Below are 56,135 nucleotides of genomic sequence, written 5' to 3'. Positions count from 1 at the left end.
TAGCTTATTCGATTTAGAGATATTCTCATACTAAATGACAATCAAAGAGCAAACTAGGAAGCTAGCCGTAGGTTGCTCAAAGCAGTGCTTTGAGGTTGTAGATAAGACTGACGAAGTCAGTCACATATATAATCTAAGACGAAGCTGACGTGGCTTGAAGAGATTTTTGAAGAGTATCAACTATCAAACTGGACTTCTTCTAGTAGATAGTCGATAAAGCGTTCGCCCATCTTAGATAGGCTGGTTTTTTCATGCTGGATATAGACCAGCTCAATTGGGTCATCAATATCCAGTGGGATAGAAACGATATTGTCTCCGTTGAGGTTGCTGTTCAAAATCCCTGTCGCAATGGTATAACCATCCAGACCAATCAAGAGATTAAAGAGGGTAGCACGGTCGCTGACTACGATAGATTTTTTGTGGTATTCCTGCGAGAGAATCTCTTCTGAAAAGTAGAAGGAGTTATGAGTTCCTTGGTCATAGCTGAGGTAAGGGAAGTTCTCCAAATCAGACAGTTTGACCTTATCTTTCTTTGCCAGAGGGTTGGTCTTGCTGACAAAGATATGCGGTTGCGCTGTAAAGAGATGATGAGCCAGCAGGTGGTTGTCATCCAGCATTTTGGTTAAAACATCACGGTTATAGCTGTTTAAGAAGAGGACACCGACCTCACTACGGAAGTTCTTGACGTCGTCGATAATCTCCCAAGTACGAGTTTCACGAAGGAAGAGCTCGTATTTCTCCATATCACTTTTCTTGAGCAAAGAGACAAAGGCATTGACCACAAAGGCATAGTGTTGAGAGGAAACGCTAAAGAGTTCACGGTGGGCGACAGGATTTTTATAGCGTTCCTCCAGAAGCTGGGTCTGCTCGACAACCTGACGGGCATAAGAGAGAAACTCCATCCCATCACGGGTCAAGGTGATCCCCTTGGGATTTCGGATAAAGATTTCAATGCCCATTTCATTTTCCAAATCTCTCACTGCATTTGAAAGACTGGGTTGGGTAATAAAGAGTTGCTTGGCTGCCTCATTCATGGAGCCTGTTTCGACGATTTTGATAATATAGTGTAATTGTTGAATTCTCATGTTTTTATTGTACCACACTTGCGTCAGAATCGCCAAAGAAGATAGGAAAATCAGGGGGAGTGTGTGGGTCTCTGTAAAGTAGTTAAGAAGAAATTTCTAAACCATTTAGTAAATAAGATTAAAAATTTTACTCGAAAATAAGAAATTTGCACGATTTACTCATTACTTATCCAATACTAGAGTTTATACTAGTTACTGTAAAGATGATCATCTAAAAGAAGGAAGTAACCTTATGGCTAAAAATACAAGTCGTCCAGAGATTGATTCTCTAAGTTTCGAGGTTGAAAACCAAGAACTTTTCGGGAATTGCAAGCTAGTGGTACACAGCTTTTAAAATGACACTAGCAGGTCTCTGTGGATTGTGTTTCACCTATTCCTATGAGTGTACGAGAAATAATGTTCGCTGTTAGATAAAACAAAAGGAAAATTCTAGTGTTTTATTACAAAACATTGACAACATTTTGATTTGGTGTTATATTTACGGGGAGAAATACAAATAAAACAAGACAACTTTGAGATTGATTCTTTGGATTATGGAAATTAATAGCCAAGAATTGGATGGTAAATCTGCTGCTGGGTGGCGTACGACTGTTAGATTAACAGCATAGGGGCGCGGTGATTGGTGATTTACATATTCTTATGAATGTATTTCGCCAAACGTGCGCTGTGGATAAAACTCTCTATTTTTTAACAGGAGGATAAAATGGAAGGAATTATTGGAACACTAGATTTCTATGCACCTGTACTGGTCTTAGGAGTTGTTGTCATAGGGATTGTTTACTTTATGAAAAAAAGAAATGATCGCAAATAATCAACATCGACCGATACCTGAAAAAGGCATCGGTTTTTTATAACTTGAATATATTGCACAAAATACTCATGGCAAACCTTGAAAGGAACCGTATAATAAGAGAGTAATAAAGAAACGGAGGAATGAAATGATGAAACAGCTTATTGTAACAGGATTAACGAAAATATTTGGTCAAGGGGATAATATCGTTCATGCTTTATTAGATGTGAACTTGTCCGTTGAAAAAGGTGACTTTCTGGCAATTATGGGTGCCAGTGGTAGTGGAAAAACAACACTCCTCAACTGTATTTCAACGATTGATAAACCAACGTCAGGTGAGATTCGATTTGAAGATTTTGACATCATCCATGCCAAGGAAAATGAACTAGCTGACTATCGTGCTAAAAATATTTCCTATATTTTCCAAGCCTACAACTTGGTGGAAACCTTGACGGTCTATGAAAATATTGTTCTACCTCTTCAAATTCAGGGGAAAAATATCAAAAAACATCAGGATAAGATTGAGGAAATTTTGGATAAGTTGGCCATCCAAAACTTAAAAGATAAGTTTCCTAATCAGTTATCAGGTGGTCAGCGACAACGCGTGGCAACTGCTAGAGCCTTGATTGATGATTCTAAACTGATTATCGCAGATGAGCCGACAGGAGCCTTGGACTCTGCCAATTCTGAAAAACTGATGGCACTTTTGCAGGAAATCAATAAAAGTTTTGGTATTACCATTTTACTGGTTACGCATGACCCTGCCGCAGCAAAGTACTCTTCACGGATGGTGCTACTTAGAGATGGAAAGATTATGGATGATTTGGAACGTAACAGCTTATCTAATGAACAGTATTTGCAAGAGATTTACAGTCGTACCAGATAGGAGGGTGAGAGTATGTATCCAAAATTGATTTTACGAAATGTATTTCGAAATTTACAGACTTATACCATCTATTTTTTCAGTCTGACATTGATTTATAGCTTGCTCTACGCTTTTAATGCTTTACCAAGCCATCCAGTGATGCAAAGTTTATCAGGGGCAAAGGAAATGTTGACGACGGTGATGAGCCAGTACATGGGCTTGCTTTCCTATCTGATTCTATCGGCGATTGCCTTTCTCATCGTTTACGCTACAAATTTTGTGCTGGGACGGCGCAAGAAAGAGCTGGGACTTTATGCAACGCTGGGAATGAAGAAGAAGCAGATTATCCGTACCCTGTTCTTTGAAACCATGCTGGTCAATATCTTTTCCTTGATTCTAGGTTTCTTGCTTGGATTGATCTTACTGGTCATTCTAGCTAAGATTGCATCTGAGTTTTTTATGGCTAATTACTTTGGTAGTCTGCTTTTCTTTGATAGCAAGTCTGTCATCTTACTAGTTTATTCCTATTTGGTAACCAGTTTTATTGTTGGTGTCATGGACATTCTTACCTTTAGAAAGCAAAATATCATTGCACTTATTCAAGAGAATGGGGTCAAGAAATCTGTCTTGGCAAAAGGCAAGCCAGTTCTTCAAGCACTTCTCTTTATTCTTTCGACAGCTGTTATCGGTTTTGGTGCTCTCTATTTTTCAGACTATCACCATCTATCATTCTTGAAAAGCTGGGGTATCTTGCTGGTATCTGTCTTCGTGATTTTTGTGATTTTGTTTTACAATACTTTAAGCCATTTTGTCTTGATTTCCCTTAGAAAACTGCCTCAAACCTACTATAACAAACTAAACACTTTTAAAATCCGTCAATTTTCAAAACAAGCTGATAGTAATTCGGTCACGTTGGCTGTCTTATCCTTGACCTTGACACTGGCTCTCAGCTTACTCGTTTTTAGTGGTAGTGCCTATACGACTATGAACCGAGAGCTGAACAAATACTCACCTTATGATGTAACTGTCAATCTCTACCGTGGTAAAGAGTTTCAATTTTCTCAGGAATCTGTCAAAGACAGATTGAAAGCCGATGGCTTTGACTTTAATTTCATCAAAGAAGAGTACAGCTATCCTAGCTATTCTAGTGATGTAATCTATAAAGATTTGATTGATACCAGCAATCTCTGGGAGCATGATAAGAAACTTCCTGAATCAAAAGTACCGATTTTAGGAATTTCTGCCTACAATCATCTCCGCAAACTGCAAGGGGAAAAAGCGGTTGACTTGGCAGATAACCAATTTCTGGTCAATGCCAACTATAAAGGAACTGCCAAGCAGATCCAGGACTTTCTATCAACGACCAAAACCCTCATGATTAACGGTCATTCTCTCAACCTTGCCTCTTCAAAGCCACTTGAAACAGTTTACTTTTTATCTTCAGTAGGTCTAAATGACGCAGGAACCTTGATTGTACCAGATAAGGTAGTAGTTGGATTGACGGAAGACCACACGACCTATGTTGCCAATTTCAAAGAAAACATTGACAAACGGGAAGTAGAAACATTCTTGAGTCAGTGGATTGAAAAATACTACTTCACTCGTGATGGAGCAGAGTTGAATTCGTTCACCTATCAAACGAAAGGAAGTATTTTTGAGGTTTACCTTGGATTTATGGGCGTCATTGTCTTTGTCATGATTTTTGTCAGTGTTATTTTTATCATTATTTCCCTCAGTATCTTGTCACTTCAAACTTCTACAAGTTCTTTGGATAGTGTCAATGATTATCAAATCTTATACCTTCTTGGTAACAAGAGAAAGCAAAATCGCTCTATTCTTTTGCAACAGATTCTAAGTTATTTCTTGGTTCCGCTGGTTATCGCAGGTCCGCTAGCATTTTCCTTGAGTACCGCTCTTTTGGGCTATTTTGAGAATTTCGCTAATACCAGCATTTCTATTGATATCACCTATCTGGGAATAGCGGTCTTACTATTTGTTCTTTACCTGCTAGTGACTTACAGAGTAAGTTGGCAAATTATTGAAAATTAAGTCAAATACCAGAGTTGCCAATCCGACAATTCTGGTATTGTGTTATAATGATATTAAAGTAGTTCAGGAAGTGGATACATATGAAACAGTTTGTCAAATCGCTCTCGAAAAACTCACTTTTATTGTGGTGGTTGACGATTTTTAATCATCTAGCTTTAATGATTTATATTTATTATAGGATCCCTCTGGACTTTTCGACAGATTTTTCCTTGCAGATGGTTTTATTGCTGATTATTGCTTTAATTGTATTTAGCTATATTTGTAATATTGTGACCTTTCGCTATAGTGAGTTGAAACTTTGGTTGCTCCTGATGATGTTTCTCATTAGCTGGCAATCCATATTTAATCAAGGAGTTGCAAGCACCCTGTTGCACTTTTTTGATATTCTTCATCCGCTCAACTCTTTTTTATTGGTGTATAGTTCTCTGTCTATTATCTTTCTGGGAGAGAAAATAGGAGAAGAACTGTTGAGTGTGTCCTTTGTGTTGACACTAATCACCATTAGTTCGTATCTATTAAGTCCTTCAATTTTTCTATTTCTGTCCTTGTTTGCGTCTTTCTTTTTAAACCTTGTTCCCTTGATTTTACTGATTTTATATCATAAAGAGTTGAAAAGTAAACTCAAGTATCAGAGACGAAATTTGTGGATATTAGCTTTAATATTGCCTCTTTCTTATTTCTTTTTGTATATCAATACGAGGGGCTCAGGAGTGATGAACCTAGTCTGGTATCTTGAGATTATTGGAATACTTGCTTTTTTGCATCTCAAAACAATTATTAACTCTCTTCAAAAAAAGGTATCAGAGTTGAAATTATCCTATATAAAAGCTTTTTCACGCTTATTTTTACTGGTTCTGTTTTTGTTAGTAGGTATTTTCATCATCTTTCGTCTAGACTTAAACATGAGCTTTTTGGTCTTGAATATCATGTTACTATTGTTCGGGATTTGTTCGGAAGAATTGATTCGCCTTTTTCGTTCTACTGAAATGCTAGATGCTAGGGATTATGTAAAAGTTCTCTTTTTAAAGCGTAACCGTATGGTGAAAAGTCTGCTGGCAAATGAAGACACAGAACAACAGTTCTCCGAATTTCTTCACAATGAAATCCTTCAAAATGTGATGGCAATAAAAAATTTCAATAAATATAGTAGCAATCAAGCTTTTGGTGAACAGATCAATCTGGTGACAGAGGAGTTGGTTCAGCGGATTCGTGAGCGGATGGATTATTATCAGCCAATGGTAGAAACAGACGAGCAGTTAGACATCCAGTATCAAGGGCTGATTAATCGGATTGTCAAGCGCTATCACGCAGAAAATGAAGTCGTCACACAGTTTCCTGCCCACTTTAGGCTTTTATCTCCTTACGATAAAATTGCCTATCGTCTGGTTGAGGAGTTGGCGACCAATGCCGTTAAGTACGCTAGTGGTGGAACGATTTCTTTGAAGATTGATGTGCATGATGACACTATTTTTATCATTTCTGAAAATGACTGCCTTCAAACAGAAAAATCCTTAGGTTATGGCTTGAAAAATATGTCTAATAAAATTAGTGTTTTAGGTGGTCAAATGCAGATTTTTGAAAATAATAAGAGATTTCGTGTAGAAATTACTCTCCCGATTGATAAGGAGTTGTGTTATGAAAATTTTGTTAATTGATGATCATAAATTATTTAGCCAAAGTATCAAGATGATTTTAGAGTTATCGGAAAACATTAAAAAGGTCCAGTTAGTAGATAATTTTTCGACTATTTCGGAGATTGCTTTTAATGACTACGACATTATTTTGATTGATATCAACCTGACGAGTCTGTATCAAGATGATGGGCTGACCTTGGCACAAGAGATTATCGACAATGGTTGTTCTAGTAAGGTTGTGATTTTGACAGGTTACAGTAAAAAAATGTATGAACACCGAGCTAAAGTTATGGGGGCTTATGGCTTTCTGGACAAAAGTATGGACCCAGATGAGTTGGTGAAAAAACTGGAAAAGATTTATCTAGGTGGTAAGGTCTTTTCAGATGAAGTGATGGTAGAGGTGTTAACACCACGAGAAATCGAGATACTAGAACTGGTTAGAAATGGCTTGACCATTGATGATGTCTGTGACAAGGTCTATGTGAGTAAACGTACAGTTTCCAATCACTTGGCCAATATCTTTTCAAAATTGGGAGTGACTAACAGGCAGGAGGCGATTCACATCGCTGAGCAGTTGGGCTATTTTCCACCAGATTAAAAAGCTGCAGAAGATGCAGCTTTTTTAATTTCTGTGATACTTCTTGTGTGGGTCTCTTCTTGAAAAAAACACAAAATTTTGCTAGAATGAGTCTTATGAAAACATTCTATGATGTGCAGCAATTCCTCAAACGATTTGGTATTATTGTTTACATGGGAAAACGCTTATATGATATTGAACTGATGAAGTTGGAACTCTCTCGGATTTACGATGCAGGGTTGATGGACAAATTAGACTATCTAGAGGCAGAAGCGGTTCTCCGCAGAGAGCACAAGGTAGAATTGGATTATATTGAGAAAAATGGAGAAATGAACTAATGGTTACTTGGATTTTGTGGGCACTTATACTAGCAATGTTGGCGTGGATGGGCTTTAACTATCTTCGTATTCGCCGTGCGGCTAAAATTGTAGACAATGAGGAGTTTGAAGCCTTGATTCGTACGGGTCAATTGATTGATTTGCGTGATCCAGCAGAATTCCACAGAAAACATATTCTTGGGGCTCGCAATATTCCTTCAAGTCAGTTGAAAACTAGTCTTGCAGCCCTTCGTAAAGACAAACCTGTCCTTCTTTACGAAAACCAACGTGCGCAACGGGTTACGAATGCAGCCCTTTACTTGAAAAAACAAGGTTTTTCTGAGATTTATATCCTTTCTTATGGATTGGATTCTTGGAAAGGGAAAGTGAAGACTAGCTAACATTCTGTAAAAATCTGTCGAATGATAGATAAAGCTAGCATTTTATGGTATCATCATTTATATTAATTTTAAGGAGATTTTATAATATGAATTCACAAGAAAAGAAAAAACCTTCACTTATTTTAGGTATCTTATCTATCGTCCTTGGTTTGCTTTCTCCAATAGTGGGTCTGATTTTGGGTATCATAGGATTGGTCTTGGCTATTTCATACCAAAAAGAGTCACAATTAGACTATAAAATAGAAAAGATTCTTAATATCTTAGGAATTGTGATTTCTGTAGTTAACTGGATTGTAGCCGTCGCAGTAGTTTTTAGATAAACAATAAAAAAAGCTTTAATTTTAAAGCTTTTTTGTTTTATCGACTCATCTCTAAATAGTTTTTAATGATTTGTAACTCTTTTTGGTTCAAAGGGCGGTAGTTACCTTCTGCTAAATCTGGGTTCAATGTGAAGTCCCCAAATTGGATTCTCTTGAGGCTAGTCACCTTGACACCAACCGAGAGGAACATTTTTTTTACCTGATGAAATTTCCCCTCTGAAATGGTAATAGAGGCTTGACTGTGGGAAGGACTTGCAGATAGAATTTCTAGGCTTGCAGGTTTACAGATAGTACCATCTAAAAAGACAATTCCTTTTTGAAAGGCTTGGATATGGTCAGGTGTTAGAAGTCCATTAACCTCAACTTGATAAGTCTTATCGACATGATATTGGGGATGGAGGAGTTGGAAGCCCAAGGGACCGTTATCGGTCAAGAGAAGGAGTCCTGTCGTATCTCGGTCCAGTCGGCCGACGGCATAGAGCTTGTCAGACTGGATGTCAGGCGGAAGGAGTTCCATGACGGTTGGAAGTTTCTTGTCTTTGTTGGCTGTAACGACACCAGCAGGCTTATGAAGCATAAGATAGGTGTGCTCATAGCCTTGAATGATTTGGTCCTGAAAAAGGAGTTCCTGTAGTCCTGTATCGATATTTTGGGCTAGGGAGCGGGCTGGGCAACCATCGACTAGAATTTCTCCTTTAAGTAAGGCTTGTTTCATGGCCTTTCGGCTGATTTTTTCTTGGGCTAATAAATTATCTAAACGCATACTGTGCCTATCTTATCATAAGTCGCTTGCTTTGAAAAGGCTTGACGTGAAAAGAAAAGCAGAGTGAAAACATTTACACTTGCTTGAATTATGTTATTTACCTGAAATTATGGTATAATTGCTCAGTTAGAAAATAAATTTTGAATATTATAGAGGAAATCATGACAAAATTAAGAGAAGATATCCGTAACATTGCGATTATCGCCCACGTTGACCACGGTAAAACAACCCTCGTTGACGAATTATTGAAACAATCAGAAACGCTTGATGCACGTACTGAATTGGCAGAGCGTGCTATGGACTCAAACGATATCGAAAAAGAGCGTGGAATTACCATCCTTGCTAAAAATACAGCCGTTGCCTACAACGGAACTCGTATCAACATCATGGATACACCAGGACACGCGGACTTCGGTGGAGAAGTTGAGCGTATCATGAAAATGGTTGACGGTGTTGTCTTGGTCGTAGATGCCTACGAAGGAACCATGCCACAGACTCGTTTTGTATTGAAAAAAGCTTTGGAACAAGATCTTGTCCCAATCGTAGTTGTTAATAAAATCGATAAACCATCAGCTCGTCCAGCTGAAGTAGTGGACGAAGTCTTGGAACTTTTCATCGAGCTTGGTGCAGATGACGACCAGCTTGATTTTCCAGTGGTGTATGCTTCAGCGATCAACGGAACTTCTTCATTGTCAGATGATCCAGCTGACCAAGAAGCTACTATGGCACCAATCTTTGACACAATTATCGACCATATCCCAGCTCCAGTAGATAACTCAGATGAGCCTTTGCAGTTCCAAGTGTCACTTTTGGACTACAATGACTTCGTTGGTCGTATCGGTATCGGGCGTGTCTTCCGTGGTACTGTTAAGGTTGGGGACCAAGTTACCCTTTCTAAACTTGACGGCACAACTAAAAACTTCCGTGTTACAAAACTCTTCGGTTTCTTTGGTTTGGAACGTCGTGAAATCCAAGAAGCCAAAGCAGGTGATTTGATTGCCGTTTCAGGTATGGAAGATATCTTTGTCGGTGAAACCATTACTCCGACAGACGCAATTGAAGCTCTTCCAATCCTACACATCGATGAGCCGACTCTTCAAATGACTTTCTTGGTCAACAACTCACCATTTGCTGGTAAAGAAGGTAAATGGGTGACTTCTCGTAAGGTGGAAGAACGCTTGCAGGCAGAATTGCAAACAGACGTTTCCCTTCGTGTTGACCCAACTGATTCACCAGATAAATGGACTGTTTCAGGACGTGGAGAATTGCACTTGTCAATCCTTATCGAAACAATGCGTCGTGAGGGCTATGAACTTCAGGTATCTCGTCCAGAAGTTATCGTAAAAGAAATCGACGGTGTTAAATGTGAGCCATTTGAACGTGTTCAAATCGACACTCCAGAAGAATACCAAGGTTCTGTTATCCAAAGCCTTTCTGAACGTAAGGGTGAAATGTTGGATATGATTTCAACTGGTAATGGTCAAACTCGTTTGGTCTTCCTTGTTCCAGCGCGTGGTTTGATTGGATACTCAACTGAGTTCTTGTCAATGACTCGTGGTTACGGTATCATGAACCATACCTTCGATCAATACTTGCCATTGATTCCAGGGGAAATTGGTGGTCGTCACCGTGGTGCCCTTGTTTCTATCGATGCTGGTAAGGCTACAACTTACTCAATCATGTCTATCGAAGAACGTGGTACGATCTTTGTCAACCCAGGTACTGAGGTTTATGAAGGAATGATCATCGGTGAAAACTCTCGTGAAAATGACTTGACAGTTAACATCACTAAGGCTAAACAAATGACCAACGTCCGTTCAGCTACTAAGGACCAAACAGCTGTTATCAAGACTCCTCGTATCTTGACACTTGAAGAGTCTCTTGAGTTCTTGAACGACGATGAGTACATGGAAGTAACTCCTGAGTCTATCCGTTTGCGTAAACAAATCCTTAACAAGGCAGAGCGTGAGAAAGCTAACAAGAAGAAAAAATCAGCTGAATAAGAGCTAGAAAGAGATAAAGATGGTTTATTTAATCATAGGACTCCTCTTATTACTACTCTATGTATTTGCGACACCACAAAGCATTAAAGGGACAGTTAATATCGTCCTTGTCGTCTTTGCTTTCGTAGCACTCTTGATTTTACTGATGTTGTCAGTTCTGCAAATCTTTCAGCTACCGACAGAATTCTTTATCGCAATCGCCATGCTCTTCCTAGCATACTTTAGCTTGCGAGATATTACCCTCATGTCGGTCAGTAAAAGTAAAAGAAGATAAAGAAGAGAGTTTCGGCTCTCTTTTTTTGTAGAAATTTTACAATAGTTTGAATTGTCTTTTACTATAACATCATCTCTTTTGCTTGTAAAGTATAAAGGCGGAAACTGGAATAAAATCCGCTAATGTCATCTATTTTTTAGGAAATTGTAAAACTTCATTACTAATGACACCTTAGTAAAATATGTTGATAGATTATATAGAAAGTGATATACTTAAGTTATAAGAAACCGATTTCAAACTAAGAAAGGATTAAATTTGTTGTTTTGTTGCTCAGGGTGTGATGGATTAAACTAGGAGAATAATTCTAAGAATTTATAAAATGTAAAATTTCTTTCTATAGAGTTATTCTCTTATACAAGGAGTCTACTATGAAGAAACTATTCATATTATTATCAACTTTTTTTCTCAGCTTCTTCCTTGTTTGGATTATTGTCTTACGTGCGCCACAATATTTATATGCAAGCTATGATTCCGTCTCCTTACTTCGTGTCAAAAAAGATACTCAGGAACCGACGCGTGAGGTATTTGAACAGGAATTGGAGAAGTTTGCAAACTCCGAACAGAGTTTAATAGCTAGGAGAATTGTAGAGCCGAGTAAGGATGGGACGACTCACTTTACTTATGCAACTTATGGTCAGGGAACTTTACCAAAACAATTCCAAGAAGCTAGCCAAGAAAGTCGTGAACGTAGTGATCCGCTAAATAGTTATCTCCTTTTGTCAGGCTCCTTGACGAAAGAAAAGCTTGCCGATAAATTAGGAGATTTGGGTTATAAAGCAATTCCTGACCGAAAGACACCGCCCTATTCTCTTGCTTTTAGAATGTTACTAATTCCCCTTATTTTAATTAGTTTAGCAATATTTGGCTTCTCTTTCTTTGCTTTAGTGATTATCACTCGGATTAAGGAAATGAGAGCAGCATGTATAAAACTCTTTTCTGGTCAGACTCTCTTATCCATCATGGGGCATTCTTTATCGACTGATATCAAGTGGCTCCTTCTATCAGCCCTCCTTTCCTTCCTAGGTGGGGGAGTCGTTCTTTTTAGTCAAGGTTTGTTTTATCCTATCTTGTTAGCCACCTATGGTTTTGGGATTAGTTTCTATCTGTTGTTTTTATTGGCGATTTCAATTTTACTAATGCTCCTTTATCTAATGAGTTTGAGTTATAAAGCATTAGTTCCCGTTATTAAGGGGAGATTACCCCTTAAACGCTTGATGGCTTTAACCCTATTGTGTCAGTTAGTTGCTGTCTTTACAGTAGGCTACGCTGTTAAGACAGGCTTGACGTCTTACCAACGATTGAAAGAACTTGAAATTTCAAAACAAGCATGGCAGGACAGAGCAGACTATTACCAGATTTCCTTTGGCTTAGGTGATAGAGTAAAAGATACAGAAAATCAGAATAAGTGGTATGCCTTTGCCAAGGAAGCAATCGAAGAAGAACAGGCTCTATTTGTAAAAGATAATCTGTTCCATTTTGCAAATCCACAAGGAAAAAATGAACAAGGAAAAAATGAACAAGGAGAGACACTGGATACCTATAGTCCAGATGCTAATACGCTCTACGTTAGTCCCAGTTATTTGGACAAGGAAAATGTGGCTGTAAATGATGAGACTAGACAGAAACTAGCTCATCTTCAAAAAGGGGAATTTGGACTCTTATTACCAGAATCTCTTCGTTCACAGGAAGCAGAACTCAAGAAAATTTTTGAAGAACGTTTGAACTATTACGGAAAATCAAGCGAGGATAAAGACGCTCCTTTAGAGTATGAAATGAGAGCGATTGTTAGCTATCTTCCAACTGGAGAAAAGCGGTTTGTTTATAATAACGGTGAGAATCCTGTATCCACTCAGTATTTGACTGATCCGATTTTAGTTGTATTTACTCCAACATCTATAGGTGATAGTATCATTTCTAAATCTATGTGGTCTATCAATGCTGGTAATAATATCTTTGTCAAAGGATATGAGAGCGGGCTAGAACTCTTGAAGAAAGCTGGAATTTATGAGCAAGTATCCTATCTTAAAGAAAGAAGAAGCGTTTATCTAACTCGTTATAATGAAGTTCAAACTGAAACAGCAACTTTAATCTTAGGAGCTATTGTGGGGATAGCTAGTTCCTTGTTACTCTTTTATTCTGTCAATCTTCTATATTTCGAGCAATTCCGCCGAGATATCTTGATTAAACGAATTTCAGGTTTACGATTTTTTGAAACACATGCTCAGTATATGGTTAGTCAATTTGCCAGTTTTATATTTGGTGCTAGTTTCTTTATTTTAAGCAGTCGAGACTTGGTGATTGGCTTGCTCACTTTATTAGTCTTTCTAGTTAGTGCAGTTCTGACGCTTTACTGTCAAGCACAGAAAGAATCTCGTGTTTCTATGACAATTATGAAAGGAAAATAGGATGATTGAACTAAAGAATATATCTAAAAAATTTGGAAGCCGTCAGCTATTTTCAGATACGAATCTTCATTTTGAAGGTGGGAAAATTTATGCCTTAATCGGTACAAGTGGCTGTGGTAAGACAACACTCTTGAATATGATTGGACGATTAGAGCCATATGACAAAGGACAAATCATCTATGATGGCACCTCTCTTAAGGACATCAAGCCTTCTGTTTTCTTTAGAGATTACTTAGGATATCTATTTCAAGATTTTGGCTTAATTGAAAGCCAAACCGTCAAAGAGAATCTCAATCTGGGTTTAGTTGGCAAAAAGTTGAAAGAAAAAGAGAAAATCTCTTTGATGAAACAAGCTCTAAACCGTGTAAACCTCTCTTATTTGGATTTGAAGCAACCTATATTTGAGTTATCAGGAGGAGAAGCACAACGTGTTGCATTAGCGAAGATAATTTTAAAGGATCCGCCTTTGATCCTCGCAGATGAACCAACCGCTTCTTTAGACCCCAAAAACTCTGAGGAATTACTTTCTATCCTAGAATCTTTAAAAAATCCGAATCGGACCATTATTATTGCGACCCACAATCCTCTGATTTGGGAGCAAGTGGACCAAGTCATTCGAGTTACCGATTTATCACATAGATGATAAGGTAAAATTCAGTTAGAAGAAAGAGTCACAAACACACTTTGTGGCTTTTTTATTTCCATAAAAATGGTAAAATAGTAAGAGTAGAAATGGAGTTTGAGACATGAAAGTAATAGATCAATTTAAAAATAAGAAAGTCCTTGTTTTAGGTTTGGCCAAGTCTGGTGAATCTGCAGCTCGTTTGTTGGACAAGCTAGGAGCCATTGTGACAGTAAATGATGGGAAACCATTCGAGGACAATCCAGCTGCGCAAAGTTTGCTGGAAGAAGGGATCAAGGTCATCACAGGCGGTCATCCTTTGGAACTCTTGGATGAAGAGTTTGCCCTTATGGTGAAAAATCCAGGTATCCCATACAGTAATCCCATGATTGAAAAGGCTTTGTCCAAGGGAATTCCAGTCTTGACCGAGGTGGAATTGGCTTACTTGATTTCAGAAGCGCCAATTATCGGTATCACAGGTTCGAACGGTAAAACAACCACAACGACCATGATTGGGGAAGTTTTGACTGCTGCTGGTCAACATGGTCTTTTATCAGGGAATATCGGCTATCCAGCTAGTCAAGTGGCCCAAACTGCGTCAGATAAGGACACGCTTGTCATGGAACTTTCTTCTTTCCAACTCATGGGCGTTCAAGAATTCCATCCTGAGATTGCAGTTATTACCAACCTCATGCCAACTCATATCGATTATCATGGTTCTTTTGAGGAATATGTAGCAGCCAAGTGGAATATCCAGAACAAGATGACAGCGGCTGATATCCTTGTCTTGAACTTTAACCAAGACTTGGCAAAAGAATTGGCAAGAAAAACACAAGCTACAGTTGTACCATTTTCAACACAGGAAAAGGTTGATGGAGCTTATCTGGAAGATGGTCAGCTCTACTTCCGTGGGGAAGTTGTCATGGCAGCGAATGAAATCGGAGTTCCAGGAAGTCACAATGTGGAAAATGCGCTTGCGACGATTGCTGTAGCCAAGCTTCGTGGTGTGGATAACCAAAGCATCAAAGAAACTCTTTCAGCTTTTGGTGGTGTCAAACACCGTCTCCAATTTGTGGATGAAATCAAGGGTGTCAAATTCTATAATGATAGCAAGTCAACCAATATCTTGGCTACTCAAAAAGCCTTGTCAGGATTTGACAACAGCAAGGTCATTTTGATTGCAGGTGGTTTGGACCGTGGCAATGAGTTTGACGAATTGGTACCAGACATTACTGGACTTAAGAAGATGGTCATCCTCGGTCAGTCTGCAGAACGTGTCAAACGGGCAGCAGACAAGGCTGGTGTCGCTTATGTGGATGCGACTGATATTGCAGATGCGACCCGCAAGGCTTACGATCTTGCTACTCAAGGAGATGTGGTTCTGCTCAGTCCTGCCAATGCCAGCTGGGATATGTATGCTAACTTTGAAGTACGTGGCGACCTCTTTATCGACACAGTAGCGGAGTTAAAGGAATAATATGAAAAAAATTGTCTTTACAGGTGGGGGGACGGTTGGACACGTTACCCTCAATCTTTTGTTAATGCCCAAGTTCATCGAAGATGGCTGGGAAGTCCACTATATCGGAGACAAGCGTGGTATCGAACACCAAGAAATCCTTAAGTCAGGTCTAGATGTCACCTTCCATTCTATTGCGACTGGAAAATTGCGTCGTTATTTCTCTTGGCAAAATATGCTGGATGTTTTCAAAGTTGGTTGGGGAATTGTCCAATCGCTCTTTATCATGTTACGACTTCGTCCAAAGGCTCTTTTTTCAAAGGGAGGCTTTGTCTCAGTACCGCCTGTTATTGCAGCGCGTGTGTCAGGAGTGCCAGTCTTTATTCACGAATCTGACTTGTCCATGGGCTTGGCCAATAAAATCGCCTATAAATTTGCGACGAAGATGTATTCAACCTTTGAGCAATCTTCAAGTTTGTCTAAGGTCGAGCATGTGGGAGCAGTGACAAAGGTTTCAGACCAAAATACTCTAGAACCAGATGAATTGGTGGATATTCAAACCCACTTTAATCCCCAATTGCCAACTATATTGTTTGTCGGTGGTTCTGCAGGCGCTCGTGTCTTTAACCAATTGGTGACAGACCATAAGAAAGAACTGACAGAGCGCTACAATATTATCAATCTAACTGGAGATTCTAGCCTGAATGAGTTGAGCCAAAATATTTTTCGTGTTGACTATGTGACCAATCTCTATCAACCCTTGATGGAATTGGCTGATATTGTTGTGACACGAGGTGGTGCCAATACGATTTTTGAGCTCTTAGCCATGGCAAAATTGCATGTTATTGTGCCACTTGGTCGTGAAGCTAGTCGTGGAGATCAGATTGAGAACGCAGCCTACTTTGTAAAAAAAGGCTATGCAGAAGAGCTTCAAGAAAGCGATTTGACCTTGGATAGTTTGGAAGAGAAGCTTTCTCACTTACTAAGCCACAAGGAAGGTTACCAAGCTAAGATGAAGGCTTCAAAGGAATTGAAATCTCTAGCAGATTTTTATCAATTGTTGAAAAAAGATTTATCATAAGGAAAGTAAATGTCAAAAGATAAGAAAAAAGAGGGCAAAGAAATCCTCGAAGAATTTAAAGAGTTATCAGAATGGCAGAAACGAAACCAGGAATATCTAAAAAAGAAGGCTGAAGAAGAGGCGGCCCTAGCTGAGGAGAAGGAAAAGGAAAGACAAGCTCGAATGGCTTCAAAATCTGAAAAGTCAGATGCAACCGAGGAGCAAGAGAGTGAATCTGATCCAAAAGACTCAAAATCAGCTAAGGAAGAGTCTGAAGAAAAAGTAGAAGAGTCAGAAGACGTCAAAAAAGAAGTACCCAAAGAAGAACCAAAATCTAAAGAGCCAAAGAAACAGAATAAACAGGATAAAAAAATAGAGAAAAAGCCTGTAAAGGAAAAACCGGTCAAACCGAAAATTCCAGGAGTTCATATCTGGCGGGCTATCTCGATTTTGTTTCTCAGTCTGCTTTTATTGGTTGTCTCTGCATACTTGCTCAGCCCTTATGCGACCATGAAGGATATTCGTGTTGAGGGAACAGTGCAAACTACAGCTGATGATATTCGACAGGCTTCAGGCATTCAGGATTCGGATTATACGATTAACCTTCTGCTAGACAAGGCAAAATATGAAGAGCAGATCAAGTCTAATTATTGGGTTGAATCAGCTCAGCTTGTCTATCAATTTCCAACCAAGTTTACTATCAAGGTTAAGGAATATGATATTGTGGCCTACTATGTTTCTGGAGAAAGTCATTATCCAATCCTTTCAAGCGGTCAGCTTGAGACCAGTTCGGTCAGTTTGGTGAGTCTGCCAGAAACTTATATATCAGTTTTCTTTAATGACAGCGAACAAATCAAGACCTTTACCTCAGAACTTTCTCAAATTAGCCCCGAACTCAAGTCTGCTATCCAAAAGGTGGAACTAGCCCCAAGCAAGGTCACATCAGATTTAATTCGATTGACTATGAATGATTCGGACGAAGTTTTGGTTCCCCTTTCTGAAATGAGTAAGAAATTGCCTTATTACAGTAAGATTAAGCCTCAATTGTCAGAACCAAGTGTGGTCGACATGGAAGCTGGAATTTACAGTTATACTGTGGCGGATAAATTAATTATGGAAGCTGAGGAAAAAGCCAAACAAGAGGCTAAGGAAGCTGAGAAGAAACAAAAAGAGGAAGAGAAGAAAAGACTGGAAGAACAGCAGAATAAACTAGAAGAGGAAAGGAAAAAGCTGGAGGAAGAGGGCAATCAAAACCAAACAACCCGGCGTTCATCGCGTCGCTAGGTTTAGCTTTTCTCCTAGAGCTCTTTAGTTGCCATGTTTTTACTTGACAAGTGCTAGTAGAAATAATAGAATAGTAAAAAACCTTTAAAGCAGTCCAGAGAGGCAGCTAAGGTTAGACGGTGAAAGGGTGGAGACTACCCATTTTTCGTGGAACCTTGCTGTTGGCAGGTTCCTTTTTTCGTGGCTTCTTGTGGCCAGACTCTCTCACTAGCAAAGGTAAAAGGAGAAACCTATGCGAGAACATCGTCCAGTTATTGCTCTTGATTTTCCTAGTTTTGAGGCGGTCAAGGAATTCTTAGCTCTTTTTCCAGCAGAAGAAAGCCTTTATCTTAAGGTAGGGATGGAGCTTTATTACGCAACGGGGCCTGAGATTGTGTCCTACTTGAAAGGCCTGGGGCACAGTGTCTTTTTGGATCTCAAGCTGCATGACATTCCCAATACTGTCAAATCAGCTATGAAGGTCCTGTCTCAGCTTGGTGTGGATATGACAAATGTTCATGCTGCTGGGGGTGTAGAGATGATGCAGGCTGCGCGTGAAGGTCTTGGAAGTCAAGCCAAATTGATTGCAGTGACTCAGCTGACATCAACATCAGAAGCTCAGATGCAGGATTTTCAAAACATCCAAACCAGCCTGCAGGAGTCAGTGATTCATTATGCCAAGAAGACGGCTGAAGCGGGATTAGATGGTGTTGTTTGCTCGGCTCAGGAAGTGCAACTCATCAAGCAGGCCACCAATCCAGATTTTATCTGTCTGACACCGGGCATTCGTCCAGCAGGTGCTGCAGTTGGAGACCAAAAACGCGTGATGACACCTGCTGATGCCTATCAAATCGGTAGTGACTATATCGTAGTGGGACGTCCCATTACCCAAGCTGAGAATCCTGTTGCAGCTTATCATGCCATCAAGGATGAATGGACACAGGACTGGAATTAAAGAACTAGATTAGAAAAACAAAAGGAGAAGACCATGACACTTGCTAAAGATATCGCTAGCCACCTCTTGAAAATTCAAGCAGTTTACCTCAAACCAGAGGAGCCTTTCACTTGGGCATCTGGTATCAAGTCACCGATTTACACAGATAACCGTGTGACACTAGCCTATCCAGAAACTCGTACACTAATTGAAAATGGTTTTGTGGATGCTATCAAAGAAGCCTTTCCAGAGGTTGAAGTGATTGCAGGAACTGCGACAGCTGGGATTCCACACGGAGCTATCATTGCTGATAAGATGAACTTGCCATTTGCCTACATCCGTAGCAAACCAAAAGACCACGGTGCTGGTAATCAAATCGAAGGTCGCGTAGCTCAGGGTCAAAAAATGGTAGTGGTGGAAGATCTTATTTCAACAGGTGGTTCTGTTCTTGAAGCAGTAGCAGCAGCCAAACGAGAAGGAGCAGATGTGCTTGGAGTAGTAGCGATTTTCAGTTACCAATTGCCAAAAGCAGATAAGAACTTCTCAGATGCAGGTGTCAAACTTGTGACGCTTTCTAACTACAGTGAACTCATTCACCTAGCCCAAGAAGAAGGCTATATCACGCCAGAAGGACTCGACCTTCTAAAACGCTTTAAAGAAGACCAAGAAAATTGGCAAGAAGGTTAGGTCAGTAAGATAAAGAGAGACGAGTCTGGGACAAAAATCTAACTTAAACATAAAAAACGAACAAAAATGAGTTATCTAACAATTAGAATTCTGTTTCGTTCGTTTTTTTGTATAATCTATCGCTTTTTAAAATTTATAATAAAGAATTTCTAAAATTAAAATCTTTTTGTCCCGGACTCTTTTAACCATTTTATTTAAGATATTTAAAATATGACAATATTTTAAATAAAATAATTGACAGCGCTTTCTTTTGCTGATATAATGAAAATATAATATGTATCAAATTGATCAATCAACTATCTTGTTTATCACTTTTTAGGAGGACGATGTCATGAAAAGAAGAAAAATATATTCCCTTTTTTGCGTAGTTACAATTGCAGCTAGTTTGTTTCTCCCTACAGTCTTAGCTAGACAGGTTGGAGATTATGATTTAACGTTGCCGCGTTTTCATTCGGATACAACTAGTGCGCTTGAGAAAGAAAACGCCTCTGCTGGAATTAATAATAATTACAGCACTGGTGGCGGTAAAACGTTAAATACCTCTATTCGTAGCGCCTATAGTGGGGCAGATATCACTACAGTATATCAATTGAGTTCTGGCTCTAGGATTGTCATGTACTATGATGGAGGTGGTGATAATTATATTGGTTCTGATACTAGATTAGCTATGGCGCCACAGTTTGGAAATCATGTAAGAATTCATACTTCAGGTTCTTGGAGTCCAGATTCTTATTAACTTACTTGTCAGAGTAAGTCTTAAAGATGGTTGATTGTGGGTGTAGCATGAAAAAAGAATGCTACACCCTATTCTTATTATAAGGAGGAGTTGGGATGGAATTTTTTATTTGTAATCTTGTACGAGTCGTTAAATCACCTCGGTTTTATATGTCTTTATTTTTGACCCTTCTTTGCATGGGTTTAGGAAATTTCCTTGCTTTCAATGGTATTTATAAAATTGAAGGTTTATCGATTTTTTTTGCCGCTTCTTCTATTAGAGGATTTTCACCGATTAGCCTAGTAGCTGCACTTATCTGTACACTGCCCTATTCTAGTCAGATAATAGAGGATGCTGAGAGTCATTTTCTAACAGCACAATTGTGTCGAATTTCTAAAAAGAAGTATCTGGCTATTGTGGGTAGTACTGTAATTATTTCTTCTTTTCTAGTCTTTTTTCTCCCCTATTTATTATTATTAGGAATTAATCTTTTAGTGACTCCTTATCAGGAAATTTATATTGGAGACTATAGTGGTGCCTTAAAAGAATTATTTGATTCTAATCAGTTTCTCTATAGTCTTGTAACGACTCTCTGGTATGGAGTTTGGGGCGCTGTGTTCTCTATTTTTGGACTAGCTAGTGCTTTGCTAGTGAAGAAAAAATTAGGAGCTATTTTCATCCCAGTTGCCTATATGATGGTTGGGGGTATTTTTTGGGGTATTTTAGAGCTATCTTACTTAGAACCTGTGACAACATTAGCTTTGGGATATCAGAAAGATATCAGTCTTTCCTTAGTTAGTGGGCATCTTGCTTTTATTTTATTTGTTAGTTGTTTGGTTGTTTATGGTACATTTTTTCTACATTCAGAGGACTACGTATAATGAAACAATTTGTTCAATTTTACAAAAAAGATTTTTTATCAGTATTGGTTTATTTTATATTACTGCTATCCTGTATTTTATCTAGTACAGTATATTTACTGCGATGTCGCCAATATTCAATCCATCCAAATGTATTAGAATGGCTCTTAGTCTTACTTCAAGATATTACAACTGGAGTATATTGCTTTCCGTTCACATATATATTATTCTTTTTTCATTTGATGAATAACTATTTTAATAGGTTGGAGTGCCGCATTCGTCTGAAATCAATTAAGCACTTTACCAGTTTTAGTTTCAAATTAGCAGCTCTTAGTACGGGGATTTGGACGGCGACTTTATTTTTATTGATTTTTCTAATTGCATTTAGTAATGGTTTTAGCTTTTCTTTGGAGATAAAGGAGGTTGATTTTTTAAGAGAATTTTATGGTATAAGTATTGCAAACAATGCTAGTTTCTTTATAGGATTTTTTTTCTCTTATATAGCATACTATTTCTTTTTATCCTTACTTACTATTAGCAGTTTTTCTTGGTTTAAAAAATCAAACATGAGCTTAGTATTTCTGTTTACTTTTTTATTTGTAGAATCCTTATTCTGGATTTATCAGTTGAACAATGGGATAATTGGATTATTGCCAATTTTTCAGTATATGGTAAATTCCAATCCGTATGCTTTGATTTATTGGCTTACATTACTATCTATCATAATTCCATTGACTGTATTTTCTGTTCATAGAAACTGGAGGAGAGTGTAAAAGTTGGAAATGGGAAAGTTAAGTAGTCACATGTGGAGGTTGAATCAGATAATCTATACCAAGTACTTTTGGGGTTATGTTCTTTTTTGGATATTGATTTGTTTAGGATTATGGTATTGGTTAGAAGGAAATGATAGACTTGTTATAGAAATTTTAAAAGGGCCTAATCTGAGTCAAAACTCTTTTTTAGTCTTATCTATATGGTTGCTTCATTGGTTTATTATTCATACATTTTTTCTAGCAGTTGTATATCGTAGAAGAGCATCCGATTTCTTTATGGAAGTGATTCGATTTTCTTCTATTAAGCTCTGGATTAGGTATCAGATTTGGACCTGTTTTCTTTATGGACTCGTTTTAATCATGGTAAAAGTTCTAGTGATTCAATTTATGTTACAGTTACCAAACTGGGATATAGGAGTTTTGTTTATAGTTGATTTTTTGAATGTTTGTGTGCTATCCTTGCTTTGCTTTACGTTATACATACTAGGAGCGAATGAGCAAATGAACTTTTTTTGTGTTAGCTTCTTTTTACTCATGATTGTGTTTGGCAGTTTGTTTGTGGGGAGTCGAACCAATTATCTATTTTATATTCTGAATAGAGGAAATGGAGATATAGGACGAGATCTATTTCTTCAGTTGCTATTTTTAGTCTTTCTTTTTAAAAGCATTTTCTATTTCACTCGTCAAAAGAGGAGGTTTATAGAATGAATGAAATAATTACATTAAAAAATATTCAGTTGGAATTAAAAAAAACATGTGTTTTTCAAAACCTTAATTTTAGTTGTAAACAGGGGGAAATTATAGGAATTACTGGTGCGAATGGCTCAGGGAAAAGTGTATTGTTTAAATTAATAGCTGGTTTATATAGTCCGTCTTATGGAGAAGTGTTAATCAATGGGGAAAATATTGTTCCTGAGAGAAAAATTCCAGCTAATTTAGGAGCTTTGATTGAAGAACCTGGTTTTATAAATTATTATAGTGGCTTTAAGAATTTACAATATTTGGCAAGCATACGAGGAGTAGTTGGTAATCAGGAAATCAATGATACACTGAAAATAGTTGGTCTATATGAGCAAAAAGACCAGAAAGTTAAAACTTATTCGCTAGGTATGAGGAAAAAGCTAGGGATTGCTCAAGCAATTATGGAGAATCCCTCTATTCTTTTACTAGATGAACCTATGAATGCCTTGGACAAATCAAGTGTAGAAAATATGAGAACATTGTTTAGAAAGCTCTCTAGTGAAAAAGGGACAACAATTTTGATTGCTAGTCATAGTGAAGAGGATATTCGTATCTTATGTGATAAAGTATATGCAATAGACGATAAAGTATGTACACTGTGTTCAGATTGAACATATTAGATAGACTCAGGATGTTATAGGTAAAATCTTAAAAAGGGATTGGAGCTTAAAATCCAGTCCCTTTTAAGTGTTAATGACTAGTCAACTTTTCCACCTTCAACAACTAGATCATCTGCTTTAGCAGCGTCACCGTAGGTTGGGTGAAGTGTTTTTTCATAGGCCTTGTGGAAGAAGTTTTCCTTACCTAATTTTTCAATATCTTTATTGATGAAGTCTAGCAATTCTTGGTTGCCTTTTTGAACTGCTGCTGCGATGGTATCTGGATCACCGAGGGAAGTAATTCCTACTTCAAATCCTTTATTTTCAAGCGCCCAAGCTAGGACTTCCGTATTGTCAGTAGAGAAGGCATCTCCACGTCCGTCAAGAAGAGCTTGGTAAGAGTCACTGTATTGGTCGTATTTTTGGAGTTTGATTTCTGGATGATTCTTTTCAAAATAAGTCTCAGCAGTCGTTCCTTTTGTGACAATCAAGGTTTTACCTTCAAGTTGTTTGACGTCTGTAATGAGACCAGTCTTAGGTGATACGACTCCAAGTGAAACTTTCATGTATGGAAGGGCAAAATCAACTTGTTTCTTGCGTTCGTCAGTTACTGTAAAATTGGCAAGGGTAATATCCACCTTGTTTGAAATCAAGTATTCCGCACGGTTGGCAGCATCGACTGAAACGTATTTGACCTTGACACCAAGATCTTGAGCCAGTTGGTTCCCTAGTTCAATATCGTAACCTTGGTAAGAACCGTCATTGTCAACGTAACCAAACGGTTTCTTGTCCCCAAATACGGCGATTCGTAGTTCACCGCTTTTTTTGATTTCATCGATTGTGCGAGCCTTGGCAGTGGTTTTTCCAGATGAGGAACTAGCATTTCCACCTGAGCTACAAGCTGTGACAAAGATAAGGGCGAAGGCAAGTGCTAAAACAGTTAAGAGTGGTTTGAATAGTTTCATAAGAATCTCCTTTATAGATATGAGCCAAATTGGCTAAAGTCAAAGACGTTTAAAAATTCCTGTGCTCGTTTGGTTTGAGGATTGGTAAAGAAGGCTTGAGCTGTTCCTTCTTCAGCGATTTTCCCTTGGTCGAGGAAGATAATCCGATCGGCAATGGCTTGAGCAAACTGCATTTCATGGGTTACTAAAATCATGGTGCGACCTTCTTGAGCTAAATCATTGATCAGTTCCAGCACCTCACGCACCATTTCTGGATCCAGCGAAGCCGTCACTTCGTCAAAGAGGATAATTTCTGGATGCATGAGGAGGGCACGGACAATTGCAACCCGTTGCTTCTGTCCACCAGATAATTGACGCGCAAAGCTATGTTGTTTATCCAACAATCCGACACGTTCCAGTAGTTGCAGAGCTTCTTCTGTTACTTCCTTCTTGTCTCTTCCCTGAGCCTTGATAGGGCCTAGGATGAGGTTTTGTAAGACATCCAGATGGGGAAAGAGTTCATAACTTTGAAAGACCATGCCAATCTTTTGACGAACGAGGTGAAAGTCTTTCTGATTGCTAATAATGGACTGGCCATCTAGAAGAATATCTCCACCTTGAATATTTTCTAAACCATTGAGGCAACGAAGGAGGGTACTTTTCCCACAACCAGATGGCCCTAGGATGACCACAACTTCCCCTTTTTTGATATCTAGAGATAGACCTTGGAGGATGGGATTGTCTCCGAAGGATTTTTTTAGTTCCTTGATTTCTAAAATAGTTTCAGACATTTAGTTCCTCCAATGTTTTTCTAAGTGAGTTGATAGTTTGGAAATAGGAAAGCAGACTGCAAAATACAAGACCAGAATGGTTCCATAAATCCAAAAGGAAGCGGTTGGGATAGTTAAGCGATTGCTATCGATGATTTGCTGTCCAACCTTGGTCACTTCAACAACCCCAATCAAAACGACTAAGGAAGTGGTTTTGATCATCCGAGTGACAAGATTGATGGCTTGTGGAAGTAATCTTCTCAAGACCTGTGGGATGATGATGTGGTAGTAAAGTTGAACATTGGTCAAACCTAGCGCCTGTCCACTTTCAAACTGATGCTTAGGGAGGGAAGTGATGGCTCCACGAACCAAGTCCCCCATTTCAGCTGTTCCCCAAAGGGTAAAAACGATAATAGCAGAAGTCTCTCCAGAGATATTGATATTAAAGTTTCGAGCCAAACCGAAATAAACGATGAAGAGTAGCACCAGCTGGGGCATGATACGGATAAATTCCAGATACAATCGTGTTAAAGATCGTACGATTCTAGAATGGGAGGTCATGATGATTCCCATGACTGTTCCGAATATCATGGACAAAAGGACAGACAGGATAGAAATCCCAATCGTAACGCCCAATCCCTGTAAAATCCGCAGGAGATTATTTCCCTGAAAGAGTACTTGGATTCCCGAATCCTGCATGGCGGAGCCTCCTTTCTATCCAGCTAAAGATCAGTGAGATAGGTAGTAGCATGATCAGATAAGCAATTACCAACATGGCTAACGCAATGTCTGTCTCATAGTAGAGCCCAATCAAGTCCTTGGCGACGTACATGAGGTCGGCCAAAGCCACTGCTGAGAAAACAGAAGTTTCCTTGATGAGGAAAATGACATTGGCACTAAAAGACGGTAGGGCCACCGCTGTTGCTTGCGGAAGAACCACATAGCGAAAGACCTGTACAGGTGTTAGACCGATGGCTAATCCAATCTCATGCTGGGTTTGACTGACAGCTTCCAGTCCGCTTCGGAAAGATTCTGCCATGTAGGAACCTCCTAAAAAGACTAATCCCAGAGTAGCACAGACTTCCGAAGATAGGACAATCCCTATTCGGGGAAGTCCGAAGTAGAGAAAGAAGAGTTGAATCAAAAGGGGCGTGTTGCGTGACAATTCAATGTAGGCTGTCGCTATTTGCGCCAAAACAGGGATGCGGTAATGCCGGATGATACTAACGATTAAACCGAGCAGAAAGGATCCCAGAATTCCCCAAACTGCAATATGCAAGGTTAGGAGAAAAGCCTTTTGATATAGTGGTAGATATTGTTCAACAATGGACCAATCCAAAAATAGAACCTCCCATCTAGAAATAATACAGTTATTGTAGCACTTAAAAGCTCCTTTGGATAATATCTATTTTTTATTGCCGTAATAAGGATTTTTTATCATAGACATAAAATTTCTGAAATTTCCAAACAAAATATTTGAAAAGTTTTGAAAAAAGAGTTAAGATATTTTTGTAACATACAAAGTAAACGCTTACTTATTAAGGAGGGCATTTTATGTCATACAAAACAAGCAATGCAGAAGGTCATGTAGACTTCATCAATACCTATGATTTGGAGCCAATGGCACAACAAGTTATTCCTAAAGCAGCATTTGGCTATATCGCTAGTGGGGCGGAGGATACTTTCACTTTACGTGAGAATATTCGTGCCTTTAACCACAAACTCATCGTTCCTCATACACTCTGCAATGTAGAAAATCCAAGTACAGAGATTGAATTTGCAGGCGAAAAATTGTCTTCACCAATCATTATGGCACCTGTTGCAGCTCATAAATTGGCAAATGAACAGGGTGAAGTGGCGACTGCGCGTGGTGTGCATGAGTTTGGTTCTCTTTACACAACTAGCTCTTACTCTACTGTCGATCTTCCAGAAATTACGGAAGCCCTTCAAGGGACACCTCATTGGTTCCAATTTTACTTTAGTAAGGATGACGGTATCAACCGCCATATCATGGACCGTGTGAAGGCTGAAGGTTATAAAGCGATTGTCTTGACAGCAGATGCGACTGTAGGGGGCAATCGTGAGGTTGATAAGCGTAATGGATTTGTCTTCCCAGTTGGCATGCCGATTGTTGAAGAATATCTGCCAGAAGGTGCTGGAAAATCAATGGACTTTGTTTACAAATCAGCTAAACAACGCTTGTCTCCACGTGATGTAGAATTTATCGCTGAATACTCAGGACTTCCTGTTTATGTCAAGGGACCACAATGCCGTGAGGATGTTGAACGTTCACTTGCTGCAGGTGCATCTGGTATCTGGGTAACAAACCACGGTGGACGCCAAATTGATGGTGGACCAGCAGCCTTTGATTCACTTCAAGAAGTAGCTGAAGCGGTTGACAAACGCGTGCCAATTGTCTTTGACTCAGGTGTTCGTCGTGGTCAACACGTCTTTAAAGCCTTGGCCTCAGGAGCAGACTTGGTAGCTATTGGCCGCCCTGTCATCTATGGTTTGGCCCTCGGTGGTAGTGTCGGTGTGCGTCAAGTCTTTGAACACTTGAATGCGGAATTGAAGACAGTCATGCAGTTGTCTGGAACTCAGACTATTGAAGATGTCAAACACTTCAAACTCCGTCACAACCCATACAACCCAACCTTCCCAGTTGACCCACGCGACTTAAAATTGTATTGATAAAACAGCTTGCCTCCACTTGATGTGGAGGTTTTTCTTGTGTTTTAATCACTTTTGGCATGAAGATTAAAAAAAGAGAAAGATTCGATTTTCATAGTTGACAAATGTAGATTTTTGAAGTATACTAATAACTGTAATTGACAAATGTAGATTTTGGAGGTGTGATTATGCAGATTTCAGATGCAGAATGGCAGGTCATGAAGATTATTTGGATGCAAGGGGAACAGACCAGTACGGATTTAATCAAGGTTCTAGCGGAGCGGTTCGACTGGTCCAAGTCAACCATTCAAACTCTTTTGGCTCGTTTGGTTGAGAAAGAGTGTTTGACTCGGAAAAAAGAAGGCAAGTCTTTTGTTTATTCAGCACTTTTAACTTTGGACCAAAGTCGGGATTTACTTGTCCAAGATATCAAAGACAAGGTTTGTTCCCGTAGGATTAAGAACTTGCTGGCTGATTTGATTGCTGAATGTGATTTTACTCAGGCTGACTTGGAAGACTTGGAAGCTGTGATTTCTGAGAAGAAGTCAAGCGCTGTAACAGAAGTAAAATGTAATTGTATGTAAAGGAGACGTCATGTTAAATAGTATTGTAACCATTGTTTGTATTACCCTTATCGCCTTTATCTTGTTTTGGTTTTTCAAAAAGCCTGAAAAATCTGGACAAAAAGCCCAGCAAAAAAACGGCTACCAAGAGATTCGAGTGGAGGTCATGGGTGGCTATACGCCTGAGTTGATTATCCTCAAGAAATCAGTGCCAGCCCGCATTGTCTTTGACCGCAAGGACCCTTCACCCTGTCTGGACCAAATTGTTTTTCCAGATTTTGGTGTACATGCGGACCTGCCTATGGGGGAAGAGTATATAGTGGAAATCACGCCTGAGCAGGCTGGAGAGTATGGTTTCTCTTGTGGCATGAATATGATGCACGGTAAGATGATTGTAGAATAGGAGAATGATATGACTGAAATTGTAAAAGCAAGTCTTGAAAATGGTGTTCAAAAAATCCGTATCACGGCAGACAAAGGCTACCATCCAGCTCATATACAGCTTCAAAAAGGGATTCCAGCTGAGATTACCTTTCATCGTACTACTCCTTCAAACTGTTATAAGGAAATTCTTTTTGAAGAAGAAGGCATCTTAGAACCAATCGGCGTAGATGAGGAGAAAGTCATTCGTTTTACACCTCAAGAATTGGGTCAACATGAATTTTCTTGTGGCATGAAGATGCAAAAGGGGAGTTATACCGTAGTTGAGAAGACCCGAAAATCTCTATCACTTTTACAGCGTTTTTGGATTACTAGTATCTTTACTGTGCCTCTTGTGATTCTCATGATTGGAATGTCGACAGGAGGAATTAGTCACCAAGTCATGCGTTGGGGCACCTTTTTAGCCACAACACCGATTATGCTAGTAGCAGGTGGTCCTTATATCCAAAGTGCTTGGGCTAGTTTTAAAAAGCACAATGCCAACATGGATACCTTGGTTGCTCTGGGAACCCTAGTGGCCTATTTCTATAGCTTAGTTGCCCTCTTCGCTGGCCTCCCCGTTTACTTTGAAAGTGCTGCATTTATCTTCTTCTTCGTTCTTATGGGAGCCGTTTTTGAGGAGAAAATGCGGAAAAATACTTCCCAAGCTGTGGAGAAATTACTTGACTTGCAGGCTAAAACTGCAGAAGTCTTGCGTGAGGATAACTATGTTCAAGTCCCTTTGGAGCAAGTCAAGGTAGGTGACCTGATTCGAGTGCGTCCCGGTGAAAAGATTGCGGTTGATGGTGTCGTAGTAGAAGGTATCTCTAGTATTGATGAGTCTATGGTGACAGGTGAGAGTCTGCCTGTGGACAAGACAGTTGGAGATACCGTCATTGGTTCAACCATCAATAATAGTGGAACACTTGTTTTTAGAGCAGAAAAAGTTGGTTCAGAGACTGTTTTGGCTCAGATTGTGGATTTTGTGAAGAAAGCTCAAACCAGTCGTGCGCCGATTCAGGACTTGACGGATAAAATTTCAGGGATTTTTGTACCAGCAGTTGTCATTTTAGGGATTGTGACCTTTTGGGTTTGGTTCGTCTTGCTCAGGGATAGTGTAGTTGTGCTTGGAGCGAGCTTTGTGTCTTCGCTTCTCTATGGAGTAGCAGTTCTGATTATTGCCTGCCCTTGTGCCTTGGGACTTGCAACACCGACAGCCCTTATGGTGGGGACAGGTCGCAGTGCCAAGATGGGAGTTCTCCTCAAAAATGGAACGGTTCTACAGGAAATCCAGAAAGTCCAAACTATCGTCTTTGATAAGACCGGGACTTTGACGGAAGGGAAACCTGTGGTCACAGATATCATCGGCAACGAAGTAGAAGTGCTTGGATTGGCAGCTTCCTTGGAAGAAGCTTCTCAACACCCACTGGCTGAAGCCGTTGTGAAACGAGCGAGTGAAGCTGGACTTGAGTTTCACACTGTTGAAAATTTCCAAGCCTTGCACGGAAAAGGTGTCTCAGGGCAAATCAATGGGAAACAAGTTTTGCTTGGAAATGCTAAAATGCTGGATGGCATGAACATTTCTAGCACTTATCAAGAAAAACTAGAAGAACTGGAAAAAGAAGCTAAGACAGTTGTGTTCTTGGCTGTTGAGAATGAAATCAAAGGCTTGCTTGCCCTGCAAGATATTCCTAAGGAAAATGCTAAGCTTGCCATCAGTCAGTTGAAAAAACGAGGTCTTAAAACAGTCATGCTGACAGGAGACAATGCAGGTGTGGCGCGTGCTATTGCCGATCAAATCGGAATCGAAGAGGTCATTGCAGGTGTCTTACCAGAAGAAAAAGCCCATGAAATCCATAAACTACAAGCGACTGGAAAAGTAGCCTTTGTTGGTGATGGTATCAATGACGCTCCTGCCCTTAGTGTAGCAGATGTGGGGATTGCTATGGGAGCTGGAACAGATATTGCCATCGAGTCAGCAGATTTGGTGTTGACAACTAATAACCTCCTAGGAGTGGTTCGTGCTTTTGACATGAGTAAGAAAACCTTTAATCGAATTCTGCTCAATCTTTTCTGGGCCTTTATCTACAATGTCGCCGGAATTCCGATTGCAGCAGGAGTCTTTTCTGGTGTTGGACTGGCCCTCAATCCAGAACTGGCAGGTCTAGCTATGGCCTTTAGTTCTGTATCCGTTCTGACTAGTTCACTCTTACTAAACTTTAGTAAAATAGACTAAAAGCGGGCTTGCTCGCTTTTTTATTATAAAACAGAAACTAAAAACGTTTTCAAACTGTACTGTAATAGAGAATAAAAACTTCTGAGCAGATTCTTAGTAAAGTCAAAATAAATGTGATAAATTAGTATTGTAAAAATTTACTGAAACGTTTTCAAAAACTATATGAAACCTTTTTTAGTAGATTTAAAAATATTTGAAGGAGAGTTATCATTATGACTCAAGGGAAAATTACTGCATCTGCAGCAATGCTTAATGTATTGAAAACATGGGGCGTAGACACAATCTACGGTATCCCATCAGGAACACTCAGCTCATTGATGGATGCTTTGGCTGAAGACAAAGATATCCGCTTCTTGCAAGTTCGCCACGAAGAAACAGGTGCTCTTGCAGCGGTTATGCAAGCTAAATTCGGCGGCTCAATCGGGGTTGCAGTTGGTTCAGGTGGTCCAGGTGCGACTCACTTGATTAACGGTGTTTACGATGCAGCTATGGATAACACTCCATTCCTAGCAATCCTTGGATCACGTCCAGTTAACGAACTCAACATGGATGCTTTCCAAGAATTGAACCAAAACCCAATGTACAACGGTATCGCTGTATACAACAAACGTGTAGCTTACGCTGAGCAATTGCCAAAAGTAATTGACGAAGCTTGCCGTGCTGCAGTTTCTAAAAAAGGTCCAGCTGTTGTTGAAATCCCAGTAAACTTCGGTTTCCAAGAAATCGACGAAAACTCATACTATGGATCAGGTTCATACGAGCGTTCATTCATCGCTCCTGCTTTGAACGAAGTTGAAATCGACAAAGCTGTTGAAATCTTGAACAATGCTGAACGTCCAGTTATTTATGCTGGTTACGGTGGTGTTAAAGCTGGTGAAGTGATCACTGAATTGTCACGTAAAATCAAAGCACCAATCATCACAACTGGTAAAAACTTTGAAGCTTTCGAATGGAACTATGAAGGTTTGACAGGTTCTGCTTACCGTGTTGGTTGGAAACCAGCCAACGAAGTGGTCTTTGAAGCAGACACAGTTCTTTTCCTTGGTTCAAACTTCCCATTTGCTGAAGTTTATGAAGCATTCAAGAACACTGAAAAATTCATCCAAGTTGATATTGACCCTTACAAACTTGGTAAACGTCACGCCCTTGACGCTTCAATCCTTGGTGACGCAGGTCAAGCAGCGAAAGCAATCCTTGACAAAGTGAATCCAGTTGAATCTACTCCATGGTGGCGTGCAAACGTTAAGAACAACCAAAACTGGCGTGATTACATGAACAAACTCGAAGGTAAAACTGAGGGTGAATTGCAATTGTATCAAGTTTACAATGCAATCAACAAACATGCTGATCAAGACGCTATCTACTCAATCGACGTAGGTGACACTACTCAAACATCTACTCGTCACCTTCACATGACACCTAAGAACATGTGGCGTACATCTCCACTCTTTGCGACAATGGGTATTGCCCTTCCTGGTGGTATCGCTGCTAAGAAAGACAATCCAGATCGCCAAGTATGGAACATCATGGGTGACGGTGCATTCAACATGTGCTACCCAGACGTTATCACAAACGTTCAATACGACCTTCCAGTTATCAACGTTGTCTTCTCAAATGGTAAATATGCCTTCATCAAGGACAAATACGAAGACACAAACAAACACTTGTTTGGTTGTGACTTCCCTAATGCTGACTATGCGAAAATCGCTGAAGCTCAAGGAGCTGTTGGATTTACAGTTGACCGTATCGAAGACATCGATGCAGTTGTTGCAGAAGCTGTTAAATTGAGCAAAGAAGGTAAAACTGTTGTTATCGATGCTCGCATCACTGAACACCGTCCACTTCCAGTAGAAGTACTTGAATTGGATCCAAAACTTCACTCAGAAGAAGCAATCAAAGCTTTCAAGGAAAAATACGAAGCAGAAGAACTCGTACCATTCCGTCTCTTCTTGGAAGAAGAAGGTTTGCAATCACGCGCAATTAAATAATTTCTTCGTGGAACTTAAAAAGATCGGAGCAATCCGGTCTTTTTATGGAGGATAGTGAATGAATTTAAATCAATTAGATATTATCGTTTCAGATGTTCCCCAAGTCTGTGATGACTTGGAGCGTATTTTGGATAAAAAGTCCGATTATGTTGATGACAGTTTTGCTCAGTTTACGATTGGCAGTCACTGTCTGATGTTGTCCCAAAATCATTTGATTCCTTTGGAAGATTTTCAGTCAGGAATCATTCTTCATATCGAGGTTGAGGATGTAGACCAGAATTACCAACGGTTGAAAGAACTTGGTATCCAGGTTTTAAACGGACCAACTGTAACCGATTGGGGAACAGAGTCCTTATTAGTTAAAGGGCCTGCTGGTCTAGTGATTGATTTTTATCGTATGAAGTAGGTAATTCTATTATCAAATTTTTTATCTAAACATTCTTGGAGTGAAACTTAAAAAGATCGGAGCAATTCGATCTTTTTTGTATTTATGCGACTTTCAGTCCGTCTCGCTCCGTTAGGTGCGAGACAAAAAACCACCCGTTTTCACGGGTGGTTATGATTTCTACACTTATTGTTTGGCTTCCTGTTTTAATTGTTGCACCTGTTCCTCGTACTGGACAAGCTCCCTGTCTTTCATATTGATAGTCGCTTCTGCTTCAGCAATGCGGCTTCTCAGATCTTGAGTCTTGTTATGGTGATAGCTAATACCAATAGCACTACCAGCAATGATCCCGATTACTAGACAAGTAAAAATCACCAAAATCAAGGGAGCAGATAGTTGTGTAAAGACAAGACTGACAGTTACTGTTTGACGATTGAGTAGACCAAATGAGATCACAATGACTAATAAGCTCAAACCGCCAATTAGATAAGCCTTATCTTTCAGTGACAATTCATTAAATTTTTTTAGCATAAGTTCCTTTTCTCCTGACTATGTTGATAGAAAACTACACACCATTTAGGTATTAACAAAATTCATTTTACTATAAAATTTCGATACTGTCAATAATTTCTAACGGCTTATTTACCATCAATCAATCGATTCATTGAAAAGGAGTATTCATTTTCTAATATTTGATTGAGTAAACAGAACGGAGCAATTCGGTCTTTTTTCTGTTCCCTCTTTCTTATAACAAGATTGTGATAGTTTATATCTTTATAACAAAAGTTTTAAAGACTTGATTGTTTTGAAAGAATATTTTAAAATAAGATTCAGTAAAAATGAAAGAGGTTTTGAAAATGTCTGAAAAACAAATGAAAATTTTAGGTTGGGTAGCGACCTTTATGTCTGTTATGATGTATGTGTCTTACTTCCCACAAATCATGAACAATCTGGCTGGTCAAAAAGGAAATTTCATCCAGCCCTTGGTTGCTGCCATCAACTGTAGTCTCTGGGTTTACTACGGTCTTTTCAAAAAAGAAAGAGATATCCCCCTTGCAGCAGCTAATGCACCAGGTATTATTTTTGGCCTTGTGACGGCTATTACAGCTTTGATTTAAAAAGAAGACTGGTTTCAGTTTTGTTCGTTTATGAAAATAGATGCTTCATTAAAGTAATTTTTGAATGAGAGTTGAGGGAAAAAGTCCAGTGACAGCTGGCTTTACGAGAGTCTTTTATGTTCGTCTCTATCAAAGAAAAAAGTATATCGTTACTATTTTTATAAAATCTTCTCCCTACTTTATAAGATGTGAAAAAGAGTTCAACTGGAACTCTTTTTTTGCTATAATGAGGGGAGAAAAATCAGACAGGAGAATATGATGTCAGAACCATTATTTTTACAATCAGTTATGCAAGAAAAAATTTGGGGTGGAACCAAGCTACGTGATGAGTTTGGCTACGACATCCCAAGTGAAAAAATCGGAGAATATTGGGCCATCTCAGCCCATCCAAATGGCGTTTCAAAGGTGGCCAATGGTCGTTTTGAGGGAACAGACCTTGCTACTTTGTATGCGGAACATCGTGAATTGTTTGGCAACCGTCCAGAGCCTGTATTTCCGCTTTTGACTAAGATTCTGGATGCTAACGACTGGCTCAGCGTTCAAGTTCACCCAGACGATGCTTATGGACTGGAGCATGAAGGCGAACTTGGAAAAACAGAATGCTGGTACATCATCGCTGCGGATGAAGGTTCAGAGATTATCTATGGTCACAATGCCAAGTCAAAAGAAGAACTCCGCCAGCAAATCGAGGACAAGAACTGGGATGCCTTATTGACAAAAGTTCCTGTAAAGGCTGGAGATTTCTTCTATGTACCAAGTGGCACCATGCACGCTATCGGGGCAGGCATCTTAATTCTTGAAACCCAGCAGTCTAGCGATACCACTTACCGTGTCTATGACTTTGACCGCAAGGATGATAATGGCAACTTGCGTGAACTTCACCTTGAAAAATCTATCGATGTCTTGAATATTGGAGAGCCTGCCAATAGCCGTTCTGTGACTATCAAAGCTGATGATTTGCGTTCGACCTTACTTGTTTCGAATGATTTCTTTGCAGTTTACAAGTGGGAAATAACTGGAAAAGTTGACTTTGAAAAGACAGCTGACTACAGTTTGTTTAGTGTCTTAGCTGGCCAAGGTCAACTGACTGTTGATGGGAAAAACTATCCAATCCAAAAAGGTAGCCACTTTATCCTACCAAGTGATGTTGAAGCTTGGACCTTGGAAGGGCAAGGTTTGGAATTGATTGTTAGCCATCCATAAAAAAGAAAGGGCCTGAGTTTACTACTCAAGTCCTTTTTAATTACATAAATTGGGCGATGAAGACAACGATGATGATGATTGGAATGATGAAACGAAGAAGGAAGAGCCAGACTTGGAACAGTCCCTGTTTCCATGCTGTTTCATCGAGATGGAGTTCCTCCATTGCAAGAGCCTTTTTAAAGATATAGCCTGTAAAAAGTGAAAGGCAGAGAGCTCCAAATGGCATGAGGAGGTTGGAAACCAAGAAGTCCATAGCATCAAAGAAGGTCTTACCAAAGATGTGAACATCCGCCATAACACCGTAAGAAAGGGCTGAAGGAATTCCAAAGACAAAGGTCAAAATTCCTAAAAAGGCACTCCACATGGCACGCTTGCTGTTGTCTTGGTTGGTGATATTGCCTACATTGATTTCCAGCATAACGACGGAAGAAGTGACTGTCGCAAAGAGGAAGAGCAAGAGGAAGAGGATGTAGAAAATGGTTCCAAAAGGCATCTTGTCAAAGAGTTGAGGCAAGACGATAAAGAGCAGGCTCGGTCCCCCTTCAGATTGTATATTGAAGGCTGACATGGCTGGGAAAATGGCTAGACCCGCCATGATAGATACTGAGATATTCATGGCTACGATGGAGATTCCTGATTGGACCAGATTGGTTTTCTTATCCAAATAAGAAGCATAGGTCAGCATAGCTGTAACCCCTAGTGAGAGGGCAAAGAAAGATTGTCCCAGAGCATAGAGGAGACCAGCACTGGTCAGTTTTGAAAAGTCTGGTTTGAGGAAGTAAAGAACCCCTTCCAAGGCATTTGGCAAACTGAGAGAGCGCCCAATGATGACAACAAAGATGATAAAGAGCAGGGGCATCATGACCTTAGAAGCTCTTTCAATCCCTTTTTGAACCCCACGTGATACAATAAAGATATTCAATAAGATAAAGACTGCTTGAGCTCCTAGGGCAATGGCTGGATTTGAAATGATTGAAGTAAATAACTGAGAATAATCCCCCGTTCCACCAATTTGGAACAATTTTCCAAACTCAATGCCTAGATAGACTAAAATCCAGCCCCCAATAACACTGTAAAACGATAAAAGGATAAAAAGGGCAAAGGCACCAATCCAACCGATAAAGTTGTACTTGCTATTCTTGCCCAGTTTTCCAAAGGTTTTGATAGCTGAGACACCAGCGCTTCGGCCGAGGGTAAATTCTGCAAGCAAAAGGGGGAAACCGATTAGAATAGTGGAAATGAGAAAGACAAGTAAAAAGCCTCCTCCACCATTAGCAGCAGTCATGTAGGGGAATTTCCAAACGGCTCCAAGTCCGATGGCTGAACCAGCAGACGCTAGGATAAAGCCCAGTTTAGAACCCCATTGAGATTTTTCAGACATAGTTAAACTCCTAAAATTAGTGTTACAAAAGAAAAAGCTACTGCCCTTGGCAAATAGCCTCATCAGTACTCAAAATGAGCCTTTCTTTTGATTGATAGACTTGACTATCCTATCATGTTTTCTAAGGTCTGTCAAGAAAACCATTTTCATGTTATGATAAAGTAAAAAATTTCGCAAAAACGCTTGACTCTGACCTAAGGGGAGGGGTTATACTATCAATGTAATACTCTTCGAAAATCAAATTCAAACCACGTCAGCGTCGCCTTACCGTACTCAAGTACAGCCTGCGGCTAGCTTCCTAGTTTGCTCTTTGATTTTCATTGAGTATAAGGAGGAAATCATGTACCATATAAAAGAAGCTGCGCAGCTTTCAGGTGTCTCTGTCAAGACCCTGCACCACTATGATAAGATAGGACTTTTGGTTCCTTTAAAGTCGGAAAACGGCTATCGAACCTACAGTCAGGAGGATTTGGAACGCCTTCAGGTCATTCTTTACTACAAATATCTAGGTTTTTCTTTAGAAAAAATAGCAGAGCTATTAAAGGAAGAAAGGACTGATTTATTGCCCCACTTGACTAGACAGTTGGACTATTTGACTCGAGAGAGGGAACATCTGGATACCTTGATTTCAACCTTGCAAAAAACCATTCAAGAACAAAAAGGAGAAAGAGAAATGAGCATTCAAGAGAAATTTGCTGGATTTAACTACCAAGACCATCAAAAATACCACCAAGAGGCGGTAGAGAAATATGGACAAGAAGTGATGGACCAAGCGCTCGAGCGCCAAAAAGGTCACGAAGATGAGGCTACGGCTACCTTCAACCAAGTCTTTCAAGCATTGGCACACAATCTTCAAGCTGGACTTCCTGTAACAGCAACCGAAAATCAAGAAGAAGCTGCTAAACTCTTGCAAGCCTTACGTACTTATGGATTTGATTGTACTATTGAAGTATTCGGTCATATTGGTAAAGGCTACGTCTATAACCCAGAGTTTAAGGAAAACATTGACAAATTTGGAATTGGAACAGCCCAGTACACATCAGATGTCATTGCTCTCTATGTAAGCACACAAACTCGATAAAACTCACAGACTAAGCTAGGACTGACAAAGCCAGTAACAGAATTTTAGTAGGAAGACTCAGACTTAGATAAGAAAAATCGGCGGAGTGATCTCTGCCGATTGACTGTTATTTGAGTTTGTAAGACCAGTCTTCTCCATCCTTGTAGTAAAAGAATTCACTGAGGTCCTCTTCGAGAAAAACACGAAGCATGTCAGACATATCCTCAGTAGCTAATTTTAGATGAGATAGATTTTCAAAATCTTCCCACCAGACTTTTCCTTCGTCTGAAGATTGGAGCTCACCAGTAAAGTTTTCTGTTTTGTAAAAGAGGACAACATAGCGATAATCTGAATCATCATACCAGTCTTTGATACCACAGAGTTGGGGTTTACAAACGGTCAGACCTGTTTCTTCTTTCACTTCACGAATGACAGCATCAACAAAGGACTCGCCACATTCAACATGGCCACCAGGAAAAGTAATGCCAGGCCAGTTAGAACTAACTCGGTCTTGAACTAGGACCTTGTCCCCATTTTTAATCAAGCACATGTTGACAAATTCGACTGATTCTCTTCTATTCATTTTTTACAACCTTTGATATTTAATCATAATGTAGACTTCCTGCAACCCAGCCGGTACAGAGGGCAGAAGTGATGTTAAAGCCACCTGTGTGGGCGTTAATATCCATGACCTCGCCTGCAAAGTGGAGTCCAGGAACCAGCTTACTTTCTAGAGTCTTAGGATTGATTTCCTTGAGACTGACGCCACCCTTGGTAACAAATGACTTAGCAAGAGACATTTTACCAGTTACAGGAATTTTGAGTGCTTTGATAGACTGGAGAAGTTGTTCGCGGTCCTTTTCAGTTAGTTGTTTGACTTTTTCTGGATATCCTTGTACAAAAAATTCTGCCAAACGCTCAGGTAATAAAGATTTTAAAGCATTTTTCAAGGATTTTTCCCGGTTTTCTTCTAGGAATGCAGCCAAGTCCTTCTCAGAAAGTTGAGGTAGAACATCCAGTGAAAGGACTTCTCCACCCTTTACAAAGCTAGACATACGTAGGGCAGCAGGACCTGACAAACCAAAGTGGGTAAAGAGCAAATCGTGAGTGATGACATGTTTACCATAGCTTAGGGTCACATCGTCTAGTGAAATCCCCTGAAGTGCTTTGTGTGGAAAATCCGTTAATAATGGACTTTCAGCTGCTTCTAGTTCGGTAATGGTATGTTTGAAATGGCGGGCAATCTCGTGACCAAAACCAGTCGAACCAGTAGAAGGATAGGATTTACCACCAGTTGTGACAATGAGTTTATCGCAAGTGAAGGTTTGATTAGTTGATTTAAGGACAAACTGATCATCTACTTTTTTAACAGAAACGATCTCTGTTTGAGTAGTAACTTGCCCACCGAGCTCAGTAATTTTCTTCTCCAAGGCTTCAATAATGGTACGAGACTTGTCACTAGCAGGAAAGACCCGTCCGTGGTCTTCGACCTTAAGTTTAACCCCATTTTCCGTAAAAAAGTTAATGATATCATGGTTATCAAACTGGGAGAAGACACTGTAGAGAAAGCGCCCATTTCCAGGGATTCCAGCTAGTAGGTCGTCTAGAGTTCCGTTGTTGGTTACATTGCAACGTCCCCCACCTGTCCCAGCTAATTTTTTGCCAAGTTTCCGATTTTTTTCGATGAGGAGGGTTTTCTGACCATAAAAGCTACTGGAAATTGTAGCCATCATGCCAGCAGGTCCTCCACCGATGACGATAGTATCAAAATGTTTCATAGCTCTATTGTACCACAAAAAAACAAGAGATGATGGTCACCTCTTGTCAAGAATGCAATTAATCAATTTCATACCCCATCAGCAAACCACCATCTTCTGCATAGAAACTGCAGAGACCAGAGGTTGGTAGAATCTTGATATTCGCTTGTGGGAAGGTCTCGCGAATTCGGTCTGAAAGCTGTTGGCAACATTTCTCGTTATTGCGTTGAGCCATGACAATACGGCCACCAGCATATCCAGCCTTGACTAATTCTTCATAGGCAGCTTGAACTGATTTCTTTGGTCCTCGTGCTTTTTGTAGCAATTCGAGAGTTCCAGTTTCACTAGCTTCTCCGACCATACGGATATTTAGAAGGCCAACGACCGTACCGATAAGCTTGCTCAAACGGCCGTTCTTCACCAAGTTATCGACTTTGGCTAGGACAAAAAGTAACTTGGTTTTTTCTTGATAGGCAGTGATAGCTTCAACCACTTCTTCAAAAGATAAGCCCTGGTCAATCAAGTCATTCAATTTTTCTACGAGCAAGTCAACTTCCCCACCAGCAGACAAACTATCAATTACATGAATTTTAGTATCAGGATGTTCTTCCAGATAAATATTCTTAGCTAGTTGAGCACTATTGTGACTGCCAGAAAGAGTACCAGTGATGGTTACTAGGAAAATGTTTTTGGCACCTTCAAATGCTCGCAAATAATCATCTGGGCTTGGACAAGCTGATTTTGAAGCTTCTGCAGTTGCATACATGGTTTCCATCATTTGGTCAATATCAAGACTGGCATCATCAACAAAAATCTGATCAGCTACTTGAATGGTTAAGGGAACACTTACAAAGGTCGTGTCAATAGCTGGTTTTGCCAGTTGACGATAATCACAACCAGAGTCAGCAATAATCTTCCAAGTCATAGAAATTCTCCATCTTTGTCAGTTATACATTGACAAAGGTTCTGTCTTTTTTTACAATTATATCATGAAAACCCTTGAAACAAAAGCCTTATCTGTCTGTTGTGACAAGTAGAAAGAAAATGTTATGTCTGAACGTAGAATCTCTGAAAAATCTCTTGAAAATCTCAGAAAATCAAACCAAGAATCCAATTTATTAACTAGAGAAGCCATCGAAACAGCCCTCTTGCAGCTCTTGGAAAAAAAGGACTTGACCAAGATTAGTATTTCTGAATTGGTCAAACGTGCAGGCGTTTCGCGTGCGGCTTTTTATCGCAATTATGATTCTAAAGAGGAGATTTTAGAAAGCGTCTTTAAACGAACTGTCCACAATATTATGGAACAGTTGCATCATTATGATTTAAAGACAGACCTTTATCTGGTCTGGGTTCACCTTTTCCGAGAAGCAAGAAAGGAAGCCAGAGTGATTCAATTGGCCTTAGATTACCATCTGGAAAAAATCTTTGTCCAAGCTATGCAGGAATTTCTAGAAAAATACCATGGAAAATCAAAAGGTGTCAGCTCTTATCTTCATTCCTTCTGGAGTTCGGCCATCGTCTCTGTCCTTCTAAAATGGATCAAGGATGGCATGAAGGTACCTGCTGAAAAGATTGCGGATTTACGGTTACCATTTTTTAAAAAATAGAGAAAAAGGAGAAGAGATATGACTGAAAAAAGACTAGCATGGGATGAGTATTTTGCAGCCCAAGCTCTACTAATTGCCAATCGTTCCACTTGTAAACGTGCCAAAGTGGGCGCAATTCTGGTAAAGGATAATAAGGTTATTTCAACTGGTTACAATGGTTCAGTGTCAGGAACCGAGCATTGTATTGACCACGAATGTCTGGTTATTGAAGGCCACTGTGTTCGAACTCTTCACGCTGAGGTCAATGCTGTCCTTCAAGGTGCAGAACGTGGTATTCCTAAAGGCTTTACAGCCTATGTGACCCATTTTCCTTGTCTGAACTGTACAAAACAATTGCTTCAGGTCGGCTGCAAGCGCGTGGTTTATATCAACCAGTACCGAATGGACGACTACGCCCAATACCTTTATCAAGAAAAGGGAACAGAATTGACTCATTTACCACTTGAGACAGTACAGGCCGCTCTTAAAGAAGCAGATCTAATGTAAAAATTATCAAAAATAAATGGTTTAGAAAGATTTTTAAACCGTTTTTTGGTATAATAAGAAGAATAAATTGAAAGAAGGAATTCCAAAAATGGGAAAAATTGAAGTTATTAATCATCCACTGATTCAACACAAATTGTCAATCTTGCGTCGTACAGATACTTCTACAAAAGCTTTTCGTGAGCTAGTAGATGAGATTGCAATGTTGATGGGGTATGAAGTACTTCGTGATCTTCCACTAGAAGATGTGGAAATCGAAACACCAATCACAAAAACAGTTCAAAAACAATTGGCAGGTAAGAAATTAGCCATCGTTCCAATCTTGCGTGCAGGTATCGGGATGGTCGATGGGCTCTTGAGCTTAGTTCCAGCTGCTAAAGTTGGCCACATTGGTATGTACCGTGATGAAGAAACGCTTCAACCAGTTGAGTACTTGGTGAAATTACCTGAAGATATTGACCAACGTCAAATTTTTGTGGTAGACCCAATGTTGGCAACAGGTGGATCAGCAATCTTGGCTGTTGACTCTCTTAAAAAACGTGGTGCATCAAATATCAAATTTGTCTGCCTTGTATCTGCTCCAGAAGGTGTTAAAGCCCTTCAAGAAGCTCATCCAGATGTAGAAATCTTTACAGCAGCCTTGGATGAACGCTTGAACGAACACGGTTATATCGTTCCAGGTCTTGGAGATGCTGGGGACCGCTTGTTCGGTACAAAATAAAATAAAAAAGAGATTGACTTGGAAAAGGATTTCCAGTCACGAAAGGAGGTTGAATTTTTGTTTCTGTCTAATGAAAACAGAGCAAAAATTTGACCTTTTTTGACCAAGATATTATAATAGTCTTATCTTCAGTCATTTGACCAACAAAATTAAAACTCAAAAGGAGAAATAAATGATTCCTGTAGTTATTGAACAAACAAGCCGTGGAGAACGTTCCTACGATATTTACTCACGTCTTCTTAAAGACCGCATCATTATGCTGACAGGTCCAGTTGAAGACAACATGGCTAACTCTGTTATTGCTCAGTTGCTTTTCTTGGATGCCCAAGATAGTACAAAAGATATTTACCTTTATGTCAATACACCTGGTGGTTCCGTTTCAGCTGGTTTGGCAATCGTTGATACCATGAACTTTATTAAGGCAGATGTCCAAACCATCGTTATGGGAATGGCCGCATCTATGGGGACGGTCATTGCATCAAGTGGAGCAAAAGGCAAACGTTTCATGCTTCCAAATGCTGAATACATGATCCATCAACCAATGGGTGGTACAGGTGGTGGTACTCAACAAACCGATATGGCGATTGCTGCAGAACACTTGCTCAAAACTCGTAACATCTTGGAAAAAATCTTGGCTGAAAATTCAGGTCAGTCAATCGAAAAAGTCCATGCAGATGCAGAACGTGATAACTGGATGAGTGCCCAAGAAACACTTGAATATGGCTTTGTTGATGAAATCATGGCCAACAATTCATTGAATTAATGATCAAAGAAGGCAAACTCGACTGGGTTTGCTTTTTTTGGTATAATAGGGAGAGATTTCTTAGAAAGAGGATTTACCATGTTTGAAAAAGTCAATCGATCTGGCTTGATTATCTATCTTTACTATAATCGTGATGCCAAAAAACTGCAGGATTATGGAGATATTACCTATCATTCCAAGAAACATCGTTACTTACAGCTTTATGTTCCAACTCAAGAAGTGGAGCAATTGGTCGGGCGCTTGAGCAAGGAAAAATTTATAAAAAAAGTCAGAGTTTGTCATATCCAAGAGCTGGAAACACCCTTTGTGGGCAATCTTTATCGAGAGGAAAACGTTATCATTGAAAAAAATCAAGAAAAGTGTTGACAATTTTCTGATAATTCGGTATATTCTTAACATGCTATTTATTTAAGAATAAGGAGACAAAAAAGATGAAGAAAAAATTTGCCCTATCGTTTGTGGCTCTTGCAAGTGTAGCACTTCTTGCAGCCTGTGGAGAAGTGAAGTCTGGAGCGTCAAACGCTGCTGGTAATTCAGTAGATGAAAAGACAATCAAAATCGGATTTAACTTCGAGGAAACTGGTGCCGTAGCAGCCTACGGAACATCTGAACAAAAAGGTGCCCAACTTGCTGTTGATGAAATCAATGCTGCTGGTGGTATCGATGGAAAACAAATCGAAGTAGTCGATAAAGATAACAAGTCTGAAACAGCAGAGGCTGCTTCAGTAACAACTAACCTTGTAACCCAATCTAAAGTATCAGCAATCGTAGGACCTGCGACATCTGGTGCAACTGCAGCTGCGGTAGCGAACGCTACAAAAGCAGGTGTTCCATTGATCTCACCAAGTGCGACTCAAGATGGATTGACTAAAGGTCAAGATTACCTCTTTATCGGAACTTTCCAAGATAGCTTCCAAGGAAAAATTATCTCAAACTATGTTTCTGATAAATTGCAAGCTAAGAAAGTTGTTCTTTACACTGACAATGCCAGCGACTATGCTAAAGGTATTGCCAAAGCCTTCCGTGAAGCTTACAAAGGTGAAATCGTTGCAGATGAGACTTTCGTAGCAGGTGACACAGACTTCCAAGCAGCCCTTACAAAAATGAAAGGGAAAGACTTTGATGCTATCATCGTCCCTGGTTACTACACTGAAGCTGGTAAAATTGTAAACCAAGCGCGTGGTATGGGAATTGACAAACCAATCGTTGGTGGTGATGGATTCAACGGTGAAGAGTTTGTGCAACAAGCAACTGCTGAAAAAGCATCAAACATCTACTTTATCTCAGGCTTCTCAACTACTGTAGAAGTTTCAGCTAAAGCAAAAGCTTTCCTTGATGCTTACCGTGCTAAGTACAACGAAGAGCCTTCAACATTTGCAGCCTTGGCTTATGACTCTGTTCACCTTGTAGCAAACGCAGCAAAAGGTGCTAAAAACTCTGGAGAAATCAAGGATAACCTTGCTAAAACAAAAGACTTTGAAGGTGTAACTGGTCAAACAAGCTTCGATGCAGATCACAACACAGTCAAAACTGCTTACATGATGACTATGAACAATGGTAAGGTTGAAGCAGCAGAAGTTGTAAAACCATAATAGAAAATGTTGAAATAGGGAATGAGACTCGGACTCACTCCCTGTTTCGATGTTTAAGAACCTATCAAAAAGTGAGGGAAAACCCTCGAAATTATAAATAGAAAGAGTGAATCTTATGCTCCAACAACTAGTAAATGGTTTGATTCTAGGTAGTGTTTATGCGCTGTTAGCCCTAGGATATACCATGGTTTACGGAATTATCAAGCTCATCAACTTCGCCCACGGTGATATTTATATGATGGGAGCCTTTATCGGTTATTTCTTGATTAATTCTTTCCAAATGAATTTCTTTGTAGCTCTTATTGTAGCTATGCTTGCGACAGCCATTCTTGGTGTCGTGATTGAGTTCCTTGCTTACCGACCTTTGCGTCACTCTACTCGTATTGCTGTTTTGATTACAGCTATTGGGGTTTCCTTCCTATTAGAGTATGGGATGGTCTATCTGGTTGGTGCTAATACTCGTGCCTTCCCTCAAGCGATTCAAACAGTTCGCTATGATTTGGGTCCAATTAGCCTAACAAACGTGCAGTTAATGATCTTAGCCATTTCCTTGATTTTGATGATTTTGTTACAAGTCATTGTCCAAAAGACCAAGATGGGGAAAGCCATGCGTGCAGTATCTGTAGATAGCGATGCAGCGCAATTGATGGGGATCAACGTAAACCGTACTATCAGCTTTACCTTCGCTTTGGGTTCAGCTCTTGCGGGTGCGGCTGGTGTTCTGATTGCCCTCTATTATAACTCTCTTGAGCCTTTGATGGGGGTTACTCCAGGACTTAAATCTTTCGTTGCTGCAGTACTTGGCGGTATCGGAATCATTCCTGGTGCGGCTCTTGGTGGCTTTGTAATTGGCTTATTGGAAACCTTTGCGACAGCCTTTGGGATGTCAGACTTCCGTGATGCCATTGTTTATGGAATCTTGTTGTTGATCTTGATTGTCCGCCCAGCTGGTATCCTTGGTAAAAATGTGAAAGAGAAGGTGTAAACGATGAAGGAAAATTTAAAAGTTAATATTCTATGGTTACTCCTTTTGTTAGCTGGCTATGGCTTGATTAGTGTACTGGTTTCAGTTGGAGTACTCAACCTATTCTATGTACAGATTTTACAACAAATTGGAATTAATATTATTCTGGCTGTTGGTCTCAACTTAATCGTTGGTTTTTCAGGACAATTTTCACTTGGGCATGCTGGTTTCATGGCGATTGGTGCCTATGCAGCAGCTATTATTGGTTCTAAATCACCAACCTACGGTGCCTTCTTTGGAGCTATGCTGATAGGGGCTTTACTTTCAGGAGCAGTTGCCTTGCTTGTCGGAATTCCAACCTTACGCTTGAAGGGGGATTACCTTGCGGTAGCAACTCTAGGTGTTTCTGAAATTATCCGTATCTTTATCATCAATGGCGGAAGCCTTACAAATGGTGCGGCAGGTATCTTGGGAATTCCAAACTTTACAACTTGGCAAATGGTTTACTTCTTTGTCGTGATTACAACCATTGCAACCTTGAACTTCTTGCGTAGTCCAATTGGTCGTTCAACTCTCTCTGTTCGTGAGGATGAAATCGCTGCTGAGTCAGTTGGGGTTAATACGACTAAGATTAAAATCATCGCTTTCGTCTTTGGTGCCATTACTGCAAGTATTGCAGGATCACTTCAGGCAGGATTTATCGGTTCAGTTGTACCGAAAGATTACACCTTCATCAACTCAATCAACGTTTTGATCATTGTTGTATTTGGTGGGCTTGGTTCCATTACAGGTGCGATTGTTTCAGCTATTGTTCTTGGAATTTTGAATATGCTTCTCCAAGATGTTGCTAGCGTGCGTATGATTATCTACGCTTTGGCCTTGGTATTGGTAATGATTTTCAGACCAGGTGGACTTCTTGGAACATGGGAATTAAGCCTATCACGTTTCTTTAAAAAATCTAAAAAGGAGGAACAAAACTAATGGCATTACTTGAAGTAAAACAGTTAACCAAACATTTTGGCGGTCTAACAGCTGTTGGAGATGTGACTCTTGAATTGAACGAAGGGGAACTGGTTGGATTAATCGGTCCAAACGGAGCTGGTAAAACAACCCTTTTCAACCTTTTGACGGGTGTTTATGAACCAAGTGAGGGAACGGTTACCCTTGATGGTCACCTTTTGAATGGAAAGTCACCTTATAAGATTGCTTCTCTGGGACTTGGACGTACTTTCCAAAATATTCGTCTTTTTAAAGATTTAACAGTTTTGGATAATGTTTTGATTGCCTTTGGCAACCATCACAAACAACATGTTTTTGCTAGTTTCTTACGCTTACCAGCTTTTTACAAGAGTGAAAAAGAATTAAAGGCTAAAGCATTGAAATTGTTGAAAATCTTTGATTTAGATGGGGATGCAGAAACGCTTGCCAAAAACCTCGCCTACGGACAACAACGTCGTTTGGAAATTGTTCGTGCCCTTGCTACGGAACCTAAAATTCTCTTTTTAGATGAACCAGCAGCAGGTATGAACCCACAGGAAACAGCCGAATTGACTGAGTTAATTCGTCGTATCAAAGATGAATTTAAGATTACGATCATGCTGATTGAACACGATATGAATCTGGTTATGGAAGTAACAGAACGTATCTACGTACTTGAATATGGTCGTTTGATTGCTCAGGGAACTCCTGACGAAATTAAGACGAATAAACGTGTTATCGAAGCTTATCTAGGAGGTGAAGCCTAATGTCTATGTTAAAAGTTGAAAACCTCTCTGTGCATTACGGTATGATCCAAGCAGTTCGTGATGTAAGTTTCGAGGTTAATGAAGGTGAAGTTGTTTCCCTTATCGGTGCCAATGGTGCAGGTAAGACAACCATTCTCCGTACCTTGTCTGGTTTGGTTAGACCTAGTTCAGGAAAGATTGAATTTTTAGGTCAAGAAATCCAAAAAATGCCGGCTCAGAAAATCGTAGCAGGTGGCCTTTCACAAGTTCCAGAAGGACGCCACGTCTTTCCTGGCTTGACTGTTATGGAAAATCTTGAAATGGGAGCTTTCTTAAAGAAAAATCGTGAAGAAAATCAAGCTAACTTGAAGAAGGTTTTCTCACGCTTTCCTCGTCTTGAAGAACGGAAGAACCAAGATGCAGCAACTCTTTCAGGAGGGGAACAACAAATGCTTGCCATGGGACGCGCTCTCATGTCAACACCAAAACTTCTTCTTTTAGATGAACCATCAATGGGTCTTGCCCCAATCTTTATCCAAGAGATTTTTGATATCATTCAAGATATCCAGAAGCAAGGAACAACCGTCCTCTTGATTGAACAAAATGCCAATAAAGCACTCGCAATCTCTGACCGAGGCTATGTACTGGAAACAGGAAAAATCGTCCTATCAGGAACAGGAAAAGAACTCGCTTCATCAGAAGAAGTCAGAAAAGCATATCTGGGTGGCTAAACTAGTCTGGGAGACTAGTTTAGGTTGCAGATAGAGATTGCGAAGCAATCATCTTATCCACTGGATTGTTTTAGTCGGTGGATGAGGATTACGAAGTAATCATCATTAATAGTCCGGGGGACCTTTTTAGTTGGCGGATGAAGATTGCGAAGGAATTATTTTATCCAGTGGATTGTTTTAGTCGGCATATTTAGTTTGCAAACAAATCTGCATCTACTTTGAAAGATGAATTTCTAATAATTGAAAAAATCGAATGAAAGGTATCTTACCTTCATTCACAGAGCTCGATTTTAGAGCTCTTTTTGCTAGCTTATTCATACTTTTCTGAATTTTGAAAAAGAAATGTAAGCGTTTGATAGATTTACAAAAAGATTGTATAATAGGGATAAGAATAGAAAAGGAGAAGTCTCATGGCAGTTAAAGATTTTATGACCCGCAAGGTAGTTTATATTAGTCCAGATACAACAGTATCTCATGCAGCAGATTTAATGAGAGAGCAAGGATTGCACCGCTTGCCTGTTATCGAAAATGATCAATTAGTTGGTTTGGTAACTGAAGGAACCATTGCCCAAGCTAGTCCATCAAAAGCAACAAGTCTTTCTATCTATGAGATGAATTATCTTCTAAATAAGACAAAAGTAAAAGATGTCATGATTCGCGATGTTGTCACTGTTTCAGGCTATGCGAGTCTAGAGGATGCAACTTATTTGATGTTGAAAAACAAGATTGGTATTCTTCCTGTCGTTGATAACCATCAAGTCTATGGAGTTATTACGGACCGTGACGTTTTCCAAGCCTTTCTTGAAATTGCTGGTTATGGTGAGGAAGGAATTCGTGTGCGCTTTGTTACAGAAGATGAAGTTGGCGTTCTTGGTAAGATTGTTTCTCTAATCGTTGAAGAAAATTTGAACATCTCCCACACAGTCAATATTCCGCGTAAAGATGGTAAGGTCATTATCGAAGTTCAAATTGATGGTTCAGTTGATTTGATAGCATTAAAGCAAAAATTTGAAGCTGAAAATATTCAAGTGGAAGAGATTAGTCGTACTTCTGCGAAAGTTTTATAAGAAGGGAAGCCGAAAGGCTTCTTTTTACATGCAATGGGAGATTAGAGCAAAAGATGGAAAGAAATGATAAAATATGCTATAATGAAACGATGTAAAAAAGGAGTATTTATGGACATTTCAGTAATTCGTCAGAAAATTGACGCAAATCGTGAAAAATTAGCTTCTTTCAGGGGGTCTCTTTGACCTAGAAGGTCTAGAGGAAGAGATTGCCATCTTGGAAAACAAGATGACAGAACCTGATTTTTGGAACGATAATATCGCGGCCCAAAAAACGTCGCAAGAATTAAATGAATTAAAAAACACCTACAACACCTTCCACAAAATGGAAGAGTTGCAGGATGAAGTCGAAATTTTATTAGACTTTTTAGCTGAAGATGAGTCGGTGCATGAAGAATTGGTTGAACAGTTGTCAGAACTTGATAAGATGATAACCAGTTACGAGATGACCTTGCTCTTGTCAGAACCTTATGACCATAATAATGCCATCTTGGAAATCCATCCAGGATCCGGTGGTACTGAGGCTCAGGACTGGGGTGATATGTTGCTTCGTATGTACACTCGCTATGGAAATGCTAAAGGCTTTAAAGTGGAAGTATTGGATTACCAAGCAGGAGATGAAGCTGGCATCAAGTCAGTAACCCTATCATTTGAAGGGCCTAATGCCTATGGTCTTCTCAAGTCAGAAATGGGTGTTCACCGCTTGGTGCGAATCTCACCATTTGACTCTGCTAAACGTCGCCATACCTCTTTCACATCTGTAGAAGTAATGCCAGAATTAGATGATACTATTGAAGTGGAAATACGTGAAGATGACATCAAGATGGATACCTTCCGTTCAGGTGGTGCTGGTGGACAAAACGTCAATAAGGTTTCAACTGGAGTGCGTTTGACACACATTCCTACGGGAACTGTTGTCCAGTCAACGGTCGATCGTACCCAGTATGGAAATAGAGATCGTGCCATGAAGATGTTGCAGGCTAAGCTCTATCAAATGGAGCAAGAAAAGAAAGCTGCGGAAGTCGATTCCCTCAAGGGTGAGAAAAAGGAAATCACATGGGGAAGTCAAATTCGTTCTTATGTCTTCACACCTTATACTATGGTAAAAGACCATCGAACTAGTTTTGAAGTTGCGCAGGTAGATAAGGTTATGGATGGAGACCTAGATGGTTTTATCGATGCTTATCTCAAGTGGCGAATCAGCTAAGATAGAAAGGAATTCACATGTCAATCATTGAAATGAGAGATGTCGTCAAAAAATACGACAACGGAACGACTGCCCTACGTGGTGTTTCGGTCAGCATTCAACCAGGAGAATTTGCCTATATCGTAGGTCCGTCAGGAGCTGGGAAATCAACCTTTATTCGTTCTTTGTATCGCGAAGTAAAAATCGAAAAAGGAAGTTTATCTGTTGCTGGTTTTAATCTGGTTAAAATTAAAAAGAAAGATGTCCCTCTCCTACGTCGTAGTGTTGGGGTTGTCTTCCAAGATTATAAACTGTTACCAAAGAAAACCGTTTATGAAAATATTGCTTATGCAATGGAGGTAATTGGAGAAAGTCGCCGTAATATCAAAAAACGTGTTATGGAAGTCTTAGACCTCGTTGGATTGAAGCACAAGGTTCGTTCTTTCCCAAATGAGCTCTCAGGTGGAGAGCAACAGCGTATTGCGATAGCGCGTGCTATTGTAAATAATCCCAAAGTATTGATTGCGGACGAACCAACAGGAAACTTGGATCCAGATAATTCATGGGAAATCATGAATTTGTTGGAACGCATCAATCTCCAAGGTACAACTGTCTTGATGGCGACCCACAATAGTCAGATTGTAAATACCTTGCGCCACCGTGTCATTGCCATTGAAAATGGCCGTGTCGTTCGTGACGAAGCTAAAGGAGAATATGGATACGATGATTAGTAGATTTTTTCGTCATTTATTTGAATCGTTAAAAAGTTTGAAACGAAATGGCTGGATGACAGTAGCTGCTGTCAGTTCAGTTATGATTACTTTGACCTTGGTTGCAATATTTGCATCTGTTATCTTTAATACGGCTAAACTAGCTACAGATATTGAAAATAACGTCCGAGTAATGGTATACATTCGTAAGGATGTAGCTGATAATAGTGAGACTATTGAAAAAGAAGGCCAAACTGTTACAAATAACGACTACCATAAGGTATACGATGCTTTGAAAGGTATGTCAACTGTTAAAAGTGTTACCTTCTCAAGCAAAGAAGAACAATATGAAAAGTTGACAGAAACAATGGGGGACAACTGGAAAATCTTTGAAGGTGATGCAAACCCACTTTATGATGCCTATATAGTAGATACCAATACACCAAGTGATGTAAAGACGGTAGCAGAAGAGGCTAAGAAAATTGAAGGTGTGTCAGAAGTTCAGGATGGTGGTGCCAATACAGAACGCTTGTTCAAGTTAGCTTCATTTATTCGTGTCTGGGGACTTGTTATCGCTGGATTATTGATTTTCATTGCAGTCTTCTTGATTTCTAATACTATACGTATTACCATTATTTCACGTAGTCGTGAAATTCAAATCATGCGTTTGGTAGGTGCTAAGAATGGTTATATCCGTGGTCCTTTCTTACTTGAAGGTGCCTTCATCGGTTTACTTGGAGCAACCCTTCCATCAGTTCTAGTCTTCATTGTTTATAAAATGGTTTACCAATCGGTTAATAAGTCATTGGTTGGTCAGAACCTTTCAATGATATCACCAGAAGTATTCAGTCCACTGATGATTGCCTTATTATTTGTGATTGGAATTTTTATCGGTTCAATCGGATCAGGAATTTCTATGCGCCGATTCCTGAAAATCTAAAATAAAATAGAAGTATATTTGAGGAGGTTTTAATATCTCCTTTTTTACTACAAAAATTTTAGAAAAAAGTCTAATTTTTTTTATAAAAGCCTTTACAAAAAAAATTAAAGTGGTATAATTGAATTATAGAAAGTGCAAACGTTTTCGTAAAACGTTTGCCTAAATAAAAATAAAGGAGATTTGAATGATGAAAGATACATTCAAAAATGTCTTGTCTTTCGAGTTTTGGCAAAAATTCGGTAAGGCTTTGATGGTGGTTATCGCGGTTATGCCGGCTGCTGGTTTGATGATTTCAATCGGTAAGTCTATCGTAATGATTAACCCAACTTTTGCACCACTTGTAGTTACAGGTGGAATTCTTGAGCAAATTGGTTGGGGGGTTATCGGTAACCTTCACATTTTGTTTGCCCTAGCAATTGGAGGAAGCTGGGCTAAAGAACGTGCTGGTGGTGCTTTCGCCGCTGGTCTTGCCTTCATCTTGATTAACCGTATCACTGGTACAATCTTTGGTGTATCAGGAGATATGTTGAAAAATCCAGATGCTATGGTCACAACTCTCTTTGGTGGTTCAATCAAAGTTGCTGATTACTTCATTAGTGTTCTTGAAGCTCCAGCATTGAACATGGGTGTGTTTGTAGGGATTATCTCAGGTTTTGTAGGGGCAACTGCTTACAATAAATACTACAACTTCCGTAAACTTCCTGATGCACTTTCATTCTTCAACGGGAAACGTTTCGTACCATTTGTAGTTATTCTTCGTTCAGCAATCGCTGCAATTCTACTTGCTGCCTTCTGGCCAGTAGTTCAAACAGGTATCAATAGCTTTGGTATCTGGATTGCTAACTCACAAGAAACTGCTCCAATCCTTGCACCATTCTTGTATGGTACTTTGGAACGTTTGCTCTTGCCATTTGGTCTTCACCATATGTTGACTATCCCAATGAACTACACAGCTCTTGGTGGTACTTATGACATTTTAACTGGTGCAGCTAAAGGTACTCAAGTATTTGGTCAAGACCCACTATGGCTTGCATGGGTAACAGACCTTGTTAACCTTAAAGGTACAGATGCAAGTCACTACCAACAATTGTTAGATACTGTTCACCCAGCTCGTTTCAAAGTTGGACAAATGATCGGTTCATTCGGTATCTTGATGGGTGTGATCGTTGCTATCTACCGTAATGTCGATGCTGATAAGAAACATCAATATAAAGGTATGATGATTGCGACAGCTCTTGCAACATTCTTGACAGGGGTTACTGAACCAATCGAATACATGTTCATGTTTGTAGCAACACCTATGTATCTTGTTTACTCACTTGTTCAAGGTGCTGCCTTCGCTATGGCTGACGTAGTAAACCTACGTGTCCACTCATTCGGTTCAATTGAATTCTTGACTCGTACACCACTAGCAATTAATGCTGGTATTGGTATGGATATCGTTAACTTTATCTGGGTAACTGTTCTCTTTGCCGTAATCATGTACTTTATCGCAAACTTCATGATTCAAAAATTCAACTACGCAACTCCAGGACGTAACGGAAATTACGAAACTGCTGAAGGTTCAGAAGAAGCTAGTAGCGAAGTGAAAGTTGCAGCAGGCTCTCAAGCTGTAAACATTATTAACCTTCTTGGTGGACGTGCAAACATCGTTGATGTTGATGCATGTATGACTCGTCTTCGTGTAACTGTAAAAGATGCTGACAAAGTCGGTGATGCAGAACAATGGAAAGCAGAAGGAGCTATGGGTCTTGTCATGAAAGGACAAGGAGTTCAAGCTATCTACGGTCCAAAAGCAGACGTATTGAAATCTGATATCCAAGATATCCTTGATTCAGGTGAAATCATTCCTGAAACTCTTCCAAGCCAAATGACTGAAGCACAACAAAACACTGTTCACTTCAAAGGTCTTACTGAGGAAGTTTACTCAGTAGCAGACGGTCAAGTTGTTGCTTTGGAACAAGTAAAAGATCCAGTATTTGCTCAAAAAATGATGGGTGATGGATTTGCAGTAGAACCTGCAAATGGAAACATTGTATCTCCAGTTTCAGGTACTGTATCAAGCATCTTCCCAACAAAACATGCTCTTGGTATTGTGACTGAACCAGGTCTTGAAGTATTGGTTCACATTGGTTTGGACACAGTAAGTCTTGAAGGTAAACCATTTACAGTTCATGTTGCTGAAGGACAAAAAGTTGCAGCAGGAGATCTTCTTGTCACAGCTGACTTGGATGCTATCCGTGCAGCAGGACGTGAAACTTCAACAGTAGTTGTCTTCACAAATGGTGATGCAATTAAATCAGTTAAATTAGAAAAAACAGGTTCTCTTGCAGCTAAAACAGCAGTTGCTAAAGTAGAATTGTAATATACTTGAGGTTGGAAGCTGTATTCCAACCTCTTATTTTGGGAGAAAAGAATGAAATTTTTAACACTCAATACTCACAGTTGGATGGAGAAAGAAGCAGAGGAAAAATTCCAGATTTTGCTTGAGGATATTCTTGAAAAAGACTATGATTTGATTTGTTTCCAAGAAATCAATCAGGAGATCACTTCACCAGAGGTCGAGGTTAATGACCTTTATCAAGCTTTGCCAGCAGCTGAACCTATTCACCAAGACCATTATGTTAGACTTTTGGTTGAAAAGTTGTCAGAGCAAGGGAAAGATTACTACTGGACTTGGGCCTATAACCATATTGGTTATGACCGCTACCATGAAGGTGTGGCTATCTTGTCTAAAACACCTATTGAAGTCAGAGAAATTTTAGTTTCAGATGTGGATGATCCAACAGACTATCATACTCGCCGTGTTGCCCTGGCTGAAACTGTAGTTGATGGTAAGGAGCTTGCAGTTGCAAGTGTCCACCTTTCTTGGTGGGATAAAGGTTTCCAAGAAGAATGGGCACGATTTGAGGCTGTCTTGAAAGAATTGAACAAGCCGCTTTTGCTAGCTGGAGATTTTAACAACCCAGCTGGTCAGGAAGGCTATCAAGCTATTTTAGCTAGCTCATTAGGCTTACAAGACGCTTTTGAAGTTGCTAAAGAGAAAAGCGGTAGCTATACCGTTCCACCAGAAATTGATGGCTGGAAAGGGAACACTGAACCCCTTCGAATCGACTATGTTTTTACTACCAAAGAGTTAGCGGTGGAAAATTTACATGTCGTATTTGATGGTAATAAGAGTCCACAAGTGAGTGATCACTATGGCTTGAATGCTACTTTAAACTGGAAATAAGGACTGAAAAGAGGTTGGGATTCACAAATTCCAGCCTTTTTCTGACTAGAAAAGCTACTGGAAATAGCCTAAATAAGTGAGACTACTGAAATGGAATAAAATGTGGTATAATTGGTAGGATAGATAGAATCGAGGATATTATGTCATTTACGAAATTTCAATTTAAAAACTATATTAGAGAAGCCTTGCAGGAGTTGAAATTTACAACTCCAACAGAGGTGCAAGACAAGTTGATTCCTATTGTTTTGGCAGGTCGTGACCTAGTCGGTGAATCAAAAACAGGTTCTGGTAAGACTCATACTTTCCTATTGCCGATTTTCCAGCAATTAGATGAAGCCAGCGATAGTGTTCAAGCAGTCATTACTGCACCGAGCCGTGAATTAGCTACTCAAATTTACCAAGCAGCCCGTCAGATTGCAGCCCACTCAGAGGTAGAAATTCGTGTGGTTAATTATGTGGGTGGTACAGATAAGGCTCGCCAGATTGACAAATTGGCAAGCAACCAGCCTCATATTGTTATCGGAACGCCTGGCCGTATTTATGACTTAGTTAAGTCTGGTGACCTAGCTATTCACAAGGCTAAGACCTTTGTGGTTGATGAGGCAGATATGACCTTGGATATGGGATTCTTGGAAACTGTTGATAAGATTGCTGGAAGCCTTCCAAAAGACCTGCAATTCATGGTCTTCTCAGCGACTATTCCACAAAAGTTGCAACCATTCTTGAAAAA

The 56,135-nt window shown here is 39.7% G+C and carries 60 protein-coding genes (1 of these 60 only partly in view); 48 read left to right on the top strand and 12 right to left on the bottom strand.

Annotation, left to right across the window (positions count from 1 at the left end; translation table 11 throughout):
* Nucleotides 1–176: 176 nt before the first annotated feature.
* Nucleotides 177–1,085: a LysR family transcriptional regulator gene (locus tag ACLNCV_RS02970; protein WP_084926873.1), complete on the bottom strand. Its 909-nt coding sequence runs from the start codon at nt 1,083–1,085 to the stop codon at nt 177–179.
* 703 nt (nt 1,086–1,788) lie between these two features.
* Here ACLNCV_RS02970 and ACLNCV_RS02965 point away from each other — a divergent pair.
* From ACLNCV_RS02965 to ACLNCV_RS02955, 3 genes are all read left to right on the top strand, one after another.
* Complete coding sequence (locus ACLNCV_RS02965; protein WP_020901952.1) at nt 1,789–1,896, top strand: QVPTGV class sortase B protein-sorting domain-containing protein; 108 nt, start codon at nt 1,789–1,791, stop codon at nt 1,894–1,896.
* Nucleotides 1,897–2,026: 130 nt separating this feature from the next.
* A complete protein-coding gene (locus ACLNCV_RS02960; protein WP_049501938.1) occupies nt 2,027–2,761 on the top strand; it encodes an ABC transporter ATP-binding protein in 735 nt (244 codons plus the stop codon).
* Between the two features lie 12 nt (nt 2,762–2,773).
* On the top strand, nt 2,774–4,789 hold the full coding sequence (locus tag ACLNCV_RS02955) for an FtsX-like permease family protein (RefSeq protein WP_203180510.1): 2,016 nt from the start codon (nt 2,774–2,776) through the stop codon (nt 4,787–4,789).
* Between the two features lie 239 nt (nt 4,790–5,028).
* On the opposite strand, the gene ACLNCV_RS02950 is transcribed toward ACLNCV_RS02955, so the two are convergent.
* Nucleotides 5,029–5,181, bottom strand: a complete 153-nt coding sequence (locus ACLNCV_RS02950; protein ID WP_265476185.1) for a hypothetical protein — start codon at nt 5,179–5,181, stop codon at nt 5,029–5,031.
* Between the two features lie 414 nt (nt 5,182–5,595).
* Between ACLNCV_RS02950 and ACLNCV_RS02945 the strand changes: the two genes are divergently transcribed.
* The 5 genes from ACLNCV_RS02945 to ACLNCV_RS02925 all read left to right on the top strand — a co-directional run bounded on the left by ACLNCV_RS02945 (nt 5,596) and on the right by ACLNCV_RS02925 (nt 8,038).
* Nucleotides 5,596–6,444 (top strand): ATP-binding protein, encoded by an 849-nt coding sequence (locus tag ACLNCV_RS02945; protein ID WP_424844843.1) that lies wholly within the window; start codon nt 5,596–5,598, stop codon nt 6,442–6,444.
* Nucleotides 6,425–7,021, top strand: a complete 597-nt coding sequence (locus tag ACLNCV_RS02940) for a response regulator transcription factor (RefSeq protein ID WP_000698198.1) — start codon at nt 6,425–6,427, stop codon at nt 7,019–7,021. The genes ACLNCV_RS02945 and ACLNCV_RS02940 overlap by 20 nt, the downstream gene beginning before the upstream one ends.
* A gap of 47 nt (nt 7,022–7,068) precedes the next feature.
* Entirely contained in the window at nt 7,069–7,338 is a 270-nt protein-coding gene (locus ACLNCV_RS02935) for a YqgQ family protein (protein ID WP_261121256.1), read from the top strand.
* The gene (locus ACLNCV_RS02930; RefSeq protein ID WP_000259256.1) at nt 7,338–7,718 is read left to right on the top strand and encodes a rhodanese-like domain-containing protein; all 381 of its coding nucleotides are present in this window, start codon (nt 7,338–7,340) and stop codon (nt 7,716–7,718) included. The genes ACLNCV_RS02935 and ACLNCV_RS02930 overlap by 1 nt, the downstream gene beginning before the upstream one ends.
* An 86-nt stretch (nt 7,719–7,804) precedes the next feature.
* Nucleotides 7,805–8,038 (top strand): hypothetical protein, encoded by a 234-nt coding sequence (locus ACLNCV_RS02925; protein WP_024057696.1) that lies wholly within the window; start codon nt 7,805–7,807, stop codon nt 8,036–8,038.
* Between the two features lie 37 nt (nt 8,039–8,075).
* Here the strand turns inward: ACLNCV_RS02925 and ACLNCV_RS02920 are convergent, their stop codons facing one another.
* On the bottom strand, nt 8,076–8,801 hold the full coding sequence (locus tag ACLNCV_RS02920) for a 16S rRNA pseudouridine(516) synthase (RefSeq protein WP_125454751.1): 726 nt from the start codon (nt 8,799–8,801) through the stop codon (nt 8,076–8,078).
* Nucleotides 8,802–8,962: 161 nt separating this feature from the next.
* On the opposite strand from ACLNCV_RS02920, the gene typA reads away from it, so the two are divergent.
* The 14 genes from typA to ACLNCV_RS02850 all read left to right on the top strand — a co-directional run bounded on the left by typA (nt 8,963) and on the right by ACLNCV_RS02850 (nt 23,205).
* Entirely contained in the window at nt 8,963–10,804 is a 1,842-nt protein-coding gene (typA, locus tag ACLNCV_RS02915; protein ID WP_000164108.1) for a translational GTPase TypA, read from the top strand.
* 19 nt (nt 10,805–10,823) lie between these two features.
* On the top strand, nt 10,824–11,078 hold the full coding sequence (locus tag ACLNCV_RS02910) for a DUF3165 family protein (protein WP_000262675.1): 255 nt from the start codon (nt 10,824–10,826) through the stop codon (nt 11,076–11,078).
* A 368-nt stretch (nt 11,079–11,446) separates the two neighbouring features.
* Nucleotides 11,447–13,483, top strand: a complete 2,037-nt coding sequence (locus ACLNCV_RS02905; RefSeq protein ID WP_261125949.1) for a bacteriocin-associated integral membrane family protein — start codon at nt 11,447–11,449, stop codon at nt 13,481–13,483.
* A 1-nt stretch (nt 13,484) separates the two neighbouring features.
* Nucleotides 13,485–14,126, top strand: a complete 642-nt coding sequence (locus tag ACLNCV_RS02900; protein ID WP_000571283.1) for an ABC transporter ATP-binding protein — start codon at nt 13,485–13,487, stop codon at nt 14,124–14,126.
* A 103-nt stretch (nt 14,127–14,229) separates the two neighbouring features.
* Complete coding sequence (murD, locus tag ACLNCV_RS02895; RefSeq protein ID WP_424844842.1) at nt 14,230–15,582, top strand: UDP-N-acetylmuramoyl-L-alanine--D-glutamate ligase; 1,353 nt, start codon at nt 14,230–14,232, stop codon at nt 15,580–15,582.
* A gap of 1 nt (nt 15,583) precedes the next feature.
* The gene (locus ACLNCV_RS02890; RefSeq protein ID WP_261034481.1) at nt 15,584–16,642 is read left to right on the top strand and encodes a UDP-N-acetylglucosamine--N-acetylmuramyl-(pentapeptide) pyrophosphoryl-undecaprenol N-acetylglucosamine transferase; all 1,059 of its coding nucleotides are present in this window, start codon (nt 15,584–15,586) and stop codon (nt 16,640–16,642) included.
* A 9-nt stretch (nt 16,643–16,651) separates the two neighbouring features.
* A complete protein-coding gene (locus ACLNCV_RS02885; RefSeq protein WP_424844841.1) occupies nt 16,652–17,905 on the top strand; it encodes a cell division protein FtsQ/DivIB in 1,254 nt (417 codons plus the stop codon).
* Nucleotides 17,906–18,137: 232 nt separating this feature from the next.
* Nucleotides 18,138–18,839: an orotidine-5'-phosphate decarboxylase gene (gene pyrF, locus ACLNCV_RS02880; RefSeq protein ID WP_424844840.1), complete on the top strand. Its 702-nt coding sequence runs from the start codon at nt 18,138–18,140 to the stop codon at nt 18,837–18,839.
* 33 nt (nt 18,840–18,872) lie between these two features.
* A complete protein-coding gene (gene pyrE, locus ACLNCV_RS02875; RefSeq protein ID WP_042901257.1) occupies nt 18,873–19,505 on the top strand; it encodes an orotate phosphoribosyltransferase in 633 nt (210 codons plus the stop codon).
* Between the two features lie 331 nt (nt 19,506–19,836).
* A complete protein-coding gene (locus tag ACLNCV_RS02870) occupies nt 19,837–20,241 on the top strand; it encodes a hypothetical protein (protein WP_153209027.1) in 405 nt (134 codons plus the stop codon).
* Between the two features lie 95 nt (nt 20,242–20,336).
* Entirely contained in the window at nt 20,337–21,101 is a 765-nt protein-coding gene (locus ACLNCV_RS02865; protein WP_153209029.1) for a hypothetical protein, read from the top strand.
* Nucleotides 21,101–21,853: a hypothetical protein gene (locus ACLNCV_RS02860; protein ID WP_033682780.1), complete on the top strand. Its 753-nt coding sequence runs from the start codon at nt 21,101–21,103 to the stop codon at nt 21,851–21,853. Before ACLNCV_RS02865 ends, ACLNCV_RS02860 begins: the two co-directional genes overlap by 1 nt.
* 9 nt (nt 21,854–21,862) lie before the next feature.
* Nucleotides 21,863–22,561, top strand: a complete 699-nt coding sequence (locus ACLNCV_RS02855) for a hypothetical protein (protein ID WP_424844856.1) — start codon at nt 21,863–21,865, stop codon at nt 22,559–22,561.
* A complete protein-coding gene (locus ACLNCV_RS02850; protein ID WP_023943164.1) occupies nt 22,558–23,205 on the top strand; it encodes an ABC transporter ATP-binding protein in 648 nt (215 codons plus the stop codon). Before ACLNCV_RS02855 ends, ACLNCV_RS02850 begins: the two co-directional genes overlap by 4 nt.
* A gap of 86 nt (nt 23,206–23,291) precedes the next feature.
* Here ACLNCV_RS02850 and ACLNCV_RS02845 read toward each other — a convergent pair whose 3' ends face one another.
* The 4 genes from ACLNCV_RS02845 to ACLNCV_RS02830 are packed head-to-tail and all read right to left on the bottom strand — an operon-like array spanning nt 23,292 to nt 26,246.
* Nucleotides 23,292–24,158 (bottom strand): cysteine ABC transporter substrate-binding protein, encoded by an 867-nt coding sequence (locus ACLNCV_RS02845; RefSeq protein WP_424844839.1) that lies wholly within the window; start codon nt 24,156–24,158, stop codon nt 23,292–23,294.
* A gap of 11 nt (nt 24,159–24,169) precedes the next feature.
* Nucleotides 24,170–24,928: an amino acid ABC transporter ATP-binding protein gene (locus tag ACLNCV_RS02840; RefSeq protein ID WP_424844838.1), complete on the bottom strand. Its 759-nt coding sequence runs from the start codon at nt 24,926–24,928 to the stop codon at nt 24,170–24,172.
* Nucleotides 24,929–25,606 (bottom strand): amino acid ABC transporter permease, encoded by a 678-nt coding sequence (locus tag ACLNCV_RS02835; RefSeq protein ID WP_238096342.1) that lies wholly within the window; start codon nt 25,604–25,606, stop codon nt 24,929–24,931.
* Nucleotides 25,566–26,246: an amino acid ABC transporter permease gene (locus ACLNCV_RS02830; RefSeq protein WP_238096341.1), complete on the bottom strand. Its 681-nt coding sequence runs from the start codon at nt 26,244–26,246 to the stop codon at nt 25,566–25,568. Before ACLNCV_RS02830 ends, ACLNCV_RS02835 begins: the two co-directional genes overlap by 41 nt.
* A 215-nt stretch (nt 26,247–26,461) precedes the next feature.
* Between ACLNCV_RS02830 and lctO the strand changes: the two genes are divergently transcribed.
* From lctO to ACLNCV_RS02800, 6 genes are all read left to right on the top strand, one after another.
* Complete coding sequence (gene lctO / locus ACLNCV_RS02825) at nt 26,462–27,598, top strand: L-lactate oxidase (protein ID WP_049524544.1); 1,137 nt, start codon at nt 26,462–26,464, stop codon at nt 27,596–27,598.
* 167 nt (nt 27,599–27,765) lie between these two features.
* Nucleotides 27,766–28,161, top strand: a complete 396-nt coding sequence (locus tag ACLNCV_RS02820; RefSeq protein ID WP_424844837.1) for a CopY/TcrY family copper transport repressor — start codon at nt 27,766–27,768, stop codon at nt 28,159–28,161.
* A gap of 10 nt (nt 28,162–28,171) precedes the next feature.
* A complete protein-coding gene (locus ACLNCV_RS02815) occupies nt 28,172–28,543 on the top strand; it encodes a cupredoxin domain-containing protein (RefSeq protein WP_049546478.1) in 372 nt (123 codons plus the stop codon).
* Between the two features lie 9 nt (nt 28,544–28,552).
* On the top strand, nt 28,553–30,796 hold the full coding sequence (locus tag ACLNCV_RS02810) for a heavy metal translocating P-type ATPase (protein WP_424844836.1): 2,244 nt from the start codon (nt 28,553–28,555) through the stop codon (nt 30,794–30,796).
* Nucleotides 30,797–31,008: 212 nt separating this feature from the next.
* On the top strand, nt 31,009–32,784 hold the full coding sequence (spxB, locus tag ACLNCV_RS02805) for a pyruvate oxidase (protein WP_000191811.1): 1,776 nt from the start codon (nt 31,009–31,011) through the stop codon (nt 32,782–32,784).
* 58 nt (nt 32,785–32,842) lie between these two features.
* On the top strand, nt 32,843–33,190 hold the full coding sequence (locus tag ACLNCV_RS02800; RefSeq protein ID WP_247936285.1) for a VOC family protein: 348 nt from the start codon (nt 32,843–32,845) through the stop codon (nt 33,188–33,190).
* Nucleotides 33,191–33,355: 165 nt separating this feature from the next.
* On the opposite strand, the gene ACLNCV_RS02795 is transcribed toward ACLNCV_RS02800, so the two are convergent.
* On the bottom strand, nt 33,356–33,700 hold the full coding sequence (locus tag ACLNCV_RS02795; RefSeq protein WP_261150339.1) for a LapA family protein: 345 nt from the start codon (nt 33,698–33,700) through the stop codon (nt 33,356–33,358).
* Between the two features lie 326 nt (nt 33,701–34,026).
* On the opposite strand from ACLNCV_RS02795, the gene ACLNCV_RS02790 reads away from it, so the two are divergent.
* Nucleotides 34,027–34,287, top strand: a complete 261-nt coding sequence (locus ACLNCV_RS02790; RefSeq protein WP_001291471.1) for a SemiSWEET family transporter — start codon at nt 34,027–34,029, stop codon at nt 34,285–34,287.
* Between the two features lie 258 nt (nt 34,288–34,545).
* A complete protein-coding gene (gene manA / locus ACLNCV_RS02785) occupies nt 34,546–35,490 on the top strand; it encodes a mannose-6-phosphate isomerase, class I (protein WP_261125966.1) in 945 nt (314 codons plus the stop codon).
* 40 nt (nt 35,491–35,530) lie between these two features.
* Here manA and ACLNCV_RS02780 read toward each other — a convergent pair whose 3' ends face one another.
* Complete coding sequence (locus tag ACLNCV_RS02780; protein ID WP_261125968.1) at nt 35,531–36,871, bottom strand: sodium-dependent transporter; 1,341 nt, start codon at nt 36,869–36,871, stop codon at nt 35,531–35,533.
* 340 nt (nt 36,872–37,211) lie between these two features.
* Between ACLNCV_RS02780 and ACLNCV_RS02775 the strand changes: the two genes are divergently transcribed.
* Nucleotides 37,212–37,952 (top strand): MerR family transcriptional regulator, encoded by a 741-nt coding sequence (locus ACLNCV_RS02775; RefSeq protein WP_261125970.1) that lies wholly within the window; start codon nt 37,212–37,214, stop codon nt 37,950–37,952.
* Between the two features lie 106 nt (nt 37,953–38,058).
* Here ACLNCV_RS02775 and ACLNCV_RS02770 read toward each other — a convergent pair whose 3' ends face one another.
* The 3 genes from ACLNCV_RS02770 to ACLNCV_RS02760 are packed head-to-tail and all read right to left on the bottom strand — an operon-like array spanning nt 38,059 to nt 40,613.
* On the bottom strand, nt 38,059–38,514 hold the full coding sequence (locus ACLNCV_RS02770; RefSeq protein WP_261125971.1) for an 8-oxo-dGTP diphosphatase: 456 nt from the start codon (nt 38,512–38,514) through the stop codon (nt 38,059–38,061).
* A 19-nt stretch (nt 38,515–38,533) separates the two neighbouring features.
* On the bottom strand, nt 38,534–39,709 hold the full coding sequence (locus tag ACLNCV_RS02765; RefSeq protein ID WP_261125972.1) for an NAD(P)/FAD-dependent oxidoreductase: 1,176 nt from the start codon (nt 39,707–39,709) through the stop codon (nt 38,534–38,536).
* Between the two features lie 58 nt (nt 39,710–39,767).
* Nucleotides 39,768–40,613, bottom strand: a complete 846-nt coding sequence (locus ACLNCV_RS02760; protein ID WP_261015905.1) for a DegV family protein — start codon at nt 40,611–40,613, stop codon at nt 39,768–39,770.
* A 124-nt stretch (nt 40,614–40,737) separates the two neighbouring features.
* On the opposite strand from ACLNCV_RS02760, the gene ACLNCV_RS02755 reads away from it, so the two are divergent.
* From ACLNCV_RS02755 to ACLNCV_RS02675, 17 genes are all read left to right on the top strand, one after another.
* Complete coding sequence (locus tag ACLNCV_RS02755; protein WP_000004136.1) at nt 40,738–41,295, top strand: TetR/AcrR family transcriptional regulator; 558 nt, start codon at nt 40,738–40,740, stop codon at nt 41,293–41,295.
* A gap of 18 nt (nt 41,296–41,313) precedes the next feature.
* Nucleotides 41,314–41,781 (top strand): cytidine/deoxycytidylate deaminase family protein, encoded by a 468-nt coding sequence (locus ACLNCV_RS02750; RefSeq protein ID WP_261015904.1) that lies wholly within the window; start codon nt 41,314–41,316, stop codon nt 41,779–41,781.
* Between the two features lie 88 nt (nt 41,782–41,869).
* Nucleotides 41,870–42,499, top strand: coding sequence for a uracil phosphoribosyltransferase (gene upp / locus ACLNCV_RS02745; RefSeq protein WP_000515974.1), 630 nt, complete (start codon nt 41,870–41,872; stop codon nt 42,497–42,499).
* Nucleotides 42,500–42,671: 172 nt separating this feature from the next.
* Nucleotides 42,672–43,262, top strand: coding sequence for an ATP-dependent Clp protease proteolytic subunit ClpP (clpP, locus tag ACLNCV_RS02740; RefSeq protein ID WP_125393905.1), 591 nt, complete (start codon nt 42,672–42,674; stop codon nt 43,260–43,262).
* Nucleotides 43,263–43,340: 78 nt separating this feature from the next.
* On the top strand, nt 43,341–43,628 hold the full coding sequence (locus tag ACLNCV_RS02735; protein WP_125393903.1) for a YlbG family protein: 288 nt from the start codon (nt 43,341–43,343) through the stop codon (nt 43,626–43,628).
* A gap of 65 nt (nt 43,629–43,693) precedes the next feature.
* A complete protein-coding gene (locus ACLNCV_RS02730; protein ID WP_045611943.1) occupies nt 43,694–44,854 on the top strand; it encodes an ABC transporter substrate-binding protein in 1,161 nt (386 codons plus the stop codon).
* Nucleotides 44,855–44,969: 115 nt separating this feature from the next.
* Nucleotides 44,970–45,839 carry a branched-chain amino acid ABC transporter permease gene (locus ACLNCV_RS02725; protein ID WP_000941421.1) on the top strand — a complete coding sequence of 290 codons (870 nt, stop codon included), beginning with the start codon at nt 44,970–44,972 and terminating at the stop codon, nt 45,837–45,839.
* A gap of 3 nt (nt 45,840–45,842) precedes the next feature.
* A complete protein-coding gene (locus tag ACLNCV_RS02720; protein WP_000662286.1) occupies nt 45,843–46,799 on the top strand; it encodes a branched-chain amino acid ABC transporter permease in 957 nt (318 codons plus the stop codon).
* Nucleotides 46,799–47,563: an ABC transporter ATP-binding protein gene (locus tag ACLNCV_RS02715; RefSeq protein WP_001185998.1), complete on the top strand. Its 765-nt coding sequence runs from the start codon at nt 46,799–46,801 to the stop codon at nt 47,561–47,563. The genes ACLNCV_RS02720 and ACLNCV_RS02715 overlap by 1 nt, the downstream gene beginning before the upstream one ends.
* On the top strand, nt 47,563–48,273 hold the full coding sequence (locus ACLNCV_RS02710) for an ABC transporter ATP-binding protein (protein ID WP_000062219.1): 711 nt from the start codon (nt 47,563–47,565) through the stop codon (nt 48,271–48,273). Before ACLNCV_RS02715 ends, ACLNCV_RS02710 begins: the two co-directional genes overlap by 1 nt.
* Before the next feature lie 410 nt (nt 48,274–48,683).
* Nucleotides 48,684–49,340: a CBS domain-containing protein gene (locus ACLNCV_RS02705; RefSeq protein WP_261020715.1), complete on the top strand. Its 657-nt coding sequence runs from the start codon at nt 48,684–48,686 to the stop codon at nt 49,338–49,340.
* Between the two features lie 108 nt (nt 49,341–49,448).
* Nucleotides 49,449–50,544 (top strand): peptide chain release factor 2 gene (gene prfB / locus ACLNCV_RS02700; protein ID WP_152620186.1). Its coding sequence is split into 2 segments (ribosomal slippage): nt 49,449–49,520 and nt 49,522–50,544, totalling 1,095 coding nucleotides; the frame shifts between segments, so codons are not numbered across the junction.
* A 17-nt stretch (nt 50,545–50,561) separates the two neighbouring features.
* Nucleotides 50,562–51,254, top strand: a complete 693-nt coding sequence (gene ftsE / locus ACLNCV_RS02695; RefSeq protein WP_000022260.1) for a cell division ATP-binding protein FtsE — start codon at nt 50,562–50,564, stop codon at nt 51,252–51,254.
* Nucleotides 51,247–52,173, top strand: coding sequence for a permease-like cell division protein FtsX (gene ftsX / locus ACLNCV_RS02690; protein ID WP_000625545.1), 927 nt, complete (start codon nt 51,247–51,249; stop codon nt 52,171–52,173). Before ftsE ends, ftsX begins: the two co-directional genes overlap by 8 nt.
* Nucleotides 52,174–52,357: 184 nt before the next feature.
* Nucleotides 52,358–54,538, top strand: coding sequence for a PTS transporter subunit IIBC (locus tag ACLNCV_RS02685; protein ID WP_261087660.1), 2,181 nt, complete (start codon nt 52,358–52,360; stop codon nt 54,536–54,538).
* A gap of 51 nt (nt 54,539–54,589) precedes the next feature.
* A complete protein-coding gene (locus ACLNCV_RS02680; protein ID WP_424844835.1) occupies nt 54,590–55,405 on the top strand; it encodes an endonuclease/exonuclease/phosphatase family protein in 816 nt (271 codons plus the stop codon).
* A gap of 140 nt (nt 55,406–55,545) precedes the next feature.
* Nucleotides 55,546–56,135, top strand: the 5' portion of a protein-coding gene (locus tag ACLNCV_RS02675) for a DEAD/DEAH box helicase (protein ID WP_424844834.1). 754 nt of this gene lie beyond the right edge of the window; the window shows 590 of its 1,344 coding nt (coding positions 1–590); it begins with the start codon at nt 55,546–55,548; the stop codon falls past the right edge of the window.

Origin of the sequence: Streptococcus sp. CL5.50, from assembly GCF_049738015.1 — a bacterium.
Lineage (GTDB): Bacteria > Bacillota > Bacilli > Lactobacillales > Streptococcaceae > Streptococcus > Streptococcus mitis_CA.
The sequence above is the reverse complement of the archived record's forward strand: the minus strand, read 5'-3'. Positions and strand labels throughout refer to the sequence as shown.

Excerpts from the sequence above, each read along its gene's own strand:
- ACLNCV_RS02860 (WP_033682780.1), top strand. The coding sequence starts at position 21,101 with ATGAAACAATTTGTTCAATTTTACAAAAAAGATTTTTTATCAGTATTG.
- ACLNCV_RS02835 (WP_238096342.1), bottom strand. The coding sequence starts at position 25,606 with ATGCAGGATTCGGGAATCCAAGTACTCTTTCAGGGAAATAATCTCCTG.
- ACLNCV_RS02840 (WP_424844838.1), bottom strand. The coding sequence starts at position 24,928 with ATGTCTGAAACTATTTTAGAAATCAAGGAACTAAAAAAATCCTTCGGA.
- ACLNCV_RS02970 (WP_084926873.1), bottom strand. The coding sequence starts at position 1,085 with ATGAGAATTCAACAATTACACTATATTATCAAAATCGTCGAAACAGGC.
- ACLNCV_RS02950 (WP_265476185.1), bottom strand. The coding sequence starts at position 5,181 with ATGAAGAATATCAAAAAAGTGCAACAGGGTGCTTGCAACTCCTTGATT.
- ACLNCV_RS02685 (WP_261087660.1), top strand. The coding sequence starts at position 52,358 with ATGATGAAAGATACATTCAAAAATGTCTTGTCTTTCGAGTTTTGGCAA.
- ACLNCV_RS02910 (WP_000262675.1), top strand. The coding sequence starts at position 10,824 with ATGGTTTATTTAATCATAGGACTCCTCTTATTACTACTCTATGTATTT.
- ACLNCV_RS02865 (WP_153209029.1), top strand. The coding sequence starts at position 20,337 with ATGGAATTTTTTATTTGTAATCTTGTACGAGTCGTTAAATCACCTCGG.
- ACLNCV_RS02905 (WP_261125949.1), top strand. The coding sequence starts at position 11,447 with ATGAAGAAACTATTCATATTATTATCAACTTTTTTTCTCAGCTTCTTC.
- manA (WP_261125966.1), top strand. The coding sequence starts at position 34,546 with ATGTCAGAACCATTATTTTTACAATCAGTTATGCAAGAAAAAATTTGG.
- ACLNCV_RS02725 (WP_000941421.1), top strand. The coding sequence starts at position 44,970 with ATGCTCCAACAACTAGTAAATGGTTTGATTCTAGGTAGTGTTTATGCG.
- ACLNCV_RS02925 (WP_024057696.1), top strand. The coding sequence starts at position 7,805 with ATGAATTCACAAGAAAAGAAAAAACCTTCACTTATTTTAGGTATCTTA.
- spxB (WP_000191811.1), top strand. The coding sequence starts at position 31,009 with ATGACTCAAGGGAAAATTACTGCATCTGCAGCAATGCTTAATGTATTG.
- ACLNCV_RS02815 (WP_049546478.1), top strand. The coding sequence starts at position 28,172 with ATGTTAAATAGTATTGTAACCATTGTTTGTATTACCCTTATCGCCTTT.
- pyrE (WP_042901257.1), top strand. The coding sequence starts at position 18,873 with ATGACACTTGCTAAAGATATCGCTAGCCACCTCTTGAAAATTCAAGCA.
- ACLNCV_RS02735 (WP_125393903.1), top strand. The coding sequence starts at position 43,341 with ATGTTTGAAAAAGTCAATCGATCTGGCTTGATTATCTATCTTTACTAT.
- ACLNCV_RS02800 (WP_247936285.1), top strand. The coding sequence starts at position 32,843 with ATGAATTTAAATCAATTAGATATTATCGTTTCAGATGTTCCCCAAGTC.
- pyrF (WP_424844840.1), top strand. The coding sequence starts at position 18,138 with ATGCGAGAACATCGTCCAGTTATTGCTCTTGATTTTCCTAGTTTTGAG.
- clpP (WP_125393905.1), top strand. The coding sequence starts at position 42,672 with ATGATTCCTGTAGTTATTGAACAAACAAGCCGTGGAGAACGTTCCTAC.
- ACLNCV_RS02780 (WP_261125968.1), bottom strand. The coding sequence starts at position 36,871 with ATGTCTGAAAAATCTCAATGGGGTTCTAAACTGGGCTTTATCCTAGCG.
- murD (WP_424844842.1), top strand. The coding sequence starts at position 14,230 with ATGAAAGTAATAGATCAATTTAAAAATAAGAAAGTCCTTGTTTTAGGT.
- ACLNCV_RS02900 (WP_000571283.1), top strand. The coding sequence starts at position 13,485 with ATGATTGAACTAAAGAATATATCTAAAAAATTTGGAAGCCGTCAGCTA.
- ACLNCV_RS02705 (WP_261020715.1), top strand. The coding sequence starts at position 48,684 with ATGGCAGTTAAAGATTTTATGACCCGCAAGGTAGTTTATATTAGTCCA.
- ACLNCV_RS02855 (WP_424844856.1), top strand. The coding sequence starts at position 21,863 with ATGGGAAAGTTAAGTAGTCACATGTGGAGGTTGAATCAGATAATCTAT.
- ACLNCV_RS02750 (WP_261015904.1), top strand. The coding sequence starts at position 41,314 with ATGACTGAAAAAAGACTAGCATGGGATGAGTATTTTGCAGCCCAAGCT.
- ACLNCV_RS02870 (WP_153209027.1), top strand. The coding sequence starts at position 19,837 with ATGAAAAGAAGAAAAATATATTCCCTTTTTTGCGTAGTTACAATTGCA.
- ACLNCV_RS02730 (WP_045611943.1), top strand. The coding sequence starts at position 43,694 with ATGAAGAAAAAATTTGCCCTATCGTTTGTGGCTCTTGCAAGTGTAGCA.
- ACLNCV_RS02850 (WP_023943164.1), top strand. The coding sequence starts at position 22,558 with ATGAATGAAATAATTACATTAAAAAATATTCAGTTGGAATTAAAAAAA.
- ACLNCV_RS02790 (WP_001291471.1), top strand. The coding sequence starts at position 34,027 with ATGTCTGAAAAACAAATGAAAATTTTAGGTTGGGTAGCGACCTTTATG.
- typA (WP_000164108.1), top strand. The coding sequence starts at position 8,963 with ATGACAAAATTAAGAGAAGATATCCGTAACATTGCGATTATCGCCCAC.
- upp (WP_000515974.1), top strand. The coding sequence starts at position 41,870 with ATGGGAAAAATTGAAGTTATTAATCATCCACTGATTCAACACAAATTG.
- ACLNCV_RS02885 (WP_424844841.1), top strand. The coding sequence starts at position 16,652 with ATGTCAAAAGATAAGAAAAAAGAGGGCAAAGAAATCCTCGAAGAATTT.
- ftsX (WP_000625545.1), top strand. The coding sequence starts at position 51,247 with ATGATTAGTAGATTTTTTCGTCATTTATTTGAATCGTTAAAAAGTTTG.
- ACLNCV_RS02930 (WP_000259256.1), top strand. The coding sequence starts at position 7,338 with ATGGTTACTTGGATTTTGTGGGCACTTATACTAGCAATGTTGGCGTGG.
- ACLNCV_RS02765 (WP_261125972.1), bottom strand. The coding sequence starts at position 39,709 with ATGAAACATTTTGATACTATCGTCATCGGTGGAGGACCTGCTGGCATG.
- ACLNCV_RS02760 (WP_261015905.1), bottom strand. The coding sequence starts at position 40,613 with ATGACTTGGAAGATTATTGCTGACTCTGGTTGTGATTATCGTCAACTG.
- ACLNCV_RS02845 (WP_424844839.1), bottom strand. The coding sequence starts at position 24,158 with ATGAAACTATTCAAACCACTCTTAACTGTTTTAGCACTTGCCTTCGCC.
- ACLNCV_RS02890 (WP_261034481.1), top strand. The coding sequence starts at position 15,584 with ATGAAAAAAATTGTCTTTACAGGTGGGGGGACGGTTGGACACGTTACC.
- ACLNCV_RS02755 (WP_000004136.1), top strand. The coding sequence starts at position 40,738 with ATGTCTGAACGTAGAATCTCTGAAAAATCTCTTGAAAATCTCAGAAAA.
- ACLNCV_RS02965 (WP_020901952.1), top strand. The coding sequence starts at position 1,789 with ATGGAAGGAATTATTGGAACACTAGATTTCTATGCACCTGTACTGGTC.
- ACLNCV_RS02715 (WP_001185998.1), top strand. The coding sequence starts at position 46,799 with ATGGCATTACTTGAAGTAAAACAGTTAACCAAACATTTTGGCGGTCTA.
- ACLNCV_RS02810 (WP_424844836.1), top strand. The coding sequence starts at position 28,553 with ATGACTGAAATTGTAAAAGCAAGTCTTGAAAATGGTGTTCAAAAAATC.
- lctO (WP_049524544.1), top strand. The coding sequence starts at position 26,462 with ATGTCATACAAAACAAGCAATGCAGAAGGTCATGTAGACTTCATCAAT.
- ACLNCV_RS02770 (WP_261125971.1), bottom strand. The coding sequence starts at position 38,514 with ATGAATAGAAGAGAATCAGTCGAATTTGTCAACATGTGCTTGATTAAA.
- ACLNCV_RS02720 (WP_000662286.1), top strand. The coding sequence starts at position 45,843 with ATGAAGGAAAATTTAAAAGTTAATATTCTATGGTTACTCCTTTTGTTA.
- ACLNCV_RS02820 (WP_424844837.1), top strand. The coding sequence starts at position 27,766 with ATGCAGATTTCAGATGCAGAATGGCAGGTCATGAAGATTATTTGGATG.
- ACLNCV_RS02960 (WP_049501938.1), top strand. The coding sequence starts at position 2,027 with ATGAAACAGCTTATTGTAACAGGATTAACGAAAATATTTGGTCAAGGG.
- ACLNCV_RS02955 (WP_203180510.1), top strand. The coding sequence starts at position 2,774 with ATGTATCCAAAATTGATTTTACGAAATGTATTTCGAAATTTACAGACT.
- ACLNCV_RS02940 (WP_000698198.1), top strand. The coding sequence starts at position 6,425 with ATGAAAATTTTGTTAATTGATGATCATAAATTATTTAGCCAAAGTATC.
- ACLNCV_RS02795 (WP_261150339.1), bottom strand. The coding sequence starts at position 33,700 with ATGCTAAAAAAATTTAATGAATTGTCACTGAAAGATAAGGCTTATCTA.
- ACLNCV_RS02920 (WP_125454751.1), bottom strand. The coding sequence starts at position 8,801 with ATGCGTTTAGATAATTTATTAGCCCAAGAAAAAATCAGCCGAAAGGCC.
- ftsE (WP_000022260.1), top strand. The coding sequence starts at position 50,562 with ATGTCAATCATTGAAATGAGAGATGTCGTCAAAAAATACGACAACGGA.
- ACLNCV_RS02680 (WP_424844835.1), top strand. The coding sequence starts at position 54,590 with ATGAAATTTTTAACACTCAATACTCACAGTTGGATGGAGAAAGAAGCA.
- ACLNCV_RS02710 (WP_000062219.1), top strand. The coding sequence starts at position 47,563 with ATGTCTATGTTAAAAGTTGAAAACCTCTCTGTGCATTACGGTATGATC.
- ACLNCV_RS02775 (WP_261125970.1), top strand. The coding sequence starts at position 37,212 with ATGTACCATATAAAAGAAGCTGCGCAGCTTTCAGGTGTCTCTGTCAAG.